The organism is Acinetobacter sp. NEB149, assembly GCF_012516415.1.
GTDB classification, from domain to species: domain Bacteria; phylum Pseudomonadota; class Gammaproteobacteria; order Pseudomonadales; family Moraxellaceae; genus Acinetobacter; species Acinetobacter lwoffii_V.
In genome coordinates this window covers 807,398-865,068 of sequence record NZ_CP051208.1, presented here as the reverse complement: position 1 = coordinate 865,068, position 57,671 = coordinate 807,398, and the positions used below count along the sequence as shown (strand labels likewise).

Here is a 57,671-nt window from a genome sequence, read left to right as displayed (position 1 = left end):
CCTTATGATCCTGTCCGTTTATTAGAGCCCAGTCGTTTAGTGCTTTAGGATATTATCCAGTGCTTCTTTCAGAGTTGGATAATGAAACTGGAATCCAGCCTCCTGCAAGGCTTTGGACTGTACATACTGACCGTTTAAGACCAGTTGTGACTGTTCTCCCAGCATCATTTTCAGACTGCATGCGGGTAGTGGAAGTAAGGGTTTGCGCTTCAGAATCTGGGCCGCAGTTCGTGCAAACTGGGCCTGACTACTTTTTTCTGGCGCGACCACATTAAAGATCTGCTCGGCTGTATCCTCAAGTATCAAGAATTCAATCGCACGCAGCACATCCCCTAGATGCACCCAGGTCACTGGCTGGCGTCCATGACCAATCCGTCCGGACAGATTCAATTTAATCGGCAATAGCATCTGCGGAAGAATCCCGCCACCTTTACCAAACACCACCGCAAAGCGAACAATCTTGGTGTTCTGGTTAGTATAGGATAAAGCCAGCTGCTCCCACTTCGCACAAAGTTCAGACATAAAAATATCTTGTGGCGGACTTTGCTCCGTGCAGACCTGTTCCCAGCGCTCTGTCGGATCAATGCCATAATAACCAACGGCCGATGTTGAAATAATCCGTTTCGGTCTAATCTGATTTTTTTCTAAATAATCAAAAACCTTTTTGGTGGTGTCTAAACGGCTATCCAGCAATTTCTTTTTACGCGCTGCCGTCCAGCGGCCTTGACCAATGCTTTCGCCAGCCAGATTGACCACATAATCAAGCTGATGCTGTTTTAATTCATCCAGCTGATTGATCCAATGGAAGTCCGGATGTGGTTCATGTTTATTTTTCTGACGGGTCAGCCCAATCACCCGATAATCCCGTTCCAGTAAAAAACGCACGAGATGACTGCCAATAAAACCACTCGCTCCCGTCACCAACACTACAGGTTTATACATTCGTCATTCTTCGCCTTATTATTTTCTTGATTTAAATTATACGCCACTCATCTTTAGCTTTTTAAACCGAGAAGATCTTTGTAGTGGAGAATTTGTATCTTTCATCATTCAATCAATTTATTAAGATCAGTCGTCACACAATGATTCATCTATACTCACTGAGGTGGATGGCCAAACATTTTCTCTGCCATACGTTGTGACTGCTTGCCATAAAACCAGTAGGTCAGCAGATACAGCGGAATTGCGATCATCAGGAACATTATCAGCACAATGCTCATAAACTGTGGCTGCTGTAGATACAGCAAGAAGTCCTGCCAGGCATTCGGATTGGAACGGGTGGCGATGACAATACCGAGCAAAAGAAATAATAAATTATAGCCCCAGTAAATCAGGCTAAACCCGAGGGTAAATTTCTTACGCTCTGCCTGGGTCGGCGCACGTTTTTGCTGTTTTAAAAATTTAAATAACACCCAAATCATGGCCACCAGATAAGGAACAATCGTCAAAACTGCACCCATGCCCATCGGCAACAAGGCAGCCAGTACACCGCAAATACAGGTAAAAATAAAACATATAACGAAAAACCAGATAAAATAACGACTTAGCGGCAACATATGCATGACTCAGTGATCTTCAACAAGCTAGTATAAAAAAATCAGGTTTTTTTTCATTTTATTGTCAACCATCCACTACAGGGTGACGTTATATAGGGTACAAGGTACAAAAATTTGGACTGGCATCCACGAATTTTTGCTGACCTTTAGAGCTAAAGCAATAAGTCCAGTGTACAGGGAAATTTTGAATAGCAGCCAAAATCTTCATGTAACACAAATTTGACCGACGATTTCATCATCACTCGAATCGTCGGTTTTTATTTTTTTAAATCTCTATTTTTTAAAAGTCTGATGGATTGCATGACTTTTCTATATCTGATGATTTGGATGCGATCATGCAGTAATTTCCATACTGATCAAAATAAATTCAGCAGGCATATCACAAACAATTCGCTGAAATATCGTTTTCAAGTAGATTTTTACCTGTGCTTTTTCCTATAGTAGCAAGGCAGATATCTTGGGGTTCATTACATGGCAGTTCATTTTCTTCACACTTCCGATTGGCATCTGGGACAATTTTTCCATAACCATGACCGTGAATTTGAACATGCGCAGTTTTTGACTTGGCTACTTGAGCAAATTAAAACAAAGCAACCGCATGCCCTGCTGATTGCAGGCGATATTTTTGATGTGATCAATCCTGCGTCCAGTGCGCAAAGACAACTGTACCAGTTTCTGGCCGATGCCCATGACCTGGCGCCACATATGCAGACCCTAATGATTGCAGGCAATCATGATTCTGGTTACCGGATTGAGCAGGTTGAACCCTTATTGGCCAAATTCAATGCCAAAGCAGTGGGAATAGTAGGCCGCACGGCAGAAAATACCCTGAACCTGGATCGTCTGCTGATTCCTATTTATGATCAGGATAAAAATATCATCGCCTGGTGTCTGACCCTGCCCTATTTACGCAGTGCTGAAATTACCGGACTGAATGAACATACCAGCAATAACCAGAACGCGATCAGCTATCTGCATCAACAACTGATTGCCGAAGCCAAAGCCCGCAAACAGCCACATCAGGCACTGATTTTAATGTCACATGCACACATGCAAGGTGGTGAGACCTCGGACTCCGAGCGCCCGATTATTGTCGGCAATGAAGAAGCCCTGTCGACGGCGCTGTTTGATGACGTGATTGATTATGTCGCGCTGGGGCATTTGCATAAACCGCAAAAAGTCGGTCAGCCGCATATTCGCTATAGTGGCTCCCCGATTCCGCTGTCATTTAGTGAAATTAACTATCCGCATCAGGTGGTTGAAGTCCAGATTGATCCTAAACAAAATCCGGAAAACCGCTTTCAGTACGATGCCTTAAGCATTCCGCGTACTGTCGAGCTGTTTCGCGTTCGTGAAAAGCTGGAAAATTTAATCACTACAATTCAGGCCTTGCCTGCCGGAGAAATCGAGCAGCTTTCTGCACGGCATTTTCTGGAAATAGAATACACCACCGATGCTCCGCCTCCGGTAGACCTGCGTCAGCAAATTGAACTGGCTTTGCCTGCTAATCGTTATCGTTTGCTGCGCATCAGCCGGATTTATCAGCAACAGGTCGACCTTAGTTCAAGCCAGTCTAAAATTGATCTGGCACCCCCTACCCCGGAATCTTTGTTTTTCAATATCTGGAAAAAAATGGGCTATGAGCAGGATCATTCAGTACAACGGGATTTTCAGGAATTATTGATTGAAGCCCAGCATGAACTTGCACAAAAACAACAAGCCTAGGATCGGCCATGAAAATTTTACGTCTAAGTCTTAATAATCTGGCCTCCCTCACCGGCACCCATCATATTGATTTTGAATCGAGTCCTTTGGCTCATGCCGGCCTGATTGCCATCACCGGCAAAACTGGTGCCGGAAAATCTACCCTGCTCGATGCCATGTGCCTGGCGCTTTACAATGAAATTCCACGTTTAAAAGGTGCGACAGGCAGCTTGAAAGATGCTGGCGGTCAGGATGTTTCCATCAAGGATTCCAAGAATATTCTGCGCCGTGGCTGCGTGCATGGTTTTGCCGAACTGGAATTTATTGCACTCGACAGCAAACGCTATATGGCACGCTGGGAAATTAAACGGGCACGCCAGAAAGTCGATGGCAATCTAAAAGTAGACCGCTACGTCAAATGTCTGGATGACGACACGACACTGACGCAAAAAATATCGGAAGTCACCCCGCTTATTGAAAAACTGGTGGGCTTAAGTTTTGAGCAGTTTACCCGCGCAGTGTTGCTCGCACAGTCGGAAGTCGGCGCATTTTTAAAAGCCAAAGATAATGAGCGTGCAGATTTACTGGAATATCTCACCAATTCGCAGATTTTCAGTCTAGTTAGTCAGAAAGCCGCGGAGAAATTCAGCGAAGTCAAAAACAAGCGCAACGATCTGGAAAAGCTGATCGGGCATATTGAAATTCTGTCTGAAGAAGACATCAGCGCTTTACAACAGCAGCAGAACTCTTTGTCTTTGCAACTTCAGAATTTGCAGCAATCAGAAAAACTGCTAGAAAATGAGAAACAATGGCATCTGGACCGACATAAACTCTATGCAGAAGTCCATGCCAAAAAAGAAGTCTACGAAGTACAGCAAGATGCAGTAAATAAATCTGCAGGACAGCAACAGCTACTGGAGCAGCTGGATGAATTCCAGTCGATTCGGGATCAGTTTGTGAGTCGTACCCGTCTAGCCCCTCAAAAAGAGCAGATTCAGCACCAGCACACCCAATTTACGCTGGAATTTGAAACGCTCAAACAGAGCTTTGTAGCAGAAGAAGCCAAACTTACAGCCTTACAACAACAGCAGCACCAGTTTCAGCAACACTTGGCAGACCTGAAACCGCATCTGGAGGCAGGTTTAAGGCTGGATCATGCAATTGATACGGTATCAGAGCGGTACAAAAAACTGCATGCAGAGCAAAGCCAGTTTCAAATCCTTCGTCTACAGCCTTTAGAAGAACAACTGCGACAGCAACAACAGACTTTGAATCAGCTACAAGCTCGGCAAGAAAAGGTTGCACAACAATTGGCTGAATCTGGCTTTTTAAATGTGTTCGATCTGGAGCCGCAAAGTACCTTGCAACGCATACAAGACTTTATGCGTCAGTATCAGCAACTGCAGCAACAGAATCCGGACAGCCTGAAGCAGCCTTTACCTGAACTGGAAAAAACCGTTACAGTACTTTCAGGAAATCTGAACCAGTGGATACAACAGCATCATAGTCTGGAACAGCTAGAAGAGCATCTCAAAACCATTCAGGAAATGCGTCAGCAACGCCAAGCGGAACAGCGTCAGCTCGACCTGCTGCAACAGCAGGTACAACAAATCGTTCAACAATCACAAGAATTTGAACAACTGCAATCTGCTGTAAATAGCCAACAGCAGCAACTAAAAATGCAGCAAGAGGCCGAACAGGCACTACATCAGCAGATTCAGGCTGAACAACAGGCCTATGAACACCTGGAACAAATACTTGCCCAGCAACGTTTATTGCATGCGCAAAGTGTGCAGGATCTTCGTGGCCAGTTAAAACCGGATGAGCCATGCATGGTCTGTGGAAGCCCAGCCCATCCTTTTGTCGATGCCGTCCATGAACATCTGGAACAGAGCCTGAACCAGCTACAGGAGCAACAGTTACGGCAGGCAAAACAGCAGCTCGATCAGCAACTGCAATCTCAGCAGCAGCAACGCATTGAAATGTCTAAAGCACAAACAGTAATTGAGCAACAGCAACAGCGTTGCCAGATCCTGCAAAACCAGATTCAACAATCCTCTGCTGACTGTAAATCTCAACTACTTAAACTGGAAGTGGTTACCGAGCAGCACAATGATCTTCCTACATTCATCCAGTTACTGGCGAATCACACTCAAAGTCTGGTCCAGCAGCTAGAACTATCACAACAGCAGGAACAACAGCTCCAGCAACAATTACAACAATGGCGTCAACAACAACAGCAATTGCACCAATTACAACTGGCTCTACAGCAACGTCAGCAACTCGACCAGCTGATACACCCAGTTTTAAGCATACTGCCCGAGCAGTACCAGTCGCAGCCACCTATGCTCTGCTTACCTCAGTTGCAACGACAAGTAGAGCACCGCATGCAGCACTTGGCAGTACAAAAGCAGCTGGAATCTGACCTGCATCAACAGCAGCAGATATTGGAAAAGAGCCAGTATCAACTACAATTGGAACAGCAAAATTTTGCTCAATTGAGCCAGTCTGTAGAGCAGTTGATTCAGCAAGGCAAAGACCTGCGTCAACAACTGGCTGAACTGACCCAAGAACATGCAGGACAAGTCTACCGTGTCGCTGCAGAATGGCGCGATGCACTAGAGCTACAAGCCAAGACCTTAGAGCAGACTTTAGAACAACAGCGTCAATGCACGGCGCAGGCCGAAAAACAGTGGCATCAAACCCACTTAAAACTGCAAGAATTTATCAGCCAACTTCAGCAGATCGATCAGCAATTGGCTCAATATCAGCAAGATATTCAGGCATGGCAAGCAGCACATCCTCAAGTGACGGCAGCTCAAATTGAACAATGGCTCAGTATTGATCTGAGCAACCATCAACGCATTCGTCAGAATCTGGCCAACCAGAAACAGGCACTCGAAAATGCCAGAACAGCCTGGCAATTACTTGAAGAACAATATCAGGCCCATTTAAAACTACAGCCAGAACATGAATTTGAGGAAATTGAACAAAAACTTGGCATGCTGCATCAGGAAAAAATAATGCAGCAGGAAGTGCTCAATGAAACTGATGCCAAACTGCGTATGAATGCCAATAATCAAAACACCTATGCCAAATATCAGCAGCAAATTGAGCAGATCAAAGCCGAAGAATACCGTTGGGGTCGTATTTACGACCTGATCGGACATAAGGAAGGTACCAAATTCCAGAAAATTGCCCAGGAACATCATCTGGATATTCTGGTGGAATATGCAAATCAGCAGTTGCAACCGTTGGCACCCCGCTATCAGTTACACCGTATTCCGGATAGCCTGAGTCTGGCGATTGTTGATCTGGACATGAATAGTGAAGTCCGCCCTGTGCTGTCCCTATCGGGGGGTGAAACCTTCCTGGTTTCATTGGCTTTGGCTTTGGCGATTGCCAATATGGCCTCCGGCTCCATGAAACTGGAATCACTGTTTATTGATGAAGGTTTTGGTACGCTAGATCCTGCTTCGTTACATATGGTGATGAATGCACTGGATCATTTACAAAGTCAGGGTCGTAAAGTTGTATTAATCTCGCATGTGCAGGAAATGCATGAACGTATTCCGGTACAGATTCAGGTCAAGCCTGTTGGTGCAGGCGCCAGTACCATTCAGATTATAGGTTAACGATGAGTCACCCTGCCCCGAACATGCTCTCGCCCTATTTCAGTCTACAGCTTGAGAGCCTGCGGGGTATCAGTGCCATTGTAGTGTTGTTCAGTCATTGCTTTCAGGCATTTATTGCGCCTTTCGATACCAGTCTGTATTCATGGGTACGCCTGCTCGGTCAGGCCGCGGTCATGATTTTCTTTGCTTTAAGTGGCTATCTGATCGGCTATTCGATTCAGCACAACATTCATCAGCATGGTCAATTTAATCTGCGCCGTTATGCCCGACAGCGTGGCCGCAGAATTTTACCGCCCTTCCTGTTTACCATGGGGTTGACGCTGGTTTTATATCTGCTTGCTCCACTATTATTTACTAGCCACACGCATGCTTTTCAACACAGTTTTGGCATGATGATCCGGACTGACTATAGTATAGACATGATTGAGTTTGTTGGTTCGCTGCTATTTTTGAATGGCTTTGTGATGCCAACGGTTTCAGCCAATGCTGCACTCTGGAGCCTGAGCTATGAAGTGTGGTTTTATGTGCTGGCCGGATTCCTACCTTTTTTAAAAAATTCGGAAATCGCCAAAATCGGATTTTTTATGGTTCTGGCTATACTGTCATTACTGAACATCCAGTTTTTTATTTATTTTCTGGTCTGGCTTAGTGCCTTTGCCTGTTCATTTCGATATATCCAGCTACGTTTTTTAAACCGCTTACAATCGGTCAAATTAGCCCTAGTCGGCTTGGCATTTCTAATCGCCTGTTTTGATGCTTACCAGTTTCAGCTGATTGATGAGGCCCAGCAATACCGTGCTGCGAATTTTGCCCCTTTTAATTTCTGTGTGGGTTTGGCCTTTAGCTGCTGGCTGGTACAGCTCCAGCATCAACGTAGTCACTACCATCCGTTCTGGGTTCAATCCGCAGACTTTTCCTATACCTTGTATGTGACCCATTTCCCCTTACTTTTATTTATTTTGGGCTGTATTCCGGCAACTTTGGCCTATGGTCTGGGCGGAGCAGTTTTAGCCTTGCTTGCGAGCATGTGCAGCTTAATAGTTTTTGCCTGGTTAATGGCCAAATGGCTCGAACCAGCCAGAAAAAAAGCGTTATCCAATACCCTGCGATAACACTTTGCTGCAAAAAACTGACATTAGTAGTTTATACATCTTTTTTAGGCCGTGCGCCAAACAAGGCCGTACCAACACGAACCATGGTAGAACCCGCAGCAATCGCTTCGGTCATATCCCCAGACATGCCCATACTTAAAGTATCCCAGTCTTCAGGGTGTACATGCTGAACTTTGACTGCATCAAATAAAACTTTGGCATCAGCAAAGGCTTGAGGATTATTCGGTGCTGGAATCACCATCAGGCCACGTAAACGCACATTCGGCAGTTGGCTGATCTGTGCCACCAAATCTGCAACCTCATCTGGACAGCAACCATCTTTGGTATCCTGACCATCAATATTCACCTGAATACAGATATTCAGTGCAGGCTGATCATCTCCACGTTGATTTGATAAACGCTCGGCGATAATCAGACGATCCACCCCATGCACCCAAGCAAAATTTTCTGCCAGATGCTTGGTTTTGTTACGCTGCACATGTCCAATAAAATGCCATTCAATGTCCAGCTCTTTCAGTGCCGTGATTTTTTCCAGTGCTTCCTGCAAATAGTTTTCACCAAAAGCACGTTGCCCTGCCTGATACATATCTGCCAGCACGCTACTCGGCTGGGTCTTGGAAACGGCAAGCAGTTGCACCGCATCTGCTTCGCGGCCGGCCTGAATACAGGCAGTTTCAATTTGCACTAAGACCTGATTTCGTGACTGTTGCAACATATTCATTGACGGGGTTCTCATTTCATTCATCTTTTTTTCCCTTGCCCATGAACTAAGTGTTGGTTAAGCTGTGGGAAAGCCTTATTATTCTATCAAAATAATTAACATTTTAATGAACTCGGGGACCTTATGGATATCACAGAATTGTTGGCATTTTCTGCTAAAAATGGTGCGTCGGATTTACACTTGTCTGCGGGCTTACCGCCAATGATTCGTGTCGATGGGGAAGTTCGTCGCATCAACCTGCCAGCATTAGAACACAAAGAAGTGCATAAACTCGTTTATGACATCATGAACGATAAACAGCGTCGTGATTTTGAAGAAAATCTGGAAACTGACTTCTCTTTTGAAGTGCCTGGCGTGGCGCGTTTCCGTGTCAACGCATTTAACCAGAACCGCGGTGCCGGTGCGGTATTCCGTACCATTCCCTCTAAAGTCCTGACCCTTGAAGATCTGGGCATGGGACAAATTTTTAAAGACATCTGTGAATATCCACGTGGTCTGGTACTGGTGACAGGTCCTACCGGTTCGGGTAAATCAACCACCTTGGCGGCGATGCTGGATTATATTAATGACAACCGCTATGACCATATTCTGACCGTCGAAGATCCGATCGAATTTGTGCATCAGTCCAAGAAATGTCTGATTAACCAGCGTGAAGTGCATCGTGATACGCATGGCTTTAATGAAGCATTACGTTCTGCATTACGTGAAGACCCGGACATTATTCTGGTCGGTGAGATGCGTGACCTTGAAACCATTCGTCTGGCTTTAACTGCGGCAGAAACGGGTCACCTTGTTTTCGGCACCCTGCATACCACCTCAGCGGCCAAAACCATTGACCGTGTGATCGACGTATTCCCTGCTGAAGAAAAAGACATGGTACGCGCCATGTTGTCTGAATCCCTACAAGCCGTAGTTTCACAGGCCCTGCTCAAGAAAAATGGCGGTGGGCGTGTCGCAGCGCATGAAATCATGATCGGTATTCCTGCGATCCGTAACCTGATCCGTGAAAACAAAGTCGCACAAATGTACTCGGCAATTCAGACCGGTGCCAACTACGGCATGACCACGCTGGATCAGACCCTGAAAACACTGGTGTCCAAAGGTTTGATCAGCCCGCAAGTTGCACGTACTGCAGCCAAACAGCCAGAAGCATTTTTATAAAAAAATTGAATTGTATTGGGGTTTATATACATGGATTTTAACGGCTTACTTGATTATATGGTGGAGAAAAAAGCATCGGATCTGTTCATTACTGCCGATGTCGAACCGTCCATCAAGATTAATGGTCAGATTTTACCGATTGGCTCAGTAAAATTACCCGGTGCGGCAGTAGGACAACTGCTCCATTCCATCATGACCGAAAAGCAGCGTAAAGAATTTGCTGACAGTCGTGAATGTAACTTTGCCATCAGCACGCCGGATAAAAGTGCCCGCTTCCGTGTCAGTGCTTTTCAGCAACGCGATCAACCGGGGATGGTTTTGCGTCGGATTGAAACCGTCATTCCGACCATGGATGAACTCAAGTTACCGCCCATTTTAAAAGAACTGGCGATGACCAAACGTGGCATCATTATTTTTGTCGGGGCAACGGGTACCGGTAAATCAACCTCGCTGGCGTCTTTGGTCGGTTATCGCAATGAAAATTCCAAAGGTCATATCATTACCATTGAAGATCCGATCGAATTTATTCACCAGCATAAGGGCTGTATTATCACCCAGCGCGAAGTCGGCATTGATACAGATTCATTTGAAATCGCTCTGAAAAACACCTTGCGTCAGGCACCGGATGTAATTCTGATTGGTGAGATCCGTTCACGTGAAACCATGGATTATGCGATTGCCTTTGCCGAAACCGGTCATCTGGTCTTTGCTACCCTGCACGCTAACAACGCTAACCAGGCGATTGACCGGATTATCCATTTCTTCGAAGCAGACCGGCATAATCAGCTGTTTATGGACTTGTCCCTAAACATGAAAGCGATTGTGGCACAGCAACTGATTCCAACCATCGATGGCAATGGTCGCCGCGCTGCCATTGAGATTCTAATTAACTCGCCACTGATTGCCGACTTGATTCGTAAAGGTGATGTGCATGAGATCAAGGATCTGATGAAGCGTTCCCGTGAACTGGGCATGCAGACCTTCGATCAGGCGCTGTATGATCTGTATAAAGCCAAACAGATCAGCTATAAAGATGCACTGAAACATGCGGATTCACCCAACGACCTGCGTTTGCAAATCAAACTGTCAGAAGAAGGTGGCAGCCATTTATTGCGTGCACATTCCAATATCACCTTTGACGGTCAGTCCTGATCAGATTGAGCGCATAAAAAAACAGGCTTCCCATGAAGCCTGTTTTTTTTGTTTGAACCAGCGCTCAAATTATTTTTTACGGAACACTTCCTGACATGCAGTCGCATCACAATAGCCATACAGATTCAGTGAGTGACCGGTTAATTCAAAACCAAATTTTTCAGCAACGTCATGCTGCTCTTTTTCAATCGTGTCATTAATAAATTCAACAACTTTGCTGCAATTTAAACATACCAGGTGATCGTGGTGATCTTCCTGCATAATTTCAAAAACTGAATGATTATTTTCAAAATTATGACGTTCGATGATGCCCGCTGCTTCAAATTGCGTTAACACACGATACACAGTTGCTAAACCTACATCTTCGCCCTGATCGAGTAAAGTCTTGTAAATATCTTCCGCACTTAAATGATGTTGTTTTGAATTTTCTAGTAATTCTAATATTTTAATTCGTGGAAGGGTAACTTTCAGTCCAGCTTTTCGTAAATCTTGGTTTGAAATAGTCATGTAAAAAGGTCTCTCAACAAAATCAAAGTTGGAATATGCAACAAAGTTTAGATGCAGTATGATCTATCCTTGGATCAAATGCATCATAATTAATTTGGGATAGTTTAGCAAAATGCAAAAAATCATGTTGACGTTATTCGTCACTTCATTGCTCGTCGGCTGTTCGACATTAGGTGTTTATAAAGTAGATATTCCACAAGGAACCCCTTTAACCCAAGCACAAGCCGCTAAAATTCAGGTGGGAATGAGCCATCAACAGGTGCGTTTCTTACTCGGCAGTCCAACAGTAAGCGATCCACTGAATCCTTTACGTTGGGACTACATCTATAACTATACCCCAGGAACCTACGCTAAAAAAGCCAAGATCCCGGCAGCCCAAGGCCAGCATTTGAAAATCTACTTTAACCAGTCTGGTATCGTGGAACGTGTTGAAGGTCTGGAGACGATTCCAGAATCTCAACCCGGCTTACCAGGATCAAAAGAAGCGATTTTAAATGCTCCTCCACTATAGTCGGTTTCTCATGAAAAAGCCCCTGAATCATCAGGGGCTTTTTAAATTAAGCTGATTGATTGAGCAGATCATTGAAACTACTGCTCATTCAAGCCGCTCTCTATTCGGAAGATGGTTTCAGCTTTCTTAAAAGATTGCCTCTGGCATAACGACCCACCGGATTTTTTTCGGCACGTCTACGTCGAATATCCTTAGGATTGATGGTCAGTGCTCGGTAAATTTCCACCCGATCCCCTGCTGCCAATAGCTGCTGATGATCTTGCAAACGCACGCCAAAAATGCCCAGAGATAACGGTTCAGGCAATTCGACCTGCTCACGGATTCTACTTTGCTGAATCGCATCCAGTGCCGTCATGCCAGGCTGAAATGGCACGGCTAGATGAAATTGTTTTTCTGACGTCGCATACGCTACCCAGATCATCGCCTCACTCATCAGACGAATTGTCCTAAGACAGCAATGATTGCCAGAATAATCCCGACCGGCAACACCACACGTACTGCAATACGCCAGATGTTATAAAACGCTTCAGAGCTAAAATTCATTGATTTACGCAAATGACTGATCTTCATGATCCAGCCGGCAAACAGTGCATAGATCAAACAAATCAATAGGCCCCAGACTAACAAGACCACATTGAAAATTGGGCTTAGATTTGGAATAGCCCAGATCAGTGTAACCGCCGCCACAATCGCCCATTGAATCGCAGGATGAAGCTGGCGTTGCTGTAATTGTTCACGTGCCATTTGCAGAATTAATGCGGCAGCTGCCACCATTGCTGCGACCAGAGTAAATGCAGGAATTTGTGCTTGTACGGCAAAGAAAGCAAATGCAATGACAGCAACGAGCTGCGCAATCCAGATCGGCAATACCGTCTTGCTGGCGACATCCTGTTGTTGTACAGCGCTCAGGCTAGATTGCCAGTACAAGCCCATGCCCAGACCACTTGCCACCAGTGCCAATACCGTGGCATTGCCCCATTCCGAGAACTCGACTGGCGTGATTTGCCATGCAGGTAGCACCGTTCCCATCACATTGGCTAGAACCAGAGACGCCAGTACGCCAATCGTTGTAAAAGCTAATAAAATTTGACGCGGCAGCAGTGACAAGACCAGCGCAGCAATTGCCAATCCGATCAACAAAAGGTTCGGTGCAAGATCAAGTGCAACAACCGCCAGAACATTGCTGGCATTGTTCAACATAGCACCTGCCAAAAACGGAATAAAAATCACACTTAACCAGCCGACAATACGCCATTTCTGTGACGCATCCGCTTCACGGGTCAGCGTCGAAAGCGCCTGTAATGGCGTTGTTTTAGAGCGCTTGGCCAAAGCAATTTCCAAGTAGCAGACTGGAAGTGCCAGAATCAGCATGGAGGCCAACCAGAGCATCCAGAAATCCATCTGACGATCAATCTGTATACCGGTTATCGGTGCGAGCGTCGCGATGATAATAAACGATAAACAGAAAGCCATCAGCGGCGATAACCATTTTGACATAGCATTGTCCTGCATGATGCATTCCTATAAAAATCTAGCGCTATTTTGCCTTGTGGAGCGGTGAAAATCAAAAACAAAAAGCAAACCACCATGACAGTGATTTGCTGCGCAAAAATTATAATTAGATTTTAATTTTTGTTATCTCGTTACGTCTTTTATTATGAAAAGAAACGAGCGAACCAGTTTTTACCTGTTTTCTTTTCTTTTTCCTTGATGATCCCCATCATATTTTCTTTCACGGCACCGACATAATCGGCGTCATCATGCTGAATATGGTTAATCAGCCATTTCGATAATACTTCGTGCAGCTCTGATTCAATGGACTGTCCCAGTTCAAAACGGTCACGATAAGACTCGATTTTTTTAATAAACAGGTCATGCACACGTTTATGCGGCACCCGATATTTATAGCCGGCTTCTTCCTGAAGAGATTCCTCAAAGGTGAAATGCGACTGGGTATAATCAATAATATTGTCGAGAATCTGTTTAATACGGGCACGCTCGGTATTGGCATCAATTCCATCAATTTCGTTGATATAATCGAGAATTCGTTTGTGCTGATCGTCAATCACATCGATACCAGTATTATAATCTGGAACCCATTTCATTTTCATTACGACCACCTATAAATATTAAGGACTTATAACGTGAAAATGAGCATATAGCGTATTGATTCAAATAAAAATGAAGCAAATTAGTCGGCTTTCCGCCTAAATCCGGCTTTTTCATTTTAAGTTTCTGTTATATATAATTAAAAATAATTTATCCTGAGTAAAAGGCTAAGATATTAATTAACCAAAATCCGCAATAAACCTTTATTTATTCTTAGATTTTTTCTTATTTTTTAAATATAAAAAAACGGAGTTTAAACTCCGTCTTTAATCGCATTTCAATATTGATCAGCTCGCGTGACGCGTTTTAAGGAAGAATCAAGACGTTCACGTTCCAGACGTTCAACATGCGTCAACTGAGAACGTACTTTCGCCCCATGCTGAAACAGGATCATTTCACCGGGCTGGAAGGCAGTCCATTCTTCATTCTGGGTCAATGGTTCAGTGGTAATCACTGCGACGCGATCTTCAGGGGTCGTGACCTGACTAAAGTCCACTTCGACATCAATATCAATCAGCTGAGCCGGTCTAAACGGGTATTCACGTACCAGCCAGTGGAGTTTAGTAATCGCATAGCTAAACAGCGCCTGACCATTCGACAGGCAGAAATTAAAGGTGCCATGCTCCGCGATTGCAGGTGAAATTTCAGCTAGAAGATCGAAAACCTGATCCAGTTTCGGCTCATGATAGCCAAAGCGTTTCACCAGTTGATCCAGCAGGTAACAGAAGGCACGCTCACTGTCGGTATTTCCGACTGGGGTAAAGCGCCCTGACAGTTCAGGAAAATAATCATATAAATCGCCATTATGGGCAAAAATCCATTGCCGCCCCCAAAGTTCACGGCTAAAAGGATGCGAGTTTTCCAGATTAATTTTGCCTTGGGTCGCTTTACGGATATGGGCAATCACATTGCGTGATTTGATTGGATAATTACGTACCAGCTCGGCAATCGGTGATTCAATCGCGGACTGGTTATCGACGAACAGACGGCAGGCTTTATCTTCAAAGAAAGCAATCCCGAAACCATCCGCATGATCAGAGGTAATGCCCGCCCGCTGGGAAAACCCGCGAAAAGAAAAAGTAATATCCGTCGGGGTGGCACAATTCATTCCGAGCAGTTGGCACATGGTCTGGTTTCAGCTCTCTATTTACTTAGAAGCTTATTGTGCATGACTGTCCCAGTCATTTCAAATAGGTGGCTATAAGAAATCCAAATAAAAAAGAGTATCTATTGAGACTCTTTTTCGCAAAAATTGGCTTAAGAACGATGCGGATTGGCACGATTGGTAATGAGGGTGCCCACACCATGATCGGTGAAAATTTCTAGTAAGCTGGCATGAGGTACACGGCCATCCACGATATGTGCACTTACGACGCCGCCTTTTACCGCATCCAGCGCACAACCGACCTTTGGAATCATGCCGCCATAAATCACGCCAGTTTCGATCAGACGATCGACTTCTTGAGTGGTCAAACCAGTCAACAGGTTTTTATTTTCATCCAAGACACCGGTGATATTGGTGAGTAGAATCAGTTTTTCTGCACCTAGGGCTTCAGCGACTTTACCAGCGACCAAATCAGCATTGATATTATAGGTATTGCCTTCTTCATCGACACCTAGCGGGGCAATGACTGGAATAAAGTCACTATTGGTAAACATTTCCAGAACATCGGTTTTCACGCCAACGACTTCACCGACCAGACCCAGATCAATTTGCTCAACTGAACCATCTTCAGCCACTTTTTCCATCAGCAGCTTTTGCGCACGAATCAGGTTGCCGTCTTTACCGGTAAGACCAATCGCACGGCCACCATGCTGGTTAATCAGGTTCACGATAGATTTGTTAACGCTACCGCCAAGTACCATCTCGACTACTTCCATGGTCGCAGGATCAGTCACGCGCATGCCGTCAATACGGTCTGATTCGCGGCCCAGCTGTTTCAGCATGGAATCGACTTGCGGGCCACCACCATGTACCACGATCGGATTAATACCGACTGTTTTTAATAATACGATATCACGTGCAAATGAACTTTCTAGCTCAGGATCGGTCATCGCGTTACCGCCGTATTTTACCACCAGGGTTTTACCCGCAAAGCGTTGAATATACGGCAAAGCTTCTGTCAAAATCTGTGCTTTGTCGATGCCTGTTTGTTGATTTGGCATTCGCCTCTCCTTATTGAGCATCTAAAATGTCTTGAGCGATCTCTGGATAACGGTCACGCAACATGGCTACAAACAGATGACGAATTTCATTTAGACCTTGGGCATTATTGGCATCAAAGCGCACTGTGAAATACTCACCTGTATTGGATGCTCGAATGATGCCAAAACCATCCTCAAAATCAAGACGTATCCCATCAATTTTACTGATTTGCGCATTAATTCTTGCGGATTGTTGTTCAACGAAGTTTAAAAGCTCAACAGGACGTACTTGACGCGTTGAAATATAAAGATCTTCAGTACCATGTCGTTTTGGATAAGCCGCCAAGGCCTGCGCGAGAGTTTGCCCCGTTTGGTCGAGATATTCCATGACTCTGAGCGCTGCATAGAGTCCATCATCATAGCCCCAGCCGCGACCATCATTAAAGACATAATGTCCGGCATATTCCCCACCAAAAATCGCCTGATGCTGAGACTGGTTCAGATAAGTTCTGAGAAATGAACTGCCGGTACGAATCATCACCGGTTCCCCGCCCAGACGTTGCACTGTATCGCGAACCAGAGTTGAACATTTCACATCATAAACAAATTGGCGTGGTGCTGAATCGCTTAGGCAAATTTCAGCAAACAGGCACAATAACTGATCGGCTGTAATAATCTGACCATGTTCATCAATCAGAACCAAGCGATCGCCATCACCGTCCAAGGCAATACCGAGATCAGCCTGCTGTTGCATGACGGTTTGACGTAAAGTCTCAAGATGTTTGTCTTGCGAAGGATCCGGCGCATGATCCGGAAAATGTCCATTCGCCTCACAACGTAAAGCAATCACTTCACAGCCTATTTTTCTGAGTACCAAGTCAGCACAACGTCCGGCTGAGCCATGCAGACCATCCAGAATCACTTTAAATGAGCGCTTTAATTGAATATCTTCTAATATTCCTTGCTGATACTGCATGCAAAACTCTGGAATAATCTGATGCGGCAGTTCAGCTAAAGTAATTAGCTGGCTATCGCAATGTGACTTTGCCAGTTGGGCCACCTGTTGAATCATCTCAGGACAAGGTGGTTCACCATCAATAATCCATTTAATACCATTATCTTCTTTAGGATTATGACTGGCAGTGACCATAATGCCATTGCCATCAAACTGGCGTGCGGTGAAATATAGCATTGGGCTGGAACAACAACCTACAATAGTGGCTTCCAGCGAATAATCTTTAAAAATACGGGCAATCGTGTCGGCAAAAGCCGGACTACTGATGCGTGCATCATAACCAATGGCGACACGTGTCTGTCCCGCAGCCTGATACTGCTGGGCTAAACCGTGGGCAATTGCATCAATGATCCCGGCACCTAATAGACTGACTTTACCGCGTATGTCATAGGCACGAAAGATATGCATAGGGAATGGAGGATTCATAGATCCCATAAAACTGTCTTTTCACTATTCGTTAAAATAAGGAGATTTAAAATGATAATTTCATCATAATGACTTTAAACATTTGTTTTTGTTTTAAGACCCACTATTTTTAAACGATTTCAATGTAACAATCAATTATAAAAATATAATCAACAAACTAAAAATTATAGAGTTCTTGTAATTAACCAATGATTATTTAATTATATTTATTTTGAGTTTCGTTTGATTGGAAACTTGATAACTACATAAATTTTAGATTTAAATAATTCTACTTGGCCAGAAAATAAGGTTTTATTTTTAAATATATTCCAATCAGCTCTTTCTTTTAATATTGAATCTAATCAACTAAAAATGGCTTACATCCAGTTAATGAATGTAAGCCATTATTAAAACTTAGTTTTTACCCGTATGACCAAAACCGCCAGCACCGCGTTCAGTCGCTTCGAATTCATTCACCAGATCAAATTCAGCCTGTACCACCGGAACCAAGACATACTGCGCCAAACGTTCACCTGGCTCCAAGCTGAATGCCGTCTGGCTACGGTTCCAAACGGATACCATCAATTCACCCTGATAATCAGAATCGATTAAACCCACCAGGTTACCCAACACGATCCCATGTTTATGGCCCAAACCCGAACGTGGCAAGATCAGGCCAGCAAATGCAGGATCTTCAATATAGATTGCTAAACCAGTTTTCACCAAAACCGTTTGGCCTGGTTCAATGATCGTAGTTTCTGTAACACACGCACGCAAATCCAACCCCGCTGAACCTGTCGTAGCATAAGTCGGTAATGGCCATTCCTGACCGAGACGCGAGTCAAGGACTTTCACCTGAACTTTCATGTATTCATTCCTGTTGTTTCATTTAAAATAAGAGCAAGCCTTGCGCCTTATCGTTTAATAAGGTTACGCAAATTATCAAGATAATGTTGGGCTTGTAATTTCGGATCGATGTTGCTTGCCAGCTTTTTCTTACGACCTAACCATTCCAGCTCATCTTCTGGTAATTCATCCAGGAAACGGCTTGGGGTCATTTGCTTCATCTGCCCGCCCGCCTTGCGCTGTTCTGCCAAAGTAATGGTCAAGCCCTGACGTGCACGGGTAATACCCACATACATCAGACGGCGTTCCTCTTCGACCGTTTCTGCAGCGATCGAGTTTTTATGTGGCAGAATTTCTTCTTCCAGCCCGATCAGATAGACATAAGGAAATTCCAGACCTTTAGACGCATGCAAAGTCAATAAATTGACTTTATCGGTGTCCTCTTCTTCCTGCTGCTGCTCGAGCATGTCCAGCAGCACCATTTTACGAATCACACTTTCAATATTTTTTTCATCAACATCTTCAGCGCGGTTAATCAGGCTTTGAATGCTGCTATAGAGCACTTCGATATTGTCGAGCTTGGTCTTTTCCTGCGCTGGTGTGGCTGCAGTTTCCTTGATGTAATCGATATAACCGGCTTCAATCATCATCTGGCGGATAATTGGCACTGGTTCATCATCATCCAGTAAATTGCGGGTAAAACCCTCAATAAAATCGGCAAACTCAGCCAATTGAGTCGTGGCCTTTTTCGGAATCGCCATGGTCAGACGCTGATCCGCAGCCGCAGCCAGAAGCGACAGATTATTTTCCTGAGCAAATAGACCGAGCTTTTCCAGCGTTACCGGACCAATTGCCCGTTTTGGCGTATTGATAATTCGTAAAAATGCACTGTCATCTTCAGGGTTAATGATCAAGCGTAAATAGCTCATCATGTCCTTGATTTCGGCACGTGCGAAGAAGGACTGTCCGCCAGATAATTTATACGGAATCTGCATCTGGCGCAGATGGGTTTCTAAAATACGCGCCTGGAAATTGCCGCGGTACAACACCGCATAATCTTTCCAGCTTTTACCGTTCATCAATTTATGCGTGATCAGGTCTTTAACCACGCGTTCTGCTTCATCATCATCATTGCGGCAGGTAATCACACGGATCACTTCACCATGGCCTTTGTCCGACCAAAGCTTTTTATCAAAAATATGCGGATTATTACCAATCACGGTGTTGGCTGCTTTGAGAATACGACTGGTCGAACGATAGTTCTGTTCCAGTTTAATCACTTTTAAATTAGGAAAATCCTGCTGCAGCAAGGCCATATTTTCCGGTTTAGCACCACGCCAGGCATAAATCGACTGGTCATCATCGCCTACGGCGGTGAACTGTCCCATCACGCCAACCAGTAATTTCACCAGAATATACTGCGCCGTATTGGTATCCTGATATTCATCGACCAGCAAATAACGCACGCGATTTTGCCATTTGTCACGAACTTCGGCATTTTCCTGCAGCAAGCGCGTTGGCATCACAATCAGGTCATCAAAATCCACGGCGTTATAGGCACGCAAATTACGTTCATATAATTGATATAAATGCGCAAACTGCACATCTTCGGCAGTTTCACAGGTAGTATGTGCCTGCTCGGGTGGAATCAGATCATTTTTCCAGTCCGAGATCATTTTCATGGCTTTGGCAATCAGTTCTTTGCTTTCTGCACCGGATAAATTGTCACGCTGCATCAGATCCATCAGAATGCGTTTACAGTCGTCAGCATCCAGAATCGAGAAATTATTTTTCAGTGGGGTATGTTTCAACTCCAGGCGCAGCATATTCAGGCCAAAAGTATGGAAGGTCGAAACTGAAACGCCTTTACTTTCTTCACGCGTCAACAATTTGCTGACACGCTCTTTCATCTCACGTGCTGCCTTGTTGGTAAAAGTCATCGCAGTAATACGATGTGCGGGAATCCCGCAATGCTTGACTAAATACGCGATTTTTCGCGTGATCACTGAAGTCTTGCCTGAACCCGCTCCTGCAAGTACTAACAAGGGTCCTTGAGTGTATTTCATGGCTTCAAGTTGCTTGTCATTTAACTGACTGGCGAGTGACATATGGCTTCCTCTTCTAGATTCGGCTCCGATTATAGTCATCTCTGCGTCAGTTGCCTAATTTAAAATACGATTAATCAGGTCAATATTCAGATATAAAAAAACCACCCGAAGGTGGTTTTTTCTTAAGCGTTCAAGAATTATTGAACTGCATATACCGCGATTTCTACACGACGGTTTTGCTCTTTACCTGCAGCAGTTGTATTGTCTGCAATTGGGTTCGCTGAACCTAAACCTTGAGCATTAATACGTGTACGTGAAACACCTTGGCCTGCCAAGTAAGTCGCTACAGAGTTTGCGCGTGCTTGAGACAATGGCAAGTTAATTGAGTCATTACCCGTGCTGTCTGTATAACCAGTTACAAGAATACCGCTCTTGTTATCTTCAGTTAATACTTGCGCTACTTTGTTCAAAGTGCCATAAAAGTTTGGTTTGATATTTGACTTGTTCGTGTCAAATGTAATGCTGCCTGGCATCACAAGGTTAATCGAACCATCTGCATTACGGTTAACGTCTACGCCCGTACCCGCTGTTGCTTGACGTAATTTTTTCTCTTTGTTATCAAGATACACACCCGCTGCACCACCAACAACAGCACCAATCGCTGCTGCACGGTTATTTTGACGGCTGGTATTCGCATTGCCTTTAGAAACACCGTAACCTGCTGCAGCACCAATTAAAGTACCTAGAGCAGCTTTATCATATTCCACACCACCGATGTTATTACCAGTTGATTGACAACCTGTAAGTGCTACGGCCCCTGCTACAGCTGCTGAAATGACTAGTGCACGCATCGCATGACTCCTTGTTGTATGCTTTGTTGTTAAGCGAGATAATGATTTAAATTGAATGGGCTAACCATTGAATTTTTGTTAATAATAAATCGTTTAGTAATATTTTGTAATGTTTATATGTAACTAAAACCAAGTAGTTCGTCACAATATCTTCATAGTTTCCTGTTTAGGCTTTTTTATTTGCCTAACTGTCTCTATATTACTCAAAATATGAAAAAATTTAAGTGATTAATCTCTGGGGACTGTTTGGATATGTCATCGAATAGCAACAAGCAACCGACTTTAAAAAAACTGGCGCGTGGCCTGACGGTCACATCCGTCATGACGGGCAGTACTTTTTTTCATGGTCCCCCGGTGCTGGCCTTGGGTTTAACCAAACTTTTTAAAAAATCCGCAAAAGTGGATGAAACCAATATCAAGATTACCAACAGCTGGTTAGGGGTCAATAATTGGCTGATTGAGCATGTGCTGAAAAACACGCAATGGCAAATCAGTGTAGATGAATCACTGGATTTGAATATGCAGGGACGTTATTTGATGACCTGTAATCATCAAAGCTGGGTCGATACTACTGTCAATCAGTACTTCGGTCTGACCCGTATGCCCCTGACGCGCTTCTTTACTAAATGGGAACTTATTTTTATTCCTTTTGTCGGTCAGGCTTTTAAAATCTTAGGCTTCCCGATGATGAAACGGCATAGCAAGGAACAGATTGCCAAAAACCCTGCGTTGAAATATCGGGATATGGAAGAAGCACGTAAATCCTGTGAGCAGCTGATCAGTCAGCCTTTTACCCTGTTAAATTATCTGGAAGGCACGCGTTTTACCCAAGAAAAGCATGATCAGCAGCAGTCTTCCTACACACATTTACTGAAACCTAAAGCCGGTGGTCTGGCATTGGCGCTCAGTATTCTCGGCGATAAAATTGATGCGCTGGTCGACATGACTATTGTTTATCCTGACGGTATTCCGGGCTATGGTGAATTTTGGTTAGGTGAAGTGCCACGTATTGCGGTAAATTTAAGAAAAATTGATATTCCTGACTGGGTACTGGGCGGCAATTATGAAGATGATGCTGAATATCGTGCACGTTTTCAAAAATGGATTGATCAAATCTGGACTGAAAAAGATCAGCTCATCGCACAAATGCAGCAGAACTTTGCCCAAGCCCCGGTCGGATCTGTAACTGAGTAATTATGAAGAACGACAACCCGGACATTACGTCCAGCTCCTTTAAATTTGTTCGTAAAGGAACCTGGGGCTGGAAAATTGCACTGATTTACGACATTTTCATGATGGTTTTAATCATCATCAATCTGTTCTGTCTCAGTGCAAACGCCATTTTAATGAGCGATTTTGGTCAGTGGTTGTTTGACTTTATTCGTTTACCGGAAATCTTGCAGTTTTATAAAAGTGATTTACGCCCTTGGGTCATCATTACCGAGGGCTGGTTTACCACCTTCTTGGTCTGTGAATTATTGGCCCGCTGGGTTATCGCAATTGTCCTGCGTCATCATCGACGCTGGTGGTTCTTCCCTTTTGTGCACTGGTATGAAATTTTATCCATTATCCCTCAGCTACGTTTCCTGCGCCTGCTGCGTGCGGTCGCGATTGGCTACAACTTGCATAGCCATGGTTATAAAGTAATTCCCAATCGCTGGTATCGCCAAGGCAACTTTTATTACAACATGCTGATGGAAGAGCTTTCTAGTCGGGTGGTACTGACTGTACTGGACGGCATCAAGCGTGAACTGACCACAAGTACATCACATAAACAGTTAATTGATGATTTGGTGGAACATCACCGTAAATTACTGGCCATTGCCTTGGCAGATATCTTGCAAGAATCTTTGGGCAAGGAATTACACTCACAACGTTCCATGATCGCTAAAAATGTAGGGCAAGTAGTGAATCAGGCGATTGAAGATACTCCAGAACTGACCCAATTATTACGTTTGATTCCAATCGTAGGTAGCCGGATTGAACAGCAAATTCAAAGTATTGGTCAACGCCTCGGAGAAAATATCACGCAAGGACTGATTGAACCATTTACCCACACAGGTCAAAAAGAAAATCCGACTTTTACCCTAATTTCAGATAAAATCAGCCAGATTCAGATTGAACATAATCCACATATTGATAAATTGGTCGAATCGGCTGTTTTTGAAACACTTGAAGCAATCCGAAAACAGGTAAAAGTCAAACAGTGGCAACAGATTTTAGAAGAACATGAGCAAAATCAGAGCTCAATAGATAAGTAAAGTTTAAAGTACAGAATCAGACTAATCCGTCCGGTCCTGTTCGCATAAAAAAATAACTGAGATCGCTAGAGAATTACTGCAATTTGTTCTAGGATTTGCACTATTTACAACATTGCTTCGACACAAAACCAGCAGGTCAGAAGTATTTAAGGAAGAATTATGGCTGATATACGGATAAAAGGCAGAATGGTCAATGCGATACGCATTAGCCTAGATACCAATGATCATGATGCAATCCGCCAGCAACTTAGCCCAAAATTACAAGCAGCATTTCCACCCGGCACTTTGGCAGTCATTGAAAGTTCAGTTGAACAGGAACTCATTGCGCTGATTCAACTATTAATCAGTCTGGATGTACAGCCTATGGCTGTTACTGAAGGCTTACTTGGAGATCAGGCGCGCGCTATTCAGTTCCCGGTACTGCCACCTGATCGCCAGTTAGAAGAAGTTAAAGCCACCAAAGAACAGGTCGTGGAAGTTAAACCAGAACCTACAGCGGTGAATGATGATCAAGCCCCTGCTGCCCCGATCGTCGCGCATATCACCTCATATCATGATGAAATCCTGCGTACTGGCCAATGTATCGTGCAGCATAATGGCGACATTATTATTAATGCCGGCATCAACAGTGGTTCAGAAGTGATTGCTTCGGGCAATATTCATGTCTATGGCAGCGCACGTGGCCGTGTCATTGCGGGCGCGGGTGGTAATACTGCAGCACGCATTTTCTGTCATAGCCTCGAAGCTGAACTGATTTCAATTGCAGGAACCTATTGTGTGGCGGATGACATTCCACCGCATGTAGTTAAAAAGTCTGTGCATATTTACTTGAATGATCAACTAGAGCTTGTATTTGAAGCTCTACAATTTTAATGTATAAATAAACACCAAAAACCCCATTTTAAACAGGGGATTTGAACCATAACAGGAGTGGATTCGGTGGCGAAAATTGTTGTCGTAACGTCAGGCAAAGGTGGTGTAGGTAAAACTACAACGAGTGCATCTTTTGCAACAGGTTTAGCCCTACGCGGTCACAAAACTGTTGTTATTGATTTTGATGTAGGTTTACGTAACCTTGATTTGATTATGGGCTGTGAACGCCGTGTAGTTTATGATTTTGTGAATGTTTTAAATAACGAAGCACGATTACAACAAGCACTGATTCGCGATAAAGATATTGAGAATTTATATATTTTACCTGCTTCCCAAACACGTGATAAAGATGCCTTAACCGATGAGGGTGTAGCACGTGTAATGGATGAGCTTTCGCAGGAATTTGACTATATTATTTGTGATTCACCTGCCGGTATCGAGCGTGGTGCCATTCTGGCCATGTACCATGCGGATGAAGCGATCATTGTGACCAACCCTGAAATTTCTTCAGTCCGTGACTCTGACCGTATCATTGGTATGCTCGATAGCAAAACAAAAAAAGTAGAACAAAACGAAGGTCGCATTCGTAAGCATCTGTGTATTACCCGTTTCAATCCGGAACGTGCCGATAAACAGGAAATGCTGACGATTGATGATATTTCTAAGGATATTTTACGTGTACCGACCCTAGGTGTTATTCCTGAGTGTCCAAGCGTTTTACAAGCATCAAATGAAGGTAAGCCAGTGATTCTTTTCACTGAAGCTGCAGCGGGTCAGGCTTATGATGACCTGGTGGCGCGTTTCCTTGGTGAAGAGCGTCCTTACCGTCATATTGAGGTAAAACCTAAGGGCTGGTTAGCACGACTATTTGGAGCGTAGACATGGCAGGATTCTGGAGTAAACTTTTTAGTGGCGAGGATAAACCATCAAGCGCACGGACTGCTAAAGACCGTTTGAAGGTGATCGTTGCATCCGAACAAGGCTTGGGTCGTCGCTTGAGCCAGGACAAAATTGACCAGATGAAAACTGAAATCATGCAGGTGGTCAATCGTTATGTTCGCGGTGTCGATGAACAGCATATTCAAATGCAGGTTCGTTCTGAAGCCAATATTGAAATGCTTGAAATGAATATCAATTTACCTGAAGAACGATAATCTGATTTTTGATTGGTCAAGTAAATTGATTCAAGGCAAAATATGAGGCCGGATTAGTAAAGCATTGCTTTACCCGGCCGCAAGATGAGAAGCTATGCTTCGAATAGGCTGGTAGCAAAGCACTGCTTTGTTCAAGCGCAAGACGAGAAGTTTTGCTTCGAGTGGAATGGGTGTACAAATTTTACTTTACTCAACCACTAGATCAGAAGTTTAGCTTCTAAGTAGACAGAGAGAATTAAAATACTTTGTCACTTGCGTACTCATATTTTGCCTTTTTTCATGCCGAAAAAACTACATTAGATCAAGGAAATTGCGATGGCATTATCTCAACCAGCGACCTTTAACGAAGAATGGTCAGATGAGCGTGTATTTGCCTATTTAAATCAGCTTCCTCCTGCAGGTGTTAATGCTGATTTTCACGTGCTGTATCATGCTTTCAAGCATATGCGTCCATTCGATTATGAACGCCTGTTGACGAAATTTGTCGCTGATGGCCGTGATGTCAATGCAACCAATCCGGAAGGACAACGCATTCATGACGTGATTGCCACTTTCCCGCGTCAAAGTGCCGAGTTCCTGGATGTATTGGCAAAATTTGCCTGAGTCAAAAATACATAAAAAAGCCTGCTTTGAAAGCAGGCTTTTTTATTGAAGATACACTGAAACTAAACCAGAATCTCGCGTTTGCCGTTGGCACCCATGCCGCTGACAATGCCGTTTTCTTCCATCTGATCAATGATCCGCGCAGCACGATTATAGCCCAGACTGAATTTACGCTGCAAGGATGAAGTAGAAGCCTTACGGGTTTCCAAAACAAAAGCTACACACTGGTCATACAGCGCATCGCGGTCTGATCCACCGTCGCCACCATCTTCAAAACCACGGCTAGATGGTTCTTCATCGAATGGTGTCAGGATCTCGTCGACATAATTTGGTGAACCACGTTCACGCCATGCATCACAGATCCGGTTGACTTCGTCATCAGCAATAAAAGCGCCATGCACACGCTCAGGTTCGATTTTACCCGGGCCCAAGAACAGCATGTCACCGTGACCGAGCAAGTCCTCTGCACCACCCGCATCCAGAATAGTACGCGAGTCGATCTTGGAGTTAACCCGTAATGCGACACGTGTTGGAATATTGGCTTTGATCAAACCGGTGATCACGTCTACTGATGGACGCTGGGTCGCAAGCAACAGGTGAATACCAGCAGCACGTGATTTTTGTGCCAGACGGGTAATCATTTCTTCGGCTTTCTTACCGACCTGCATGATCATGTCCGCGAACTCATCCGCGACAATTACAATGGAAGGCAACGGCGTCAAACGCGGCGCACGCTCACCCACAACAGAATCGCTGGCTTTCCATGTTGGATCGATCAGATCTTCACCATTGGCAATCGCCTCTTCCACCTTGCGGTTATAATCGCTCAGTTTACGGATTTTCAGGAAAGACATCAGTTTATAACGACGTTCCATCTCATTGACACACCAGTTCAATGCGCTGACTGCATCTTTCATATCAGTGACTACAGGCGTCAACAAATGTGGAATATCATTATAGTTTGCCAGTTCCAGCTGCTTTGGATCGATCAGAATAAGACGCAATTCATCCGGTGTATATTTCAGCAACATCGATAGAATCATCGAGTTCACTGCCACCGATTTACCCGAACCCGTGGTACCCGCCACCAACATATGCGGCGCTTTCCCCAGATCAGCAATCACCGGATTACCGGAAATATCCTTACCCATTGCCATGGAGAGGATGCTATTCGGATCAGTGAAGGCTGGAATGGTCAAAAGTTCGATCAAACGGACCATTTCACGGGTACTGTTTGGTACTTCAATTCCGATATACGGCTTGCCCGGAATGACTTCAACCACACGCACCGATGCCATCGACATCGAACGTGCCAGATCTCGGGAAATATTGGTCACTTTAGAAGCTTTCACCCCTGGCGCCAGATCCAGTTCAAAACGTGTCACGACTGGGCCTGGCTGTGCTTCTACCACTTTGGCTTTGACATTAAATTCTTGCAGCTTGATTTCAAGCAATTCAGATAAACGTGCCAGCTGCTCTTCGGTAAAATTCACTTTTTTATTCGGATCGACTTCATCCAGTAAATCTAGCCCTGGAAGTGGTGATAAATCTTTACGGCGCTCCACCACCTGCATGGCACGTGACATCGGACGGCCTGAAGCATCAGTTAAAGGAGCATCAAAATCAAACTCGTCTTCATCTTGTGGTTTGCCAGCAGTCTCTTGCCAGGCTTCCACAAATTCTTCTTTCGATAAAGCCTCGCGTACTGCTGCATTGGCGGCGGAAGAATTGGATATCGGCTCTACAACCTGATGCTGAATCGGTGCCTGTACAAAAGCAGAAGATTGCGCATAGCTCGAAGCACGTACAGGTTGTTGTGGCTCGTCCTCTTCAACTAACAAATCACCCAGATCATCCAGATCGGTTTGCAGTGCGCTATTTTTTACTGCATGTACGGTTGCTGCCGATGCCATCACCGGCGCAGCATTTACTACCTCTTCTGCAAATCTTAGCGGTTTTTCAGCAGCGGCTGCATTGAATGGGCTATGCACATCGGTCGCAGTTTTGCCTTGCGGAACTGCAGCCAGAAGTTCATCAAAGATTTCATCATCATCCCAGTCCAGACCTGTATGTGGAGTAGGTGCTGTTCTGGTATGAGCATGAGTCTGTGCTGCAACAGATTGTGGGGCAACTATATGTGAGACTGAAGAATTAAGCTGTTCTTCTTCGGCTGCTTTGAGTAAGGCGTCAATATCCTGTTTATGGCGCTGATCTTCATTCGAATGCAAGGCACGCCACACCTCGCCTGTCGCTACCACACGATCCGGCTGTTGAGGCACTTGCTGTACTTGTTTAAATGTCTCGACTGGTTCAGCAGTCTGCTGCTCAGCTTCGGGAAGATCATCATAAAACTGCGGTTGTTGTGATTCTTTATCGGCAAAATCATCAAATAAACGTTCAGCCACCTGATCACGCACCACCGGATCTATTTCTACCAGTTGATGTTCAGGCGCAGGTGTTACTGCAACCGCTACTTTTTTTGCACTAATGACTGGCTCTTTTTTGGCAACAGGTGCAGTACGGTCAAAATCAGACATGCCTTCAGGCACATTGCGGTAGAACAGATCTTGCAGATAAGCAGGCGTTGCTTTGAGGCTGCTCCAGGTCTTGTTCCACTTCACCCCAAAAGCCAAGGTAAATAACACCACCCAAAGCACAAACAAGAAGAATGCTGCACCGTATACTGTCAGCAATTGTTCAAGACTCTGACCTAATTCATAGCCAATAATACCGCCGGAAGAATTATCCAGCGTATCAGCAGGGACTTGCCAGAATAAAAACAAAAGCGCTGAGGTGCTCAGCAACAGGAAGAATTGCGCAGCATAGCGAAATGGCCGGTTCAGGAAGCTACGCGGCCACCAGACCTGAATCGCCTCCATAAACAGATAGACAGGGATCAGCAGACTTGCCCAACCGAGAAAGCCAAACAAAAGGTCTGCAATCCAGGCACCCGCTACCCCACTGGCATTCGAAACGGTCTGCGTATCACTGGAGATATGCATCCACCCCGGATCAAATGGCGTATAGGTCACTGTTGCAAGAAACAGATAAATCCCAAATGAGACTAAAAATAATGTCATTACTAAGCGCTGTGCATAGGCACTCGACACCGCTGTCATATACTGTCCTGTAACCAATTCTTCATGAATATTCTTTTGCTTCAATGCTTGAAAAAAGCGACGCAATAAAATACATATTATGCACCTGTTCTGTGAAAAAAGATGCACTATTGTGCAAGCACAATGTTACTTATGCTATATAGCTCAAATCGATTTCAATGATCAATAATATCGACTTTAATCTCACACCACTGTTATACAGTTTCACGTATAATTCAATAAATTTCTAAATAAAAAAGGATACAGCTGATGAGCGCACGTCACTCACGACTGATTATTTTAGGTTCTGGCCCTGCAGGCTATAGCGCAGCAGTGTATGCAGCGCGTGCAAACTTGAAACCTACCCTGATTGCAGGCTTGCAACTGGGCGGTCAGCTGACCACGACGACTGACGTCGATAACTGGCCGGGTGATCCCGAAGGTTTGACTGGTCCCGCATTGATGGAACGTATGCAGGCACATGCAGAGCGTTTTGGCACTGAAATCGTGTATGACCATATCAATGAAGTGGATCTTAGCCAGCGCCCGTTCGTGTTAAAAGGCGATATGGAAGAATTCACCTGTGATGCCCTGATTATCTGTACCGGTGCAACTGCCCAATACCTCGGTCTGGAATCTGAAGCAGCCTATATGGGTCAAGGTGTCAGTGCTTGCGCAACCTGTGATGGTTTCTTCTATAAAAACCAGAAAGTTATGGTCGTAGGTGGTGGTAATACCGCTGTTGAAGAAGCGTTGTATTTATCTAATATTGCGTCTCACGTGACTCTGGTTCACCGTCGTGATTCACTACGTTCTGAAAAGATCTTGCAAGATCATTTATTTGCCAAAGAAAAAGAAGGCAAGATCAGCATTATCTGGAACCATCAGGTCGATGAAGTTCTAGGCGATGCACAATCTGGCGTGACCTCGGTTCGTCTTAAATCAACTCAAGATGACTCTACTCAAAACGTTGATGTGACGGGTATGTTTGTGGCGATTGGTCATAAGCCAAATAGCGCCATGTTCGAAGGCCAGTTAGAGCTTCGTGAGGGTTATATTCAGGTGCAAAGCGGTACTGCGGGTAATGCAACCCAAACTTCGGTACCGGGCGTATTTGCTGCGGGTGATATTGCAGACAGTATTTACCGTCAGGCCATTACTTCTGCGGGTTCAGGCTGTATGGCTGCGCTAGATGCAGAAAAATATCTTGATGCGATGGGTAAACTAGACTAAGCAGCAAGAATAAAAAAGCCGTCCATTATGGGCGGCTTTTTTATTGCTAGAATGAGATGATGATTTATCTATAGATTTATGTTGGGTCTGCCATGTCTTTACTTCCTCCCTCAGAATTCATTTTTCCCAATCCGATCGAGATTGATCCTGAAGGTGAAGGACTGATTTGTATTGGTGCAGACCTCTCCCCTTCCACACTTTTTGAAGCTTATACGCATGGATTATTTCCCTGGTTTTCAGAAGGTGATCCGATTTGCTGGTGGAGTCCGGAACCACGCTGCATTATTCGCCCCGAAGATTATCATCCGAGCAAATCCCTGCTACGTAATATGAAAAAGCAGGACTATAAAATTACGGTCAATCATGCTTTTGAAAGAGTGATTCGTTCCTGTTCATTGCCTCGTGCTTATGCAGACGATACCTGGATCAGTGAAGATATTATCGCAGGCTATTGCGACATGTTCGACGCAGGATATGGCTATAGCATTGAGGTCTGGGATGAAGATCGCGTCGTCGGTGGACTTTATGGTGTGACCATCGGTCAAGGCTGTTTTGGTGAATCTATGTTTAGTACGCAAACCGATGTTTCTAAAATGGCTTTCTATACCTTAATGCTGATTGGACAGGAAAATAAACTACCCTGGATCGACTGCCAACTGGTCAACGATCATCTTTTAAGCCTAGGTGCCTGCACACTTTCTCGCCAAGCTTATCTTAATTCTTTACAAGATATTGTAAAAAAGCCTGCGATTGATTGGAAAAAGTATCAGGAAGGTGTATTTTCAAGTAAAACAATAGCGCAAAACGCGCGCTTAAGTGAATGAAAATAACAGAGGGTAGTTGTTATGAACTCTTATCAGCCAAAGGCCCTACTGAACGATTTACAGTATTATATTACGCCGCCGCATGATTGCAGCTATCTGCCCAACAAGTCGGCGCGCATGGTTTTTCTGGATCCCGCACATCGAATTGATGTAGTCACTTTATCGGAACTGTCACGTACCGGTTTCCGTCGCAGTGGTGATTTCGTGTATCGCCCCGAATGTCATCTGTGTCGTCAATGTCTGTCTTCGCGTGTGCCTGTTGCTGAATTCCGCATGAACAGTTCACAAAAAAAAGCCTGGAAACGTAATCAGGATCTGGTGATAAAAATTACCAGTCCAGACCACGCCGGGGACCTACATTATGCGCTGTATGAACGCTATATCAATGAACGCCACGCAGATGGCGATATGTTCCCACCCACCCGGGATCAGTTCGAAAAATTTTTATTGCAAAGCTGCACCGACAGCTTCTTTCTAGAATTATGGCAAGGTGAGCGTCTAATCAGCGTTTCCACTTGCGACCTGCTGGATGATGGCATCTCTGCCGTTTATACCTTCTTTGATCCGGATGAAAATCGTCGTTCACTCGGTGCTTTTGCAATCTTGAAACAGATTGAACATGCACAAAAGCTGGGCTTGCAATTTATCTATCTGGGATATTGGGTGCCGCACTCTAGCAAAATGAATTACAAATCTCAGTATCTACCACTGGAACTCTTGATCGATGGACAATGGCGACGCCTGAACCATGCACTCACTGAGGCGGAGATTCAGCACTTGGGAAACTCATTAATGACGACCTTACCCAGCGGATGGAATCACCAGATTATTAAATAAAGTCGTCAGTTTGTATTATTTAAATAGACTAGCAAAATCATCTGTACATGCTTTCACCATAATGATGGCATGTTCACGGCTTCCGTTACTGTTAGGATAATAATTCTTGCGCAGATCAATCTGATGAAATCCTGATTTTTCATATAGCTTGATCGCAGCCAGATTACTCTCGCGCACTTCCAGGAAAATCTGCACCGGATTATTTTTTAGCATGGCCACTGAAGCCTCCAGCAACTGATAGCCCAAGCCCTGGCCTTGCTGTGCTGGATCAATTGCCATGAGCAATAAATTGGCTTCGTCCAGCACCGGTTGTAGAATACAAAATCCGGCCACCTGCCCTTGCACTTCAATCACGGTACTTTGATAAGCCGTTACAGCATCTTGGAACTGTTTTAAAGTCCAGGGATGTGATTGAACCGACCTTTCAATCTTTGCCACGGCTTCTACATCCACTGCTTGCATTAAACGAATCATCTTCGTTCATCTTATATAGAATCAACCTTCGCATTATAGAAACTTCATCCAAAAAATCGAGCAAAAAAAAGAGCGATTTTAGTCGCTCTCCAATCTTCAGTTCTGTCACAGACCCAATTTGGCTTTCCAGGTCGCCAACAGTTGATCTGTATAATGATCATTCGGATGGAATCCCGGTTTAAAATACATCAGCATTTCTTTCGCCATACCGGTAATGACACCTTTAGAAGGACTATAGGCATAGGTATAAATGGCTTTTAAGGACTCAAGATTAAACTGCTGATCCTGTTTAAGCAAACGGGCGAGGAAATAGCTTTGCACCACAAATAAGGTTGCCATTGCGATGACCAAGGATGAAGTACGCAGTGCATAGGCTTTTAGGCCTTTGCCAAAAACTCCTTCAAAGACATCATGTGCAACTGCCTTATGTTCATTTTCCTCGATAGCATGCCATAACCACATGGTTTTCATGGTTTCATCTGTCATCAATTCCTGAATGTGGCTATTGGTCAAAAGCTGTGAGGCAATGGTTGCAGTGAAATGCTCAAGTGCCGTAGTTGCAGTCAAATCTACCATTTCTTGGGTAATTCCCACAGGCTTACCCAGTTTAGCCATGACTTTACGTGTCGTTTGAATGACTTTATCGGTATAACGATCAAGCGTCTCGACATCATGCCCATGTTTTTGCGCAGAAGCATTAAAGCCGATATGCTCGTGAGTATGCATGGCTTCCTGACCAATAAAAGCAGAAATTTCTTTTTGTAATGCTTCATTATTGGCAATTGCAGGATGGTTACGTACCGCGCGGACTGAATCTATAAAAAACTTTTCACCTGCTGGAAATAGCGCAGATAATGCGGTCATAAAATGAGTGAGACCTGCTGAACCATTCATCCAATATTCCGGTACAGCATCAAAATCAAAGTTCATACGACGAACTGGAAAACTTGCACCCGCACGATTGGTAATATTTACTTTCGCATTCATGTGACCACTCCCATCAGGCTAATCCAGGCCCGAAAATGTAATATTCATATTCTTATCTGTATATTACGTGGTAATTTTTTTTACATAAGTGCAGTTTAGGTCAAGCCGATATCAGATAAGGACAGCTTTTAAAATCATTGTCAGACAATTTATTCTTAGTTTTATAAAAGGTTAAATCAAAAAAAAGCGCCTCAAAGAGGCGCTTTTCTTACACAATCAGCGATTATGCAGTTACTTTAGCAACTACACCAGCACCAACTGTACGACCGCCTTCACGGATCGCAAAACGTAGACCTGGGTCCATTGCGATCGGGTGGATTAGCTCTACTGACATCTCAACGTTGTCACCAGGCATAACCATTTCCACGCCTTCTTTAAGCGCGATCGCACCAGTTACGTCCGTAGTACGGAAGTAGAACTGTGGACGGTAACCGTTAAGGAATGGAGTGTGACGACCACCTTCTTCTTTAGAAAGTACGTATACTTCCGCATCGAATTTAGTGTGTGGCTTGATCGCACCTGGTTTAGTCAATACTTGACCACGTTGTACGTCTTCACGCTTAGTACCACGAAGAAGAACACCACAGTTCTCGCCCGCACGACCTTCGTCAAGAAGTTTACGGAACATTTCTACGCCGGTTACTGTAGTAGTTTGAGTATCACGGATACCAACGATTTCTACAGACTCACCTACTTTAACGATACCAGTCTCAACACGGCCAGTTACTACTGTACCACGACCAGAGATTGAGAATACGTCTTCAATTGGCATAAGGAATGGAAGGTCAATTGCACGCTCTGGCTCTGGAATGTAAGAGTCAAGTGCTTCAACAAGCGCAACTACCGCTGGCTCGCCGTATTGGCTGTCATCACCGTTAAGCGCAAGAAGAGCAGAACCACGGATCACTGGAGTGTCATCACCCGGGAAGTCGTAAGTAGAAAGAAGTTCACGAACTTCCATTTCAACTAGTTCAAGAAGCTCTTCGTCGTCTACAAGGTCGCATTTGTTCAAGAATACAACGATGTAAGGTACACCTACCTGACGAGAAAGCAGGATGTGTTCACGAGTCTGTGGCATAGGACCATCAGTCGCAGCACATACAAGGATCGCGCCGTCCATCTGAGCAGCACCAGTAATCATGTTTTTAACATAATCGGCGTGGCCCGGGCAGTCTACGTGAGCGTAGTGACGAGTTGGAGAATCGTATTCTACGTGTGAAGTATTAATTGTAATACCACGTGCTTTTTCTTCTGGTGCAGAGTCGATTGCAGCGTAGTCTTTCGCTTCGCCACCGAATTTCTTCGCACATACAGTTGCAATTGCAGCTGTTAAAGTTGTTTTACCATGGTCAACGTGACCAATTGTGCCCACGTTAACGTGTGGCTTATTACGTTCAAACTTAGCCTTAGCCATGAGATCTTCCTTTTTAAACTACTCATGCAGGATCACTGCATGAGCACTTGGGTTTAACTATGAATTAGTTTGGGCTTATAGTAATCGAAAGATTACTCGTCGTCACCTTTTTTACCGCCAGATTGGAACTTAGAAATGATGCCTTCAGCCACGTTACGTGGAGTTTCAGCATATTTAGCAAATTCCATAGAATAAGTCGCACGACCTTGAGACATAGAACGCATAGAAGTTGCGTAACCAAACATCTCAGCCAATGGAACTTCAGCACGAATGGCTTTAGTACCACCAGGAAGATCGTCCATACCCTGAACCATACCACGACGACGGTTTAAGTCACCCATGATATCGCCCATGTAGTCTTCTGGAGTTTCTACTTCAACTTTCATGATCGGTTCAAGAAGGATAGGATCCGCTTTCATGAAACCATCACGGAAGGCATAAGAACCCGCCATTTTGAACGACAATTCGTCAGAGTCGACGTCATGGTAAGAACCATCAAACAATGTCGCTTTAATGCCAACTACTGGGTAGCCAGCCAAAACGCCATTCTTCATACGTTCTTGAATACCTTTGTCAACCGCGCCGAAGAATTCTTTAGGTACAACACCACCTACAACTTCTTCAACGAATTCGTAATCTTTTTCAGACTCAGGATCCATCGGTTCTAAACGTACATATACGTGACCGAATTTACCCTTACCACCTGTTTGACGTACGAATTTACCTTCTTGCTCAACAGACTTTTTGATCGTTTCACGGTAAGAAACCATTGGCTTACCAATGTTAGCTTCAACACCGAATTCACGCTTCATACGGTCAACAATGATGTCAAGGTGAAGCTCACCCATACCAGCAATAATCGTTTGACCTGATTCTTCGTCTGTACGAACGCGGAATGATGGATCTTCCTTAGCTAAACGCCCTAAAGCGATTGACATTTTTTCTTGGTCAGCTTTAGTTTTTGGTTCAACAGCCAATGCAATTACTGGCTCTGGGAATTCCATACGCTCAAGTGTGATGACATTTTTCTCATCACAAAGTGTATCACCTGTAGTTACATCTTTAAGACCTACACATGCCGCGATGTCACCCGCACGAATTTCTTCAACGTCTTGACGATCGTTCGCGTGCATTTGCACGATACGGCCGATACGTTCACGCTTAGCTTTCACTGGGTTATAAACAGAGTCACCTTGTTTAAGTACACCAGAATAAACACGTACGAATGTCAAGTTACCCACGAACTTGTCGTTCATAATTTTGAACGCAAGTGCGGAGAACGGAGCTTCGTCAGATGCTTCACGAATCGCTTTAGTTTCAGCTTTATCGTCAAGAACACCTTCGATCGCTTTAACTTCTGTAGGCGACGGCAAGAATTCAATTACAGCATCCAACATACGTTGAACACCTTTGTTTTTGAATGCTGTACCACAAAGCATCGGTTGAATTTGACAAGCCAAAGTTTGGACACGTAGACCAGCAATGATATCTTCTTTAGAAAGATCGCCTTCTTCCAAGTACTTGTCCATGAGTTCTTCAGAAGCTTCTGCAGCCGCTTCCACCATGTTAGTACGCCATTCAGTAGCAGTATCAACTAGCTCAGCTGGAATCTCGCCATATTCGAACTGCATACCTTGAGATGCTTCATCCCAAATGATCGCTTTCATTTCGATTAAGTCGATAACGCCTTGGAAGTTTTCTTCAGCGCCGATTGGTACAACGATTGGCACTGGAGAAGCGCCTAAACGAGTTTTCATTTGCTCAACAACACGGAAGAAGTTTGCACCTGTACGGTCCATCTTGTTCACGAATGCTAAACGAGGTACTTGGTATTTGTTCGCTTGACGCCATACAGTTTCTGACTGCGGCTGAACACCACCTACAGCACAGTAAACCATACATGCACCGTCAAGAACACGCATAGAACGCTCAACTTCGATCGTGAAGTCAACGTGTCCCGGGGTATCAATTACGTTGATACGGTGTTCAGGGAATTGCTTAGACATACCTGACCAGAATGTAGTTGTCGCAGCAGAAGTAATGGTAATACCACGTTCCTGCTCCTGTTCCATCCAGTCCATTGTTGCTGCACCATCATGCACTTCACCGATTTTGTGAGATACACCTGTGTAGAACAAAATACGTTCTGTAGTCGTGGTTTTACCAGCATCAATGTGCGCAGAAATACCAATATTACGGTAACGAGAAATTGGGGTTTGACGTGCCATGATTTCTTGCATTCCTAAATTTTGTTGTTTAAAACAGGACGCTTTAAGCTGCATAGCAACTTAAAGCGCTTTGGTGACAGAACCATGACGGTCTTATCACCCTCCTGAATAGGGCCTGTTTTATCTGCTTAGAAACGGTAGTGAGAGAATGCTTTGTTGGCTTCAGCCATACGGTGCACATCTTCACGTTTCTTAACCGCAGCGCCTTTGCCTTCAGATGCATCAAGCAACTCGCCAGCAAGACGTAAAGCCATAGTTTTTTCAGAACGCTTAGCAGCAGCATCTACTAACCAACGCATCGCTAGAGCAGTACGACGGGATGGGCGTACTTCCATAGGAACTTGGTATGTAGCACCACCAACACGGCGTGCTTTTACTTCGACCATAGGACGAACTTTTTCAAGAGTAGTCTCGAAAAATTCAACTGGGTCTACTTTAGATTTTTCTTGAACGCGGTCTAAAGCACCGTAAACGATACTTTCAGCAATAGATTTTTTACCATCTTGCATTACGTGGTTCATGAATTTAGCGATTGTTTGGCTGCTGAACTTAGGATCCGGAAGGATTTCACGAGCAGCGACTACGCGACGTCTTGGCATTTTAAACTACCTATAAAGATGACACTTCAGGTTTATCCAGCATGAGTACAAAGTGTCATGTACTACTCGCTGGCCTTACTATACGTCGCTTGGAATTTTCACAAAATTAATGCAGAAATCAGACAAGCGAGACGATAAAGGATTGCGGTTCTACGTTCTTAAAATTTAATTCTTAACGAATTATTTCTTAGGACGTTTAGTACCGTATTTAGAACGAGACTGGTTACGATCTTTAACACCAGCACAGTCTAAAGAACCACGAACGGTATGGTAACGTACACCTGGTAAGTCTTTAACACGACCACCACGGATAAGAACAACACTGTGCTCTTGTAGGTTATGGCCTTCACCACCGATGTAGCTAGAAACTTCGAAACCTGAAGTTAAGCGAACACGGCAAACTTTACGCATTGCTGAGTTAGGTTTTTTAGGTGTAGTTGTGTAAACACGTGTACAAACACCACGGCGCTGTGGACAAGCCTTCAACGCAGGAACTTTAGATTTTTCAACTAAAGTCGTACGACCCTTGCGGATCAACTGATTTGTTGTTGCCATTTGGCAATTCTCCCGTTAATAAAAAGCCCCAAAAAACTACTACTTTTTGAGGGCATGCAATTGTAATTCAAGATGCAAAATTGGTCAACCTACTCAAGCCAAGCAAATGCCGTTTCTCACGACATTTGCTTGCTTTTATTTACCTTCAAAATTCGCTTATTTTTTTGAATTTTTACCAGCTTTTTTGGTCACGTCTTGAGCTTCAGATTTAGTTTCCGAGTTTTCTTGATCCTCTGCAACCTGCTGTGAAGTTTCCGTAGCAGCCTCTGCCTCGTCAGCAGCTTCTGGATGCAGTTCAGCTTCGATTTCCGGATCAAATGAAGTTTTGGTTAAAGCGGGTTGTTGCGACTGCTTATCTACCGCAGGTTCAACCAACTCATCGTTAAGCGCCTCCAGCCCTTCACTCACCTTTTCATCTTTCTTCACTTCTGCTTCTTCAGAGCTTAGATCATTCTGCTCTTTTTTGACCAGCTTGACTTGGGTAATCGTGTTATTGCCTTCAATCGCAATATCTTTATCCATGATCGGCTTATCTTTCGAAAGCTCAACTTCGTGAGAGGCACCATTTAGGAGTTTCGGAGTTGCCTGTTGTAACAAACTGGCTGCTTTTTCATAGGCAGCATAAGGAGACAATTGCGAATCCTGATGCTGAATCAGGTATTGACGTGCATGCGAGAATGCTTCCTGAGCTTTCTGATTTACATCCTCGACAAAACGATGGCTATATACAGCGCCAATACCAGCACTCGCCAGAGGCGTCAGTTTGGTTAATCGCTCCAGAATCGAAATTTTTGGCAGATGATTCATCCATTCCCATTTAGCCTCTCCCTCATGACGACTTAACCATTGCTTGATGGCGCTGACATCATTATCAGAACCTAGCATGGCTTGTAACTGCGAGATATCATGAGTTTTAAGTGTATTACTTAAAGCTTTTAAACCCAATAACAAGGTCTGTTTTTCCGCAATCAGGCTCAGGTCAATCTGTCTAAAGATATGCTGGACGATTTCCTGATCATCTTCTTTGCTCAGGTCAAAACCATAAGAGCGACCGACTTGATAAATGGTACGCAACGCCATCAGTAAAGAAGCGGGAATATCAATCGCGGTGCCAAGCATCCCTGAAGCACCACTCACTGCACCCTGAACCGTCGCAATCCATTTGTTTTGTTCACCTAAAGCCTGTGAAATTCGCTTGGATCGGTCGACGTCCTGAGTCAATTCTTCTAAATCTTTCGCTCCAGCTTCATTCAGAATGGCATCAACCGAACTGGTTTGATTACTAAATTGATTCAGACGCTCATAAAAGTAGTTAGACACTTTTTCGGTTAAGTCTGGAGAAACAAAATGCGCGACATTATTCACGGTATTAAAGCGGCGCCCGAGAAGTTGACGAGAGACATTTGGAAGATGCTCGCGAAGCATTTGCTGAGGATTATCATATTTTTTAGCTGAAAAAGCGCTTTTCGTCTTCGCCGAACCGTCAATCACCTGATCGGAGTTAGAAGGCTTCAGCGCTTTAGTCACCGAATCCGGCGCAACATGATTCAACAAATCCAATCCGGTTGAACTGAACTTTTTCGCCACTCCAAAGGCATTCGAAATCAGACCATTAGATTGTTTATTATTAGCATTTACCATTTTTTACCTCAGCATTCATGTGCTTGTATTTGGTATAAATACTAGGTGTAGTCAGCGTTTATCTCAACTTTATTCTGTTTCATTTAGTAAAACCCCTACATGCCGACTCACAAACTCAACCGACTGTCACACGGCATAACATTTGCCATAAGATTTCAAAAGTCTTTCTGCTATCATGTTCCCCATCATGAAATAAGGCTAAGCGCTGGATTGGGCGATTTTAAAACCCAGATATCTGCCGCTGAGCATAGAGCAAACTATAAGGATCTGTAGATGAAACGTGTTGTCATCACTGGCATGGGTATTAACTCATGTATTGGTAATACATTAGAGGATGTAAACCATTCTTTACAAAACGGGATTTCAGGAACACGTTTTAATCCGACTTATGCTGAACTCAATTTCAAAAGTCATGTCAGTGCTGCAGCCGAGCAGGATTTCGATGGGATCGACCGCAAACTGAAACGCTTTATGGGTGTATGTGCGATGTATGCATATAACTCAGCTCTTGCTGCGGTTGAACATGCAGGTTTAAAGGTTGAAGATCTAGCTGGCAACCCACGCTATGGTATCGCGGGTGGTTCAGGTGGCGGTTCAACTGCTTCTGTTATTGAAATGAACGAATTATTGCAAACCAAAGGTGCGCGTAAAGTCGGTCCTTTCTTTGTACCACGTAATATGACCAACACCATTACGGCTAACGTTGGCGTTGCATTCAAATTACAAGGCGTGGCGCATACCATTACCAGTGCATGTGCAACCTCTGCCGATGCCATCGGTTATGCCTACAACCTGATTCAACTCGGTAAACAAGATTTAATGCTGGCAGGTGGCGGTGAAGAAGATCACTGGTCACAAAGCTTGTTGTTTGATGCGATGGGCGCACTTTGCTCTAAATACAATGACAGCCCTGAAACAGCATCACGCCCTTATTCTGCAGACCGTGACGGTTTCGTGATTGCCGGTGGTGGTGGTTTTGTGATCCTTGAGTCTTTGGAACATGCGCAAGCGCGTGGCGCAAATATCTTAGCTGAAGTGGTTGGTTATGCTGCAAACAGTGATGGTGCTGATATGGTTGCACCATCTGGTGAAGGTGCAACACGTTGCGTACTGATGGCTTTAGAAGAAGCCAAACAACACGGTGTCGATAAAATTGACTATGTAAATACACATGGTACTTCTACTCCAGCGGGTGACATCACAGAACTTAAAGCAATGGAACGTGCTTTCGGTGAAGGTCAGGTTCCTCCATTAAGCTCAACCAAGTCAATGACGGGTCACAGTCTGGGTGCTGCTGGTGTTCAGGAAGCGATTTATTCGGTTCTGATGATGCAAAATGACTTTATTGCGCCAAACATCAACGTGACCGAGCTAGATGAAGGCGCGAAACCGTTTGATATCGTGCTTGAAAAACGTGACGCAAAATTGAATACTGTGATGAGTAACAGTTTCGGTTTCGGCGGCGTAAATGCTTGTCTCATTTTCAAAAAATGGGAAGGCTAAGCTGCCCAATTTAGGGTGACTTGATGGATGCTCCTTCTGATGCTTTCTTGTGGGTAAAAGCATTACATATTATTGCAGTGGTTTGCTGGTTCGCGGCTTTGTTCTACTTGCCACGGCTGTATGTTTACCATGCCATGAGCGAAGATGCCGTCAGTCATCAACGCTTTGAAGTCATGGAACGTAAGCTGTACCGTGGCATCATGTGGCCAGCCATGTTGGCTACCTTGATTACGGCGCACTTTTTGGTGGATTGGGGTGATGCAACGCGTCACTATCATGAAGCCTTATGGTTTTACCTTAAAGTCGGCCTGGTCGGTTTATTGGTGATTTACCATCTAGTGTGTGGTTATTACCGCAAGAAGCTGATTGATAATGCACATTACAAGTCACACAAGTTTTGGCGTTATTTTAATGAGATGCCAACCCTGATCTTATTTGCCGTGGTAATTTTAGTGGTAGTTAAACCTACTTTCTAATTCACCTGCTAAATAAAAAATCCCCGATCAGTCGGGGATTTTTTATGTCTGAATATTTAAGGATTACCACGCTGACGCATACGCGGCTTATACAGCAAACGATAGGTCACTGCCAGAATAATCAACCATAAAGGACTGATCATCAGAGCCTTTAAGGTATCGGGTTCCAGACTCAGAATAATCAAGGCGAATAACAGGAATGCCAATACCACATAAGACATCCCTACTCCACCCGGCATCTTAAAGGTCGAAGCTGCATGCTTTTGCGGTTGCTGCTTACGATAACGGATATAGCACACCATGATGATGCTCCAGATACTAATAAACAGAATCACACACAGCGAACTCGCCAGAGTAAAAGCTTCCATGGTGTTTGGTACGAAATACTGAAATGCTGCCCCCAACATAATAAAAGCACAGGAGAAAAACAACCCCGTGGCTGGTACAGCCCGACTAGATAACCGCGCCAAAGCTTGAGGTGCCTGTCCATCACGTGCAAGACCAAACAACATACGGCTGGTCGAGAATACGCCACTGTTCATAGAGGACATCACTGATGACAATACCACCAGGTTCATGATAATGGCTGAAGTTGGAATACCGGCATACAGGAACAAACTCACAAATGGACTTTGATCCGCAGGAATCAAATGCCATGGTGTAACCGACATGATCATCAGCAATGACAATACATAGAACAGAATGATACGCGTAGGAATGGCATTGACCGCTTTGGGTAAATTCTTTTCTGGATCTTTGGTTTCTGCCGCCATCGTACCGAGCAGTTCCACCCCGACAAAGGCAAACATGGCAATCTGGAAACCTGCCAGAAAACCAGTAAAGCCTTTGGGAAATAAGCCACCATGTGCCCAGACATTACTAAAGCTGGCGACGGCGCCACTCGGTGCCTGAAAGCCGCTAAACACCATATAACCACCGACAAAGATCAAACCAAGGATGGCTAAAATCTTGATTAGTGCAAACCAGAATTCAATCTCACCAAACAGTTTGACCGTCACCAGGTTAATCGCGAGAATAAACAGCACACAACCCACACTAATCATCGCCTGCCCCATCGGGGTAAAAGCCATGCCTTCGGGCAGCCAGAAACTCAAGTAGTTAATAATCGCCGCGAGATCGGCAATCCCTACCAGCACCCAACCCAGCCAGTATGACCAACCAATATAATAGCCAGCACCCGGCCCGATCAGGTCATGGGCCATATCAATAAAGGATTTGTAATGCAGATTGGACAGCAGCATTTCACCCAACGCACGCATCAGGAAGAAGAACATGCCACCAATGATCATATAAATGATCAAAATTGAAGGACCTGCCAGGGAGATGGTTTTTCCCGATCCCATAAACAGGCCGGTACCGATACAGCCACCAATGGCGATTAACTGCAAATGTCGGTTAGAGAGTTTTCGTTGCAACTCATGCGGCGACGATTTTACGTCTTCTGTGCCCGGGGTGGTTTTCATTTTTACATCCTTTTTAATCTTTACAACAGCATCAAGCTGAATTTACAACGTTCAGTCCTCGAACGCTTATTATGACATTTTCATACTTTTTACTGCTTTTTACTCGACTGTTCAGTGAGATTTACCGCCCTCAAACCAGCTGAATTATTGCAGGGGAGATTTCAATATCAAAAATTCAATTAAGCTTGAACTGCAATAACTGCAATTTCAATCAGCCAGTCCGGATTGACCAAATCTGCCTGAATCGTGGCACGTGCCGGCGTACCATGGCCTTGTAACCATTCCACCCAAAGCTGGTTCACGGTAGCAAAATCATCCAGATGCTTGACAAATAATTGTGCAGAAAGCAGCCGGCTTTTATCGGTATTTGCCAATGCGAGCAATTCCTCAATTTTTGCAAAGACTTCCAGTGTTTGTCCGCGTACATCCAGATCCGTGCTATTCGGCACCTGACCCGATAGATACACGGTTTGCTGATGAATCGTCACCGCACTCATGATTTGATTGCTGTTGAGTCGCTGAATGGCTGTATTTGCCTGTGTCATGTCGATCTTCCTTGTTTGGGATATTTAAATAAAATTTAAATTAAAAATTTAAGCGTCAATCTGGAAATGAACCCGAGCGGTCACCGCACACATCAGCTCATAGCCGATGGTGCCTGAACTGGCCGCCACGTCATCAATCGGCAAAACCACACCTTGGGAAGATTGGCCCCAAAGTACCACTTCACTACCTATATCTGCGTGCGGCAGCGCAGTCAGGTCTACCGCCAGCATATCCATACTGATTCGACCCAATGTCTGTGTTTTGATTGAATCGACCAGCACGGGCGTACCGGTCGCCGATAACCGTTGATAACCATCCGCATAACCACAGGCCACAATCCCGATCCGCATATCCTGTGTGGCAATAAATTTGGAACCATAGCCAATGCTCTGACCTGCCTGGATCATTTGAATGGCGATAATTTCACTGCGTAAGCTCATGCTCGGTTGCAAATTCCAGTCTTGAATCGTGTGTGTTGGATAATCTGGCGAACTACCATAAAGCATGATGCCGCTACGTACGATATCGGAATGGAGGGTTTGATGATGCCGCAGAATGGCTGCGCTATTGCTGAGTGATGTTTTACCTTCAAGCCCCTGAATGGTCTGGCTAAAAATCAGGTTTTGATGCTGAATCCCGTCCTGTCCAAAACGCTTGCCATCCGCATCGGAGAAATGAGTCATATGGGTTATGGAACGGACATTATTTAGCTGATGCAGTTCCTGCCAGATCTCTGCATATTGCTGCGGCTCAAAACCCAGCCGGTTCATACCGCTGTTCATTTTCAAAAACACATCAAACTGTGCATCTGGCACTATTTCGGCAAACTGTTTCAACCATTGCACTTGATGCGAGGAATGAATGGCAAAGCTCATTCCATGCTTCGCACATTCGAATAAATCCGCTAGAGCAAAAACACCTTCGAGCAATAGCAACGGCTTCTTGCATCCCAGCGCACGTAGCCGCGTACCCTCCCCGATATCCAGAAAGGCAAATCCATCTGCGTCCTGAAGTGCTGTATAAACGCGCTCAATCCCGTGCCCATAGGCATTGGCCTTGACCACGGCAAATACCTGACTATTGGGCATACATTGGCGCGCCACACTTAAATTATGCGCAAGCGCCTGTTGATGGATAATTGCAGTAATCGGACGTGGCATACATTCCTCCTTGAATATTCCGCCTCAGATGGCTCTAAGCCGCGTGGTGATAGCGCGCCAATGACAATCCTTCGGTACTAATTTCAGGATCACGGGCCAAGACCAGATCGCTGATTAATTTCCCTGAACCGCAGGCCATGGTCCAACCCAGCGTGCCATGTCCAGTATTCAGGAACAGGTTTTTAAAACGGGTTTTCCCAATAATTGGCGTACTGTCCGGGGTCATTGGACGCAGGCCTGTCCAGAAGCTGGCCTGATTCATGTCACCCCCCGGGAATAAATCACGGGTCACCATTTCCAACGTGCCACGACGGTCTTCATTCAGACCCAAGTTAAAACCGCTCAGTTCAGCCATTCCCCCTACGCGGATGCGCTGGTCGAAACGGGTGATTGCAATTTTATAGGTTTCATCCAGCACGGTAGATTGCGGAGCGAAGGCTGGATCTAGAATAGGAATGGTTAATGAATAACCTTTTACTGGATATACCGGCAAATTCAGTTCAAGCGGTTTAAGGAAATCACGTGAATAACTACCAAAGGCCAGCACATATTTATCTGCTGTGAGCACCTGACCATTGACCATAACACCTTTGATCTGGTCACCTTCTACAATCAGCTTTTCAACGTTTTGATTAAACTTAAACTCTACACCCATCCCTTTGGCATGTTCTGCCAGGGCATTGGTAAACAGATAGCAGTCACCTGTTTCATCATTGGGTAAATGCAGACCACCCACCAGTTTGTCTTTTGCCTGTGCCAATGCCGGTTCTACACGCGCCAGTCCATCGCGATCCAGCAGTTCAAACTCAACTCCAGTTTCCTTCAGAACTTCGATATCGCGCTGAACTGCATCCAGCTGCGCATCTTTACGGAAAATCTGCAAAGTACCTTTCGCGCGGTTTTCATAAGAGATGCCAATATCACGGCGCAAATTACGTAAACAGTCACGGCTGTATTCAGCCACACGCACCATCCGTTCTTTATTGACTGCATAATGCTGGGCATTACAGTTTTTCAGCATTTGTGCCATCCACTGCAATTGCCACAGGCTGCCATCGACATTAATCGCCAACGGTGCATGATGCTGAAACATCCATTTGACTGCCTTAAATGGAATACCTGGTGCAGCCCAAGGGGTCGAATATCCTGGAGAAATCTGCCCGGCATTACCGAAGCTGGTTTCTTGCGCCGGACCTGCCTGACGATCCAACACAGTCACGGTTGCTCCCTGCTGCGCCAGATAGTAAGCGCTTGCCACACCAATCACACCACTACCTAAAACCAATACGCGCATTACCTTAACCCTCAAACATCTTTTTAGTTTATTTCACTAGTATATTTTTGCTTTAATAGTTAAATTCACTATATTCAGACTATATATTCAGTGGAATAAATATTTTTTCGGGCAGAATTAAAAAAAAGAGGGAAATATTGATGCGCAAATTAGACCGCATTGATCGCATGATTCTGGATATCCTGCAACGCGATGGCCGGATTGCCATTAGCGAACTTGCAGCACGCGTCAATCTATCGACCACGCCCTGTTCAGAACGGGTAAAACGGCTAGAGCGCGAAGGCATTATCATGGGCTATTACGCCCGTTTAAATCCGGAAATGCTGGAGCGCAACCTGCTGGTTTTTCTGGAAATCAAACTCTCCGCCAAATCAGGTGATGTCTTTGATCAGGTGGCACGTAATCTAACTGAGATTCCAGAAGTACTGGAATGCCATTTAATTTCTGGTGATTTTGATTATCTGGTCAAAGCACGTTTAAAAGAAATGAGTGCTTATCGCCGTTTACTGGGGGATTTACTGAAAAAATTGCCTGCCTCTGCCTCCTCGCACAGTTATGTGGTGATGGAAGAAGTTAAAGAAAGTTTATATCTGGACTTGGGTATTTAGTAATGATGGCTTTTTAAAGCTACTGGCAGAAACAACAAAGCCCCAAACGGGGCTTTGAGATCGAACATTGATTGAACTTATTAAACCTTAAGCAGGAATGCGGAGTACCTGTCCCGGGAAAATATCATCTGCATCTTTGAGCAAGGGACGATTAGCTTCAAAAATCTTATTATACTGATTGGTATCACCATAAAATTCTTTTGAGATTTTTGACAGACTGTCACCTGATTTCACCGTGTAGAACTTACTTTCCGGCTCAGGACTGCTTACCGTAAGCTGATCATCCACTTTTGCGACATGATCAATATTACCCACGGCCAAAACAATCTTTTCACGATCGGCCTGGCTTTGTACCTGACCTCTAACCGTCGCCAGATCCGAAGCGGAGTTATAACTGATGGATAAACCAGTGATCGGAAGGCCCAGACTTTTCACATGGCCGAGTAATTTATTTGCTACTTCCTGAGCAGAAGGCTCTGCAGGTTGTGCTGCAGCCGGCGTTGTCGTTGTAGGTGCAGCCTGTGGTTCCGCAGCAGCTGTATTCTTCCTACCGATACCTTTTACAAAATCAAAAAGACCCATAGTGGACTCCATTCTTGTTGTTAATGTCACATCACTCTTATTTTTATAATGAAAGCTCTAGAAAGATAGTTAGTCATTGGTGACAGAAAGGTAATGGATTGTAAAACTTCTATTCATGTGAAAAGCAGACACAAAAAAAACCACCTCAAGGGTGGTCTTTATGTTCAGCAAAGCTGAAATCGGCGATTAACCCAGTTTCTTAGAAACGTAGTCAATTGCAGATTGAACAGTTGTGATTTCGTTAGAATCTTCATCAGGAATCGTGATGTCAAAATCATTTTCGAAAGACATAACAAGTTCAACTAGATCTAGAGAATCTGCACCTAAGTCATCCATGAAAGATGCTTCGTTTTTAATCTCTTCGATTTTGATACCAAGTTGTTCTGCAACTGCTTGCTTAACACGTTGTTCGATATCGCTCACAGGAATTCTCCTCATTGCTTGTGGCGTTTTTAATGCCGTTAGTTTAATTGAATCTAAAAAATTTGGAAAGTTTATACTTGAGCTTAGCTCATGTATAAGCCCCCATTTACATGCATAACTGTACCAGTAATGTAACTGGCTTTATCCGAAGCCAAGAAACTTACGGCATTTGCGATATCCTGCGGATCACCTAAACGGTTTAATGCCACCTGCTCAGTCATCTTTTTACGAATTTCTTCGCTTAACTGTTCCGTCATTTCAGTTGCAATAAAGCCTGGTGCGACCGAGTTAACCGTAATCTGACGGCTACCCATTTCTTTGGCAAGGCTACGGCTAAATGCTTCAATTCCGGCTTTGGCAGCAGAATAGTTGGCCTGCCCCGGGTTGGCAAAGTGTGCCACCACAGAGCTGATGTTGATGATGCGACCGAAACGCGCCTTGGTCATGCCTTTGAGTACACGCTTAGACAAACGGTAAACTGCTTTCAGGTGAATATTTAAAATATCATCCCAGTCATCTTCAGACATACGCAGCAGCAAATTGTCTTTGGTAATACCAGCATTATTGACCAACGCAAGGACTGGACCATAGTTCTGTTCAATGTCCGTTACCAGCGCATCAATCGCAGCACCGTCACGTACATCTAGTACTCTTCCAGCACCATTTTCAGCAAACTGTGCAGATAATTTTTCCGCACCTGCTTCAGACGTTGCAGTACCTATGACAAAATAACCGTCTTGAATCAACTGTTGTGCGATCGCAGCACCAATACCACGACTTGCACCTGTTACCAGAGCAACTTTACGTTCCTGTGTCATGCACTTTTCCCTTCTGCCGCCAATACGGTGTTTAATGCATCTTCCAGACGGGATTGACTGTCCAGTGGAAGTGCTTTTTGAATATTCGGCAAGCGTTTCGCCAAGTTGGTCAATACATTACCCGGACCACATTCTACGATGTACTCAATGCCTTCATCTTGAAGGTATTGTAAGGTTTTGGTCCATTGTACTGACTCATAAAGTTGCGCGGTCAACGCCTGACGCAATTCATCTACATTGGTTGCCGCTTGCGCGCCTACATTTTGTAATACAGGAATGCGTGGCAGCTCAATGGCGGTTTGTTCCAATGCCGGAGCAAACTGTTCAGCAGCAGGTTTCATCAATGAACAATGCGATGGAACCGATACTGGCAATGCAATGGCTTTTCCGCCGTTTTCTTTGGCCAATGCCATCACTGCTTCAACGCGATCTTTATTGCCTGCAACGACAACCTGCCCTTGCGCATTGTAGTTCGCCGCTTCGACAGAACCTTCGCCTGCTGCAGTTGCTTGTGCACACAGCTCAATCACTTTGGCATCGTCCAGACCCAAAATGGCAGCCATCGCACCCACACCCTGAGATACAGCAGTCTGCATGAGTTTGCCACGCAAGTTCACTAGCTTCGCAGCATCACCCAAGCTTAAAGCACCTGATGCAACCAGTGCGCTGTATTCACCCAGTGAATGGCCTGCAAGATATTTCGGTGCTACACCGCCAGATTCCAACCACACGCGCCATAAGGCAATACTTGCAGTCAGCAATACCGGCTGGGTAAATTCGGTTTGATCCAGACCTTCGCCAGTTTGCGCAATCTGCCACAGATCAAAACCGACGGCTTCAGATGCTTCTGCAAATGTCTCGCGAATACTCGCAAACTGTTCTGCAAGCTCAGCCAGCATACCAGCTTTTTGTGAGCCCTGACCCGGAAACACAAATGCAGTTTTAGTTACGGGCGCTGCTTGTTCGAGTGGTGTAGCAGACATAATAAAATCCTTTCATTCAAGAGGTGTGCTTCTTCAATCCTAACAAGAAGACTGACCAATAAGACCACCTAAATCATTGTGGAGCGCAATTTAGCATGTAATTTTGCTGGCGGTAATTGCCAAATACAACAAAAAACCGATACGCCTAAAAATCAAAGACAAAAAAAAGGGAGCTAAATGCTCCCATTTTTTCTACCAAGCTTGACGCTTAATACATCACCAATTATTCAGCAGATGCTTTAGCGAATAATTGACGACCACGGTAGATACCATCTTTAGATACGTGGTGACGACGGTGAGTCTCGCCAGTAGCTTGGTCTACAGTTAATGCATTCTCGGTTAAAGCGTCATGTGAACGGCGCATGTCACGGCGAGAGCGACTTTTACGGTTTTGCTGAACGGCCATGATGGCTCCTTACAAAGATCGAAAAAATGGATCAGAACAAATTCGATTGTCTTATACACAAGAGTATAACACAAAAATTAGTTAAGTTTACCCTTCAAAGCAGCCAAAACTTCAAACGGGTTGTCCCGTTTTTCTTCAGCCACTTCTTCTACGGCAGGTTGATGCTTATGTTCACAAAACTCATGTTTAGGCGACAACGGCATCAACAATAACAGTTCATCTTCTATCAGCGCGAGCAAATCAGCGGTCGCAGGTGCATCATAATCACCTTTGGTCGTTGCTTCACTTTCACCTAGGACGATGAAATCAGCATCCTCATCCAAGCGCTCTATCAGTGACTCATCATCCACAAGTGCCAAATGGAACGAAGAAACCAGTTCAATTTCTACGGTTTCCAGACAACGCTGGCATTCCATAGGAACTTTTGTTTCAACGTGACCATCTAGCCATGCAATACGATGATAGGCATCCATTGATAGCTTACAGTCTATGTTAATCAATTGATCATCAATTGATCCAACAGCTTCACGAGCGATACGAACAAAGCGGGATAAAGGCAGTTGACCTGACCATTTAAAGCCCTGTTCAGCCCATTTAAACGGCTCAATCTGTGCCGGAAAGGTATTTGCTGACATAATTAAGGCGGCAATTCTACAAATTCATCAGTACTCTGTCAAAGATTAAGATACAATTTTGTACTTATTTCGACAGACCATTTGGGTAACTCAAGTCATGCATCTGTTGCAGCCGCAAACAGAAGTGAATGTTTCATCACTCGTTAGCACAATTCCAAGCCTTGATTCTGACAGTTCAACACAACAAGTGCAACTCTCGCCATGGGCGAATTTATCGTCAGAAGCGCAGCAGGTGGACTGGCTCATCTTACACTTTAATCACTGGTTTTCCCATTTAAATGTCACTTTAGTGCGTGGCGAATTTGAACCAGAATATTTCCCTGCAAGCGTAGACCGTCCTGCCCGGATCCAGTTTGCCCATGGTTTCTTTAATAGTGCTTTGCATGAAATCAGCCACTGGACCATTGCTGGAGACAAACGCCGCCTGTTGCCTGATCTGGGTTACTGGTATGCCCCGGATGGCCGGACCCGTGAACAGCAGGCTTTATTTGAACAGGTAGAAATCAAGCCACAGGCAATTGAATGGATGTTTGCCCAGGCTTTTGGCCGTAAATTCCGGGTTTCTTTGGATAACCTGACTGGCGACGGCGGTGATGGTGCCAGCTTTAAAGATAATGTTTATGCTCAAGTTCAGGCTTATTTTAATGGTACAGCCAAGCTTTCACGTGATGCAGCGCACTTTATCCAATGTATCTGTATCTGCATCAGAGGTGGCAAAAGTTTACAATCTGATGAATTTATACGTGAAATGCTTGATTAAATTACACAAATCTACCTTTTTTATGATTGCCAGATCTTGCCTGAGCGCCACATAATAAGCCATCAGCCCAAGCTTGGAGTAGTCTCTATGCTGCATTTACGCGTACACCCAGACAATCCGCAACCCCGCTTAATCAGTCAGGCAGTGGAACGTATCCGTGCGGGTGATGTGGTGGTCTATCCCACTGATGCGGCCTATGCGATTGGTTGCCAGATTGGGAACAAGAGTGCCATGGAGCGGATTGCGCAAATTCGTGGTCTGGGCCCAAAGCATCAATATGCGATTCTGTGCTGTGATTTGTCCGATATTGCCACTTATGCCAAGGTGGACAATGCCATGTACCGTTTGCTGAAAAATAATACACCGGCTATTACGACCTTTATTTTACCTGCGACCAGCGAAGTCCCGCGTCGGTTGATGCATCCCAAGAAAAAAACCATTGGTCTGCGCATTCCAAATAATCCGGTGTGTCAAATGTTACTGAAAGAACTCGGTGAACCGCTGTTGACCTCTACCCTGATTTTACCGGGTCAGACTGACCCACTCGATGATCCTTATGATATTGAAATGCAGCTGGGCAAACGCATTGATGTTTTTGTAGATAGTGGTTTAGGCACGTTGAGCACAACTTCTATTGTAGATTTATCCGGTGATCATCCAGAAGTGATTCGTCGTGGTATGGGAGATGTCAGCGCCTTTGAATAAATGACGCTTGAGAAATTCCTACAAACATTGAGGGAGTCAGAATGAATGGATTTATTTTATCTCCTACTGAATCAGCATGAATTTTCTGCACAGGATTTGATCTATGCAGAACTGCCTTGGACACTGCAATCCAAGGCAGTCATGGTCGAAGCACATCCTTCTCCCCATCTCACTATAAATATTGATCATACTGAATACCAATTTTTCCTGACGTTGGCTCTAGTGAGACAGTTGTTGCAGATCTATTCAAACCAAAATGTATGCCTGGCAGAAACTTGCCAACGTATCATTGAATTTGCGATCAAGGAATACAGTCATTCCTCACCATGAAAATCTAAAACAGCATATGGTGAGAGGTTGCAGTTCTATTCTTTTCAATTCGGCAGGTATGCAGTGGCTGGCAAAAACAGTTTAGGAATCTGAACTACGTTCATAATGACGAACCGCAATGAAATTTGGACATTGCGATAGCTTCTGTTCATGATGCATGAGCTCTTCACCCAGTTTATTTTTCAGATACACATGAAAAATAATCTGATCTTCTTCCAGTACATTCAGCATCGCTGTACGCGCTTTGGGTTCCATGACTTTAAAGGAATTGATCGACTCACAAGACATGGCTTGCATATCCAGCTTAATCCGCTCATCCAGCTGGTCGCCCTCATAGGCCATATGCCGCATGTAAAAACGGATATTGGGATATTGGTCCAGCACACTAAAATCCATTTTCATGGCCTGCATGACAGGTCGGGCCTGTTCGGCAAAAGCCGAGAATCCCCCTGATTTCAGTCCTGTGCGTGCTTCGTCTTCAAGCTGCATAATCTGATATTTGGGATAAGCCCAAAATCCCCCGAATGCGATCATCCCAATAACAACCAGAATAAGTGGCATGCTTTCTTCACCTTTTTATTGATTTTTGTGATTCTTGACTATTTTTCGAGAGTATAGCGGGATTTTTGACCAAAAATTATAGGGAAATATTTTATTAATACTTATTAATTTTATGTTTTTTAATGGGAAATCCGTTTAAAAATCATTCAATACCTGCCAGCTAGTTTATTTCCTCTATTGATGAGAGTCGCTGTATTGATCGAGTTTTTTTAAGTGAATCAAATGGCATCATCTACCAGATAAGCTTAATTATGAGAGCCAATTTAAAGTGAAAATCACCGCTGCATTTCCCGCCCGGTTCTGCCGTTTTTCTCGTTGCTATTTTTAAATCGTAGATAAATTCCATTATTTTTTTAAGTTTTTATGGCTTTGACGGCTTATTTAATTTATTTAAAGTTACTTTTCCAGTACAATGACAACGCTTAATCCTGTGCTTTTCTTTCGATCAGATACCGAAAATCAAGCCTTTGCATGCCTTTGAAAATTCGCGTGGCCTATAATTGTAATGACTCAAATTATCCATAACACTATGGAATCTGCTCCGCACATTCGGGTTCTGGATGAATGGCAGGATACAATTCCAGAGGATCTGTACATTCCTCCAGCGGCATTTGAAATCTTATTAGAACATTTTGAAGGCCCACTCGACTTTTTAATTTACCTGATTCAAAAAAACGGTTTTGACTTGCTACAAGTCGATATCGCGCCGATAGCAGCACAGTATTTGTCTTATATGGACGCAATGAAATCCCTGAATATCGAACTGACGGCCGATTATATGGTGATGGCGGCCTTACTGGCAGATCTCAAATCGCGTTTGCTGTTACCGAAACCGAAAAGTCTGGCTGCGATTGAACAGGATCCAAAACAAGAACTGATTGACCGTTTAGAAAATTATTTAAGAATTAAACAGGCAGCAGAACGTCTGGGCCAGATGCCGATTCTGGAACGTGACACCTTTACCGCCAATGTCAGTCTGGGTGAAATCCAGCAGCCGAATGAAGGCTATTCAAGCGATTTATTGCGTGATGCCTTGCTTTGTATATTTAACCGTCCTGAACCCGTGATTCATCAGGTACAACAGGAACCGGTACTGTTGGAAGAACGGATTGCCTATATTGAAAGTTGTATTGAAACTGGCGAAGTACTCAGTTTCAAAGAGTTGTTAAAACCGAGCCAAGGCCGTATGGGTATGGTGGTGACCTTTATGGCGGTACTGGAACTGACCCGACAACAAAAAATTCAGATTATTGCTACAGGTATTGAAGCCCCGCTCGCGATTCAAGGAGCCAGCCAATGACACCCGATCAAAATACGCTGTTATCTGCAGAAGATAATCTGCATGAAGTATTGATGCAGCTTGAAGCCATTATTTTTGCCAGCGACTCTGCGGTTTCATTGGCTCGTCTGAAAGAAACTTTTCAGGATCGCTATAGCAAGCAGGAATTACGCCAGTATTTACAACAACTTTCCATGCTGATGCATGGTCGTTCAATCGAACTGATTGAAACAGCACAAGGTTATCGTTTTCAAGTGCGTGCAAAATATCGTAATATTATTGCACAGACCTGGCCAGAGCGACCGGCTCGCTTGTCGCCTTCATTACTGGAGACGCTTGCGGTGATTGCCTATCACCAGCCAGTGACTCGAGCGGATATTGAACAGATTCGTGGTGTCACGAATAACAGTCAAAACCTGCGTACGCTGTTTGACTGGAACTGGATTAAAGAGTCCGGATTTCGTGAACTCCCTGGAAGACCTGCGTTGTTAATGACAACGCCACAATTTTTAAATGCGTTTGGCCTGAATAGTTTGGGCCAATTGCCTCCCCTGCAGGATGCCAAGGAAGCTTTTATGGCCCTCGATGCGAATGCACCGAAGTCATAAATAGGTGAACTGTTGATAATTATTTCTAAGGTTATGCTGTCATGAGTGAAAAGTTGCAAAAGGTGCTTGCACGCGTTGGTTTGGGTTCTCGCCGTTATATGGAAGAAGTCATTGCCGCGGGTCGTGTAAGTGTCAACGGGCAAATTGCCCAAGTGGGTGAACGAATCGAACCAGGCGATGAGCTTCGCATCGATGGTCGTAAAGTTGCCTTCCAGATTGAAGACGAAATCCGTCGTCGTGTCATTATCTATTACAAGCCTGAAGGCGAGATCTGCTCACGTAGCGATCCTGAAAACCGTCCGACTGTGTTTGAACAGCTGCCTGCTATTCCGGGCGATCGCTGGGTAATGGTGGGTCGTCTGGATATTAACTCGACCGGTCTGCTATTGTTCACAAATGATGGTGAACTTGCGAATCGTTTGATGCACCCATCGAATGAAATTGAACGTGAATATGCAGTTCGTGTCATGGGTGAAGTAACGCCACAAATTCGCAACAACATGCTCAAAGGCGTAGTGCTGGATGATGGTCCGGCAAAATTCGAATCTTTCTCTGAACTCGGTGGTGACGGGATCAACCGTTGGTTCCAGGTCGTGGTGAAAGAAGGTCGTAACCGTGAAGTACGTCGTATCTTTGAATCACAAGGCCTGAAAGTCAGCCGTCTACTGCGTACCCGTTATGGTACTGTGATTTTGCCACGCGAACTGCGTACCGGTCGCTGGATTGAACTGGATAAAAACGATATCGACAACCTGACCAAAGCTGTGGAATTGAAGCCACGTCAAGGTACAGGCTTGTTTGGTATGGCCAAACGTCGTAACGAGCGTATGCAGGACAAACCGATGGCTGCACGCCGTGGCGGTTTCTTGCGTCAGCAACGTCGTGACAGTGATGAGCAACCACAAAACAACACTGGCCGTGAGCGTCGTGATGACAATGCTTATGGTCGTCGTGACAGAGCTGAAAACCAGAACGGCACTCAGTTCGTTCGTCGTGAAAACCGTCCGGATCAGGGCTTTGGTCGTCGTGAAGAGCGTGATGAAAATGCCCCCCGTCGTCCATACGGCGTAAATAAAGGCTTTAAAAAGTTTTAAGTTCTAATTAAACTAAAAGTCAGGCAATTGCCTGACTTTTTTTATAAAAATAGAAAAATAACAATGAAAGATCGATTTCGTGTAACACCGTCTGTTCAATACCAGCCCTTACGCTTTTGGGTTTTATATATACTCATTTGTTATCTTACTTATCAGTTTCATTTTTATTTAAAAACCACGCAACAACATTGGTCCTTTGATCTCATGCTGTTTAATGAATGGTTGATTTCCCTTATTCATCATCCAATCGATACCACAGACGCTTATGTCAATATCTTTACACTTGTAATGATGGGTTATGTTTTAGTATGGCATTGGATTGGTCATCGAAAAGTCTTGATTATTAACTATCACAACATATATTGGAGTATTGGCAAGTTTAGAATTAGCCAAACTTTTCAGCTTAATCTAGATACAAAGATTCAATACATTCAAATCCCACCACATGAACCAACAATTCATTTGATTAGACTCAAAAATCAGCATCAAGAATTCACGATTAATTTAGAGCAGTTTGAATCAAGAGATCGTGAAGAAATTCAGCAGCGTTTGCAGATTTTATAATCAGTGTAATTGCAAAATATAGATATAAGAAACGCCCAATAAATTGAGCGTTTTTTGTCACAAAAATAATTAAGCTTGTACGCCTCTCGGAATGGCGCTGAGTAAACGCTTGGTATATTCATGCTGTGGTGATTGATACAGCTCATCTGAATTGGCGATTTCAACCAGTTCGCCATGATTCATCACCATGATCTGATCAGAAATATATTTTACTACCGACAAATCATGCGAAATAAAGATATAGCTCAGACCAAATTCATCCTGTAAATCTTGCAGTAAATTAAGCACCTGCGCCTGTACTGATACATCCAGCGCCGAGACCGATTCATCACAGATTAAAATCTCAGGTTTTAAAGTCAGACAACGTGCAATCGCAATTCGCTGACGCTGACCACCTGAAAACTCATGCGGATAACGATAAAAAGCCTGTGCAGGCAAGCTGACCCGCTCAAGCAGGTCCAAGGCCATTTGTTTGCGCTCTGTATCATCCTGACCAATCTTGTGAATCTGCATCGGTTCCATCAGGATTTGTCCAACAGTAAAACGTGGATTCAGCGAAGCATAGGGATTCTGGAAAATGATCTGGATTTTAC

59 protein-coding genes (2 of these 59 running past the window's edge) are annotated in these 57,671 nt (G+C 44.4%); 26 read left to right on the top strand and 33 right to left on the bottom strand.

All coding sequences use genetic code 11. The features are described 5' to 3' along the window. A protein-coding gene (thiO, locus tag HGD77_RS04030; RefSeq protein ID WP_005267345.1) for a glycine oxidase ThiO crosses the window boundary here: on the top strand, window positions 1-48 show its 3' portion. 1,077 nt of this gene lie to the left of the window's left edge; the window shows 48 of its 1,125 coding nt (coding positions 1,078-1,125); its start codon lies beyond the left edge, outside the window; it ends in the stop codon at window positions 46-48. Here thiO and HGD77_RS04025 read toward each other — a convergent pair. Continuing rightward, the gene (locus HGD77_RS04025) at window positions 37-942 is read right to left on the bottom strand and encodes a TIGR01777 family oxidoreductase (RefSeq protein WP_005267347.1); all 906 of its coding nucleotides are present in this window, start codon (window positions 940-942) and stop codon (window positions 37-39) included. The two genes, thiO and HGD77_RS04025, sit on opposite strands and share 12 nt — an antisense overlap. 155 nt (window positions 943-1,097) lie before the next feature. Further along, window positions 1,098-1,556, bottom strand: coding sequence for an ABZJ_00895 family protein (locus HGD77_RS04020; protein ID WP_005104780.1), 459 nt, complete (start codon window positions 1,554-1,556; stop codon window positions 1,098-1,100). 471 nt (window positions 1,557-2,027) lie between these two features. Between HGD77_RS04020 and HGD77_RS04015 the strand changes: the two genes are divergently transcribed. Genes HGD77_RS04015 through HGD77_RS04005 form a run of 3 tightly spaced genes read left to right on the top strand, consistent with a single transcriptional unit; the run spans window position 2,028 to window position 8,007 of the window. Then, window positions 2,028-3,281, top strand: a complete 1,254-nt coding sequence (locus HGD77_RS04015; RefSeq protein ID WP_138742938.1) for an exonuclease SbcCD subunit D — start codon at window positions 2,028-2,030, stop codon at window positions 3,279-3,281. An 8-nt stretch (window positions 3,282-3,289) separates the two neighbouring features. Beyond that, window positions 3,290-6,895 (top strand): AAA family ATPase, encoded by a 3,606-nt coding sequence (locus tag HGD77_RS04010; protein ID WP_138742937.1) that lies wholly within the window; start codon window positions 3,290-3,292, stop codon window positions 6,893-6,895. Window positions 6,896-6,897: 2 nt separating this feature from the next. Further along, complete coding sequence (locus HGD77_RS04005) at window positions 6,898-8,007, top strand: acyltransferase family protein (protein WP_004730558.1); 1,110 nt, start codon at window positions 6,898-6,900, stop codon at window positions 8,005-8,007. A 31-nt stretch (window positions 8,008-8,038) separates the two neighbouring features. On the opposite strand, the gene HGD77_RS04000 is transcribed toward HGD77_RS04005, so the two are convergent. Next, window positions 8,039-8,728, bottom strand: coding sequence for a YggS family pyridoxal phosphate-dependent enzyme (locus HGD77_RS04000; RefSeq protein ID WP_086044084.1), 690 nt, complete (start codon window positions 8,726-8,728; stop codon window positions 8,039-8,041). Window positions 8,729-8,851: 123 nt separating this feature from the next. On the opposite strand from HGD77_RS04000, the gene HGD77_RS03995 reads away from it, so the two are divergent. Together HGD77_RS03995 and HGD77_RS03990 are read left to right on the top strand one after the other, a co-directional pair. After that, window positions 8,852-9,889 carry a type IV pilus twitching motility protein PilT gene (locus tag HGD77_RS03995; RefSeq protein ID WP_004279279.1) on the top strand — a complete coding sequence of 346 codons (1,038 nt, stop codon included), beginning with the start codon at window positions 8,852-8,854 and terminating at the stop codon, window positions 9,887-9,889. Window positions 9,890-9,919: 30 nt separating this feature from the next. Continuing rightward, complete coding sequence (locus tag HGD77_RS03990) at window positions 9,920-11,041, top strand: PilT/PilU family type 4a pilus ATPase (RefSeq protein ID WP_004279277.1); 1,122 nt, start codon at window positions 9,920-9,922, stop codon at window positions 11,039-11,041. A gap of 69 nt (window positions 11,042-11,110) precedes the next feature. Here HGD77_RS03990 and fur read toward each other — a convergent pair whose 3' ends face one another. Continuing rightward, window positions 11,111-11,548: a ferric iron uptake transcriptional regulator gene (gene fur / locus HGD77_RS03985; protein ID WP_004646136.1), complete on the bottom strand. Its 438-nt coding sequence runs from the start codon at window positions 11,546-11,548 to the stop codon at window positions 11,111-11,113. Window positions 11,549-11,660: 112 nt separating this feature from the next. Here fur and HGD77_RS03980 point away from each other — a divergent pair, with 112 nt between their 5' ends. Next, window positions 11,661-12,059, top strand: a complete 399-nt coding sequence (locus HGD77_RS03980; protein WP_004279275.1) for an outer membrane protein assembly factor BamE — start codon at window positions 11,661-11,663, stop codon at window positions 12,057-12,059. 100 nt (window positions 12,060-12,159) lie between these two features. Here the strand turns inward: HGD77_RS03980 and HGD77_RS03975 are convergent, their stop codons facing one another. The 9 genes from HGD77_RS03975 to HGD77_RS03935 all read right to left on the bottom strand — a co-directional run bounded on the left by HGD77_RS03975 (window position 12,160) and on the right by HGD77_RS03935 (window position 21,478). Next, window positions 12,160-12,492 (bottom strand): RnfH family protein, encoded by a 333-nt coding sequence (locus HGD77_RS03975; protein ID WP_005247100.1) that lies wholly within the window; start codon window positions 12,490-12,492, stop codon window positions 12,160-12,162. Beyond that, window positions 12,492-13,571: a hypothetical protein gene (locus tag HGD77_RS03970; protein ID WP_138742935.1), complete on the bottom strand. Its 1,080-nt coding sequence runs from the start codon at window positions 13,569-13,571 to the stop codon at window positions 12,492-12,494. Before HGD77_RS03970 ends, HGD77_RS03975 begins: the two co-directional genes overlap by 1 nt. Before the next feature lie 143 nt (window positions 13,572-13,714). Continuing rightward, window positions 13,715-14,170 (bottom strand): bacteriohemerythrin, encoded by a 456-nt coding sequence (locus HGD77_RS03965; RefSeq protein WP_005247102.1) that lies wholly within the window; start codon window positions 14,168-14,170, stop codon window positions 13,715-13,717. Between the two features lie 275 nt (window positions 14,171-14,445). Beyond that, window positions 14,446-15,294 carry a class II glutamine amidotransferase gene (locus HGD77_RS03960; protein ID WP_138742934.1) on the bottom strand — a complete coding sequence of 283 codons (849 nt, stop codon included), beginning with the start codon at window positions 15,292-15,294 and terminating at the stop codon, window positions 14,446-14,448. A 131-nt stretch (window positions 15,295-15,425) separates the two neighbouring features. Next, the gene (gene argB, locus HGD77_RS03955) at window positions 15,426-16,334 is read right to left on the bottom strand and encodes an acetylglutamate kinase (protein WP_004279270.1); all 909 of its coding nucleotides are present in this window, start codon (window positions 16,332-16,334) and stop codon (window positions 15,426-15,428) included. A gap of 10 nt (window positions 16,335-16,344) precedes the next feature. Next, window positions 16,345-17,763, bottom strand: a complete 1,419-nt coding sequence (locus HGD77_RS03950; RefSeq protein ID WP_138742933.1) for a phosphomannomutase/phosphoglucomutase — start codon at window positions 17,761-17,763, stop codon at window positions 16,345-16,347. A gap of 384 nt (window positions 17,764-18,147) precedes the next feature. Continuing rightward, the gene (gene dut / locus HGD77_RS03945) at window positions 18,148-18,600 is read right to left on the bottom strand and encodes a dUTP diphosphatase (protein WP_005247107.1); all 453 of its coding nucleotides are present in this window, start codon (window positions 18,598-18,600) and stop codon (window positions 18,148-18,150) included. 47 nt (window positions 18,601-18,647) lie between these two features. Further along, window positions 18,648-20,687, bottom strand: coding sequence for a UvrD-helicase domain-containing protein (locus tag HGD77_RS03940; protein ID WP_005104798.1), 2,040 nt, complete (start codon window positions 20,685-20,687; stop codon window positions 18,648-18,650). A gap of 137 nt (window positions 20,688-20,824) precedes the next feature. Continuing rightward, on the bottom strand, window positions 20,825-21,478 hold the full coding sequence (locus HGD77_RS03935; RefSeq protein ID WP_004646124.1) for an OmpA family protein: 654 nt from the start codon (window positions 21,476-21,478) through the stop codon (window positions 20,825-20,827). Between the two features lie 252 nt (window positions 21,479-21,730). Between HGD77_RS03935 and HGD77_RS03930 the strand changes: the two genes are divergently transcribed. The 6 genes from HGD77_RS03930 to HGD77_RS03905 all read left to right on the top strand — a co-directional run bounded on the left by HGD77_RS03930 (window position 21,731) and on the right by HGD77_RS03905 (window position 26,369). Then, window positions 21,731-22,672, top strand: a complete 942-nt coding sequence (locus tag HGD77_RS03930) for an acyltransferase (RefSeq protein WP_004646123.1) — start codon at window positions 21,731-21,733, stop codon at window positions 22,670-22,672. A gap of 2 nt (window positions 22,673-22,674) precedes the next feature. Then, on the top strand, window positions 22,675-23,739 hold the full coding sequence (locus HGD77_RS03925) for a hypothetical protein (RefSeq protein WP_005104801.1): 1,065 nt from the start codon (window positions 22,675-22,677) through the stop codon (window positions 23,737-23,739). A 159-nt stretch (window positions 23,740-23,898) separates the two neighbouring features. Continuing rightward, window positions 23,899-24,612 carry a septum site-determining protein MinC gene (gene minC, locus HGD77_RS03920; protein WP_138742932.1) on the top strand — a complete coding sequence of 238 codons (714 nt, stop codon included), beginning with the start codon at window positions 23,899-23,901 and terminating at the stop codon, window positions 24,610-24,612. Window positions 24,613-24,678: 66 nt separating this feature from the next. Next, window positions 24,679-25,491, top strand: a complete 813-nt coding sequence (gene minD, locus HGD77_RS03915; RefSeq protein ID WP_005096033.1) for a septum site-determining protein MinD — start codon at window positions 24,679-24,681, stop codon at window positions 25,489-25,491. A gap of 2 nt (window positions 25,492-25,493) precedes the next feature. Continuing rightward, on the top strand, window positions 25,494-25,766 hold the full coding sequence (minE, locus tag HGD77_RS03910) for a cell division topological specificity factor MinE (RefSeq protein WP_004279256.1): 273 nt from the start codon (window positions 25,494-25,496) through the stop codon (window positions 25,764-25,766). A 315-nt stretch (window positions 25,767-26,081) separates the two neighbouring features. Then, entirely contained in the window at window positions 26,082-26,369 is a 288-nt protein-coding gene (locus HGD77_RS03905; protein WP_004279254.1) for a PA4642 family protein, read from the top strand. 62 nt (window positions 26,370-26,431) lie between these two features. Here the strand turns inward: HGD77_RS03905 and HGD77_RS03900 are convergent, their stop codons facing one another. Then, window positions 26,432-29,488, bottom strand: a complete 3,057-nt coding sequence (locus HGD77_RS03900; protein WP_138742931.1) for a DNA translocase FtsK — start codon at window positions 29,486-29,488, stop codon at window positions 26,432-26,434. A gap of 249 nt (window positions 29,489-29,737) precedes the next feature. Between HGD77_RS03900 and trxB the strand changes: the two genes are divergently transcribed. The 3 genes from trxB (at window position 29,738) to HGD77_RS03885 (ending at window position 32,361) form a co-directional block, all read left to right on the top strand. After that, window positions 29,738-30,700: a thioredoxin-disulfide reductase gene (trxB, locus tag HGD77_RS03895; protein ID WP_138742930.1), complete on the top strand. Its 963-nt coding sequence runs from the start codon at window positions 29,738-29,740 to the stop codon at window positions 30,698-30,700. A gap of 92 nt (window positions 30,701-30,792) precedes the next feature. Then, window positions 30,793-31,524 carry a leucyl/phenylalanyl-tRNA--protein transferase gene (gene aat / locus HGD77_RS03890; protein ID WP_138742929.1) on the top strand — a complete coding sequence of 244 codons (732 nt, stop codon included), beginning with the start codon at window positions 30,793-30,795 and terminating at the stop codon, window positions 31,522-31,524. A 21-nt stretch (window positions 31,525-31,545) separates the two neighbouring features. After that, the gene (locus HGD77_RS03885) at window positions 31,546-32,361 is read left to right on the top strand and encodes an arginyltransferase (RefSeq protein ID WP_138742928.1); all 816 of its coding nucleotides are present in this window, start codon (window positions 31,546-31,548) and stop codon (window positions 32,359-32,361) included. Window positions 32,362-32,376: 15 nt separating this feature from the next. Here HGD77_RS03885 and rimI read toward each other — a convergent pair whose 3' ends face one another. From rimI to HGD77_RS03850, 7 genes are all read right to left on the bottom strand, one after another. Then, window positions 32,377-32,835, bottom strand: coding sequence for a ribosomal protein S18-alanine N-acetyltransferase (gene rimI / locus HGD77_RS03880; RefSeq protein ID WP_138742927.1), 459 nt, complete (start codon window positions 32,833-32,835; stop codon window positions 32,377-32,379). Between the two features lie 105 nt (window positions 32,836-32,940). Beyond that, window positions 32,941-33,822 (bottom strand): metal-dependent hydrolase, encoded by an 882-nt coding sequence (locus HGD77_RS03875; RefSeq protein WP_004646113.1) that lies wholly within the window; start codon window positions 33,820-33,822, stop codon window positions 32,941-32,943. Between the two features lie 223 nt (window positions 33,823-34,045). Then, window positions 34,046-35,236, bottom strand: a complete 1,191-nt coding sequence (gene tuf, locus HGD77_RS03870) for an elongation factor Tu (RefSeq protein WP_004646112.1) — start codon at window positions 35,234-35,236, stop codon at window positions 34,046-34,048. Between the two features lie 92 nt (window positions 35,237-35,328). After that, window positions 35,329-37,464 (bottom strand): elongation factor G, encoded by a 2,136-nt coding sequence (gene fusA, locus HGD77_RS03865; protein WP_071851492.1) that lies wholly within the window; start codon window positions 37,462-37,464, stop codon window positions 35,329-35,331. Between the two features lie 128 nt (window positions 37,465-37,592). Beyond that, entirely contained in the window at window positions 37,593-38,063 is a 471-nt protein-coding gene (rpsG, locus tag HGD77_RS03860; RefSeq protein WP_004279240.1) for a 30S ribosomal protein S7, read from the bottom strand. A gap of 180 nt (window positions 38,064-38,243) precedes the next feature. Next, window positions 38,244-38,618, bottom strand: a complete 375-nt coding sequence (gene rpsL, locus HGD77_RS03855) for a 30S ribosomal protein S12 (RefSeq protein WP_002050319.1) — start codon at window positions 38,616-38,618, stop codon at window positions 38,244-38,246. A gap of 156 nt (window positions 38,619-38,774) precedes the next feature. Next, complete coding sequence (locus HGD77_RS03850; protein WP_138742758.1) at window positions 38,775-40,259, bottom strand: EcsC family protein; 1,485 nt, start codon at window positions 40,257-40,259, stop codon at window positions 38,775-38,777. A gap of 273 nt (window positions 40,260-40,532) precedes the next feature. On the opposite strand from HGD77_RS03850, the gene HGD77_RS03845 reads away from it, so the two are divergent. After that, a complete protein-coding gene (locus HGD77_RS03845) occupies window positions 40,533-41,762 on the top strand; it encodes a beta-ketoacyl synthase N-terminal-like domain-containing protein (protein ID WP_004730606.1) in 1,230 nt (409 codons plus the stop codon). 23 nt (window positions 41,763-41,785) lie between these two features. After that, window positions 41,786-42,238, top strand: a complete 453-nt coding sequence (locus HGD77_RS03840; RefSeq protein WP_004279237.1) for a CopD family protein — start codon at window positions 41,786-41,788, stop codon at window positions 42,236-42,238. A gap of 56 nt (window positions 42,239-42,294) precedes the next feature. On the opposite strand, the gene HGD77_RS03835 is transcribed toward HGD77_RS03840, so the two are convergent. The 4 genes from HGD77_RS03835 to HGD77_RS03820 all read right to left on the bottom strand — a co-directional run bounded on the left by HGD77_RS03835 (window position 42,295) and on the right by HGD77_RS03820 (window position 46,722). Beyond that, window positions 42,295-43,722: an amino acid permease gene (locus HGD77_RS03835; RefSeq protein WP_138742759.1), complete on the bottom strand. Its 1,428-nt coding sequence runs from the start codon at window positions 43,720-43,722 to the stop codon at window positions 42,295-42,297. A gap of 179 nt (window positions 43,723-43,901) precedes the next feature. Beyond that, a complete protein-coding gene (locus HGD77_RS03830; RefSeq protein WP_138742760.1) occupies window positions 43,902-44,267 on the bottom strand; it encodes a RidA family protein in 366 nt (121 codons plus the stop codon). A 48-nt stretch (window positions 44,268-44,315) separates the two neighbouring features. Further along, entirely contained in the window at window positions 44,316-45,428 is a 1,113-nt protein-coding gene (alr, locus tag HGD77_RS03825; protein ID WP_138742761.1) for an alanine racemase, read from the bottom strand. Window positions 45,429-45,462: 34 nt separating this feature from the next. Next, the gene (locus tag HGD77_RS03820) at window positions 45,463-46,722 is read right to left on the bottom strand and encodes a D-amino acid dehydrogenase (protein ID WP_138742762.1); all 1,260 of its coding nucleotides are present in this window, start codon (window positions 46,720-46,722) and stop codon (window positions 45,463-45,465) included. Between the two features lie 140 nt (window positions 46,723-46,862). Here HGD77_RS03820 and HGD77_RS03815 point away from each other — a divergent pair, with 140 nt between their 5' ends. Beyond that, on the top strand, window positions 46,863-47,330 hold the full coding sequence (locus HGD77_RS03815; RefSeq protein ID WP_004646102.1) for an Lrp/AsnC ligand binding domain-containing protein: 468 nt from the start codon (window positions 46,863-46,865) through the stop codon (window positions 47,328-47,330). 87 nt (window positions 47,331-47,417) lie between these two features. Here HGD77_RS03815 and lysM read toward each other — a convergent pair whose 3' ends face one another. The 6 genes from lysM to HGD77_RS03785 all read right to left on the bottom strand — a co-directional run bounded on the left by lysM (window position 47,418) and on the right by HGD77_RS03785 (window position 51,177). Continuing rightward, entirely contained in the window at window positions 47,418-47,912 is a 495-nt protein-coding gene (gene lysM, locus HGD77_RS03810) for a peptidoglycan-binding protein LysM (protein ID WP_138742763.1), read from the bottom strand. A 186-nt stretch (window positions 47,913-48,098) separates the two neighbouring features. Beyond that, window positions 48,099-48,335 (bottom strand): acyl carrier protein, encoded by a 237-nt coding sequence (acpP, locus tag HGD77_RS03805; protein ID WP_004646101.1) that lies wholly within the window; start codon window positions 48,333-48,335, stop codon window positions 48,099-48,101. Window positions 48,336-48,418: 83 nt separating this feature from the next. Beyond that, window positions 48,419-49,153, bottom strand: a complete 735-nt coding sequence (gene fabG / locus HGD77_RS03800) for a 3-oxoacyl-ACP reductase FabG (protein ID WP_138742764.1) — start codon at window positions 49,151-49,153, stop codon at window positions 48,419-48,421. Beyond that, window positions 49,150-50,136, bottom strand: coding sequence for an ACP S-malonyltransferase (fabD, locus tag HGD77_RS03795; RefSeq protein WP_138742765.1), 987 nt, complete (start codon window positions 50,134-50,136; stop codon window positions 49,150-49,152). Before fabD ends, fabG begins: the two co-directional genes overlap by 4 nt. Window positions 50,137-50,359: 223 nt before the next feature. Then, window positions 50,360-50,542, bottom strand: coding sequence for a 50S ribosomal protein L32 (gene rpmF / locus HGD77_RS03790; protein ID WP_004279227.1), 183 nt, complete (start codon window positions 50,540-50,542; stop codon window positions 50,360-50,362). Window positions 50,543-50,619: 77 nt separating this feature from the next. Beyond that, the gene (locus HGD77_RS03785) at window positions 50,620-51,177 is read right to left on the bottom strand and encodes a YceD family protein (protein ID WP_004279226.1); all 558 of its coding nucleotides are present in this window, start codon (window positions 51,175-51,177) and stop codon (window positions 50,620-50,622) included. Window positions 51,178-51,274: 97 nt separating this feature from the next. Between HGD77_RS03785 and HGD77_RS03780 the strand changes: the two genes are divergently transcribed. From HGD77_RS03780 to HGD77_RS03770, 3 genes are all read left to right on the top strand, one after another. Then, window positions 51,275-51,937, top strand: coding sequence for an elongation factor P hydroxylase (locus HGD77_RS03780; protein ID WP_138742780.1), 663 nt, complete (start codon window positions 51,275-51,277; stop codon window positions 51,935-51,937). An 87-nt stretch (window positions 51,938-52,024) separates the two neighbouring features. After that, window positions 52,025-52,642 (top strand): L-threonylcarbamoyladenylate synthase, encoded by a 618-nt coding sequence (locus tag HGD77_RS03775; RefSeq protein WP_004646095.1) that lies wholly within the window; start codon window positions 52,025-52,027, stop codon window positions 52,640-52,642. A 45-nt stretch (window positions 52,643-52,687) separates the two neighbouring features. Continuing rightward, window positions 52,688-52,972 carry a hypothetical protein gene (locus HGD77_RS03770; protein WP_138742766.1) on the top strand — a complete coding sequence of 95 codons (285 nt, stop codon included), beginning with the start codon at window positions 52,688-52,690 and terminating at the stop codon, window positions 52,970-52,972. 81 nt (window positions 52,973-53,053) lie between these two features. Here the strand turns inward: HGD77_RS03770 and HGD77_RS03765 are convergent, their stop codons facing one another. Further along, complete coding sequence (locus HGD77_RS03765; protein ID WP_071851463.1) at window positions 53,054-53,533, bottom strand: hypothetical protein; 480 nt, start codon at window positions 53,531-53,533, stop codon at window positions 53,054-53,056. A gap of 505 nt (window positions 53,534-54,038) precedes the next feature. Here HGD77_RS03765 and HGD77_RS03760 point away from each other — a divergent pair. From HGD77_RS03760 to HGD77_RS03745, 4 genes are all read left to right on the top strand, one after another. After that, window positions 54,039-54,833 carry a segregation and condensation protein A gene (locus HGD77_RS03760; protein WP_216077187.1) on the top strand — a complete coding sequence of 265 codons (795 nt, stop codon included), beginning with the start codon at window positions 54,039-54,041 and terminating at the stop codon, window positions 54,831-54,833. Continuing rightward, window positions 54,830-55,420, top strand: coding sequence for an SMC-Scp complex subunit ScpB (gene scpB / locus HGD77_RS03755; RefSeq protein WP_005251096.1), 591 nt, complete (start codon window positions 54,830-54,832; stop codon window positions 55,418-55,420). Before HGD77_RS03760 ends, scpB begins: the two co-directional genes overlap by 4 nt. A 41-nt stretch (window positions 55,421-55,461) precedes the next feature. Then, on the top strand, window positions 55,462-56,514 hold the full coding sequence (gene rluB / locus HGD77_RS03750) for a 23S rRNA pseudouridine(2605) synthase RluB (RefSeq protein WP_005107723.1): 1,053 nt from the start codon (window positions 55,462-55,464) through the stop codon (window positions 56,512-56,514). A 204-nt stretch (window positions 56,515-56,718) separates the two neighbouring features. Beyond that, a complete protein-coding gene (locus HGD77_RS03745) occupies window positions 56,719-57,078 on the top strand; it encodes a hypothetical protein (RefSeq protein WP_168730717.1) in 360 nt (119 codons plus the stop codon). Window positions 57,079-57,147: 69 nt separating this feature from the next. Here HGD77_RS03745 and HGD77_RS03740 read toward each other — a convergent pair whose 3' ends face one another. Next, window positions 57,148-57,671, bottom strand: the 3' portion of a protein-coding gene (locus tag HGD77_RS03740; protein WP_168730716.1) for an ABC transporter ATP-binding protein. 1,207 nt of this gene lie beyond the right edge of the window; only the last 524 of its 1,731 coding nucleotides appear in the window; the start codon falls outside the window, past its right edge; the stop codon is at window positions 57,148-57,150.

Bases quoted from the DNA above. Each gene is read 5' to 3' on its own strand.
- HGD77_RS04025 (WP_005267347.1), bottom strand. From the start codon at position 942: ATGTATAAACCTGTAGTGTTGGTGACGGGAGCGAGTGGTTTTATTGGC.
- HGD77_RS04020 (WP_005104780.1), bottom strand. From the start codon at position 1,556: ATGTTGCCGCTAAGTCGTTATTTTATCTGGTTTTTCGTTATATGTTTT.
- HGD77_RS04015 (WP_138742938.1), top strand. From the start codon at position 2,028: ATGGCAGTTCATTTTCTTCACACTTCCGATTGGCATCTGGGACAATTT.
- HGD77_RS04010 (WP_138742937.1), top strand. From the start codon at position 3,290: ATGAAAATTTTACGTCTAAGTCTTAATAATCTGGCCTCCCTCACCGGC.
- HGD77_RS04005 (WP_004730558.1), top strand. From the start codon at position 6,898: ATGAGTCACCCTGCCCCGAACATGCTCTCGCCCTATTTCAGTCTACAG.
- HGD77_RS04000 (WP_086044084.1), bottom strand. From the start codon at position 8,728: ATGAATATGTTGCAACAGTCACGAAATCAGGTCTTAGTGCAAATTGAA.
- HGD77_RS03995 (WP_004279279.1), top strand. From the start codon at position 8,852: ATGGATATCACAGAATTGTTGGCATTTTCTGCTAAAAATGGTGCGTCG.
- HGD77_RS03990 (WP_004279277.1), top strand. From the start codon at position 9,920: ATGGATTTTAACGGCTTACTTGATTATATGGTGGAGAAAAAAGCATCG.
- fur (WP_004646136.1), bottom strand. From the start codon at position 11,548: ATGACTATTTCAAACCAAGATTTACGAAAAGCTGGACTGAAAGTTACC.
- HGD77_RS03980 (WP_004279275.1), top strand. From the start codon at position 11,661: ATGCAAAAAATCATGTTGACGTTATTCGTCACTTCATTGCTCGTCGGC.
- HGD77_RS03975 (WP_005247100.1), bottom strand. From the start codon at position 12,492: ATGAGTGAGGCGATGATCTGGGTAGCGTATGCGACGTCAGAAAAACAA.
- HGD77_RS03970 (WP_138742935.1), bottom strand. From the start codon at position 13,571: ATGCAGGACAATGCTATGTCAAAATGGTTATCGCCGCTGATGGCTTTC.
- HGD77_RS03965 (WP_005247102.1), bottom strand. From the start codon at position 14,170: ATGAAAATGAAATGGGTTCCAGATTATAATACTGGTATCGATGTGATT.
- HGD77_RS03960 (WP_138742934.1), bottom strand. From the start codon at position 15,294: ATGTGCCAACTGCTCGGAATGAATTGTGCCACCCCGACGGATATTACT.
- argB (WP_004279270.1), bottom strand. From the start codon at position 16,334: ATGCCAAATCAACAAACAGGCATCGACAAAGCACAGATTTTGACAGAA.
- HGD77_RS03950 (WP_138742933.1), bottom strand. From the start codon at position 17,763: ATGGGATCTATGAATCCTCCATTCCCTATGCATATCTTTCGTGCCTAT.
- dut (WP_005247107.1), bottom strand. From the start codon at position 18,600: ATGAAAGTTCAGGTGAAAGTCCTTGACTCGCGTCTCGGTCAGGAATGG.
- HGD77_RS03940 (WP_005104798.1), bottom strand. From the start codon at position 20,687: ATGTCACTCGCCAGTCAGTTAAATGACAAGCAACTTGAAGCCATGAAA.
- HGD77_RS03935 (WP_004646124.1), bottom strand. From the start codon at position 21,478: ATGCGTGCACTAGTCATTTCAGCAGCTGTAGCAGGGGCCGTAGCACTT.
- HGD77_RS03930 (WP_004646123.1), top strand. From the start codon at position 21,731: ATGTCATCGAATAGCAACAAGCAACCGACTTTAAAAAAACTGGCGCGT.
- HGD77_RS03925 (WP_005104801.1), top strand. From the start codon at position 22,675: ATGAAGAACGACAACCCGGACATTACGTCCAGCTCCTTTAAATTTGTT.
- minC (WP_138742932.1), top strand. From the start codon at position 23,899: ATGGCTGATATACGGATAAAAGGCAGAATGGTCAATGCGATACGCATT.
- minE (WP_004279256.1), top strand. From the start codon at position 25,494: ATGGCAGGATTCTGGAGTAAACTTTTTAGTGGCGAGGATAAACCATCA.
- HGD77_RS03905 (WP_004279254.1), top strand. From the start codon at position 26,082: ATGGCATTATCTCAACCAGCGACCTTTAACGAAGAATGGTCAGATGAG.
- HGD77_RS03900 (WP_138742931.1), bottom strand. From the start codon at position 29,488: ATGACAGCGGTGTCGAGTGCCTATGCACAGCGCTTAGTAATGACATTA.
- trxB (WP_138742930.1), top strand. From the start codon at position 29,738: ATGAGCGCACGTCACTCACGACTGATTATTTTAGGTTCTGGCCCTGCA.
- aat (WP_138742929.1), top strand. From the start codon at position 30,793: ATGTCTTTACTTCCTCCCTCAGAATTCATTTTTCCCAATCCGATCGAG.
- HGD77_RS03885 (WP_138742928.1), top strand. From the start codon at position 31,546: ATGAACTCTTATCAGCCAAAGGCCCTACTGAACGATTTACAGTATTAT.
- rimI (WP_138742927.1), bottom strand. From the start codon at position 32,835: ATGATTCGTTTAATGCAAGCAGTGGATGTAGAAGCCGTGGCAAAGATT.
- HGD77_RS03875 (WP_004646113.1), bottom strand. From the start codon at position 33,822: ATGAATGCGAAAGTAAATATTACCAATCGTGCGGGTGCAAGTTTTCCA.
- tuf (WP_004646112.1), bottom strand. From the start codon at position 35,236: ATGGCTAAGGCTAAGTTTGAACGTAATAAGCCACACGTTAACGTGGGC.
- fusA (WP_071851492.1), bottom strand. From the start codon at position 37,464: ATGGCACGTCAAACCCCAATTTCTCGTTACCGTAATATTGGTATTTCT.
- rpsG (WP_004279240.1), bottom strand. From the start codon at position 38,063: ATGCCAAGACGTCGCGTAGTCGCTGCTCGTGAAATCCTTCCGGATCCT.
- rpsL (WP_002050319.1), bottom strand. From the start codon at position 38,618: ATGGCAACAACAAATCAGTTGATCCGCAAGGGTCGTACGACTTTAGTT.
- HGD77_RS03850 (WP_138742758.1), bottom strand. From the start codon at position 40,259: ATGGTAAATGCTAATAATAAACAATCTAATGGTCTGATTTCGAATGCC.
- HGD77_RS03845 (WP_004730606.1), top strand. From the start codon at position 40,533: ATGAAACGTGTTGTCATCACTGGCATGGGTATTAACTCATGTATTGGT.
- HGD77_RS03840 (WP_004279237.1), top strand. From the start codon at position 41,786: ATGGATGCTCCTTCTGATGCTTTCTTGTGGGTAAAAGCATTACATATT.
- HGD77_RS03835 (WP_138742759.1), bottom strand. From the start codon at position 43,722: ATGAAAACCACCCCGGGCACAGAAGACGTAAAATCGTCGCCGCATGAG.
- HGD77_RS03830 (WP_138742760.1), bottom strand. From the start codon at position 44,267: ATGACACAGGCAAATACAGCCATTCAGCGACTCAACAGCAATCAAATC.
- alr (WP_138742761.1), bottom strand. From the start codon at position 45,428: ATGCCACGTCCGATTACTGCAATTATCCATCAACAGGCGCTTGCGCAT.
- HGD77_RS03820 (WP_138742762.1), bottom strand. From the start codon at position 46,722: ATGCGCGTATTGGTTTTAGGTAGTGGTGTGATTGGTGTGGCAAGCGCT.
- HGD77_RS03815 (WP_004646102.1), top strand. From the start codon at position 46,863: ATGCGCAAATTAGACCGCATTGATCGCATGATTCTGGATATCCTGCAA.
- lysM (WP_138742763.1), bottom strand. From the start codon at position 47,912: ATGGGTCTTTTTGATTTTGTAAAAGGTATCGGTAGGAAGAATACAGCT.
- fabG (WP_138742764.1), bottom strand. From the start codon at position 49,153: ATGACACAGGAACGTAAAGTTGCTCTGGTAACAGGTGCAAGTCGTGGT.
- fabD (WP_138742765.1), bottom strand. From the start codon at position 50,136: ATGTCTGCTACACCACTCGAACAAGCAGCGCCCGTAACTAAAACTGCA.
- rpmF (WP_004279227.1), bottom strand. From the start codon at position 50,542: ATGGCCGTTCAGCAAAACCGTAAAAGTCGCTCTCGCCGTGACATGCGC.
- HGD77_RS03785 (WP_004279226.1), bottom strand. From the start codon at position 51,177: ATGTCAGCAAATACCTTTCCGGCACAGATTGAGCCGTTTAAATGGGCT.
- HGD77_RS03780 (WP_138742780.1), top strand. From the start codon at position 51,275: ATGCATCTGTTGCAGCCGCAAACAGAAGTGAATGTTTCATCACTCGTT.
- HGD77_RS03775 (WP_004646095.1), top strand. From the start codon at position 52,025: ATGCTGCATTTACGCGTACACCCAGACAATCCGCAACCCCGCTTAATC.
- HGD77_RS03770 (WP_138742766.1), top strand. From the start codon at position 52,688: ATGGATTTATTTTATCTCCTACTGAATCAGCATGAATTTTCTGCACAG.
- HGD77_RS03765 (WP_071851463.1), bottom strand. From the start codon at position 53,533: ATGCCACTTATTCTGGTTGTTATTGGGATGATCGCATTCGGGGGATTT.
- HGD77_RS03760 (WP_216077187.1), top strand. From the start codon at position 54,039: ATGACTCAAATTATCCATAACACTATGGAATCTGCTCCGCACATTCGG.
- scpB (WP_005251096.1), top strand. From the start codon at position 54,830: ATGACACCCGATCAAAATACGCTGTTATCTGCAGAAGATAATCTGCAT.
- rluB (WP_005107723.1), top strand. From the start codon at position 55,462: ATGAGTGAAAAGTTGCAAAAGGTGCTTGCACGCGTTGGTTTGGGTTCT.
- HGD77_RS03745 (WP_168730717.1), top strand. From the start codon at position 56,719: ATGCTGTTTAATGAATGGTTGATTTCCCTTATTCATCATCCAATCGAT.